Source organism: uncultured Duncaniella sp. (assembly GCF_910578445.1).
GTDB lineage: Bacteria > Bacteroidota > Bacteroidia > Bacteroidales > Muribaculaceae > Duncaniella.
Window position 1 is genome coordinate 1 of the sequence record NZ_CAJTQC010000018.1, and the last position, 57,671, is coordinate 57,671.

The window sequence follows — 57,671 nt, forward strand, 5'->3', positions numbered from 1 at the left end:
AGTAACTACTTCCTATTTTTATTTTTGCCCAAAACGTTTAGGACAATATTGGTTATAAATGTATTCTTTTCCTGAGATGTTTTTAATAATTCTGTCTGAATTATAGTTATATGTGGCCTCAAAATTTTCGGAAATACCATTTATAATATGAGATTTAACAATTTTATCGGCTATGGAATAGATTGTGATCTTCATAGACTCTCATTTATTGAAAACTGGCCAGTCTGTCAGTTATGTTAATATGAATGACAGACTGGCCAGTATGCTTATTTCTTCTCAAATTTAGATATAAATGTTTTGCTTTCTGATACCATAATATTAGGACCGGATTTCCAATCTTGACAGGTATATGTATATGTGAGGGTATTTCCATCCATACTAATTGTTCCAACGGTTCTGTCGAGGTCACATTGCATTATTGAAAGCTTGTTGCCGTTTAAGGAGTATATATAGCCAAATTCTTCGGCATAGCCAAATTCTAAATCTTCGTCCTCCATGTACCATCTATCATCAAGCCAATCTTTCACAGTTGGTTCTCCTGTTACATCAGGTTTAACATCATACCATCTTCCATCATAAAGGAGGAAGCACATATTTCCTGAAACGAGCTTGTCGATAGAGGTAAATGACTGGTTCATAAGTTTCATACCATCACCTACTGAAAACGGACTGAATCCTGGGATTGATTCACCATCATCATAGGTCGATTCTGTACAAATCCACACACCTTCAAGGTTTGCTGTTGAGGGGTTGTCTTTGTCATCATCACTGCAAGATGTGAAAGTGATACATACAAGCGTCAAAATAAAGAGGCTTGTCAAGAATTTAAAATTCTTCATTGGTTTATGTTTGCTTTGAGTGCCTCTCATCCTCTGTTGGGGCGGTTAGAAATGTATGGATATAAAAAAGGTGTGAGGAATATATCTTGTTTTATCTAAATCTCAGGTCTTGGCGTACCTTTTGCAGCAGATAAAACAATAGCCCCACACCGATAGAGCATATCGAAATCCTCACGGATAACTATAAGCTACCGATGCAGGTGCTATTGCAAACCTTATCTTCGCTGCAAATCAAACCGCCAAGTTCGAGATTTGAAGATAAAATTTCAATAACACCTTTCATTTAAAATGTATCGGTTAAGTCGAGGATGACTCTTCATACCAATGCTTAACCGTTGCAAAAATAAGTAATTTTATTCAAATATTAAACCATTGGAAGATAAAAACGTCATATAAAAAAGCCCTGATACTGCCGATTTATGGAGATTAAGGCATGTCTGATAGATACTTATTTTGTAATTTTGTATCTAAAGGGCTTGATGTGAAGATATGTCAGGCTTTTATTTAAAACGTTGTTAAAAAACACATTTCTAACGGACTATGTATAAAACACTCAGAATTGCCGCATGTGTGATGGTTGGTGCTCTGCTGACGGTTTCGTGCCGGAAGGAGAAGGAAATCAACGTGTTCCATGAACTTCAGGATGTACAGAAACTTGTGTTGGCCGAGATGTCGCTCAATAAGGTCGGGACTATAAGTGATGTGGGAGCGAAAGGTGTCGATGCTTTCATCAATGGAATCAAGTTCGGTGACCGCATCGCTGCTTACTCTTTCCAGACATATATCGACGCCTATATAGACCTTTCGGAACTTAAATCGAGTGATGTGGAGGTCGATGAGAAGCGTAAGTTCATCAAGCTGACCCTTCCGGCGATACAGACTCAGTATATCGGCCGCGATCTCGGTGTGCAGGAAGAGCATTACCGAGTGACAGGGTTGCGCTCTGAAATCACCGCTCAGGAGCGCGCGATGCTCAAAGACAAGATGAGCGTCGCTCTAAAGAAAGATGTCGAGAACAACGATGAATACCGTTCGCTGCTTGTCAAGGAAGCGCAGACAAAAGCCAGAGGCTTTTTTACAATTCTTCTGAAAGAATATGGCTATGATTGTGAGATAAATTTTCGCAACTGACTATTAAACAGTCACTAAGTTAAATTTTAAGGTAGTTATTCAACGTATATTGATTATGATTAAGAAATATATAGGCATGCATCTGTCGGGTATCATATTTCTGGCGCTTATAGTCGTTGGTGCTGGAATGTTAATCTGGCGTAGTGGCGAAGGCTCGACCAATATGACCGTGTCTGAGACAAAACTCTCAGAGATAAAGGAGATGGTCAAACTTTGTTCGCTTGAAGTCCGCGACGATGTGGCCATAAAGGATTCAATCAACGGAAAATGGATTTTTGCCAAAAACACAATCAACGGCTATATCCGCTTTGACCTCGAAAAGATTGACTATCAGCTGAGAAATGATTCGGTGTTCATATTCCTCCCGCCCGAAGAGATAGAGGTTTATGAATCAAGTTCACCCAATTCCTATGAAGTTATTGACACGTGGGACAATACGCTCTTTGGTCTGCGCAAGATGACATCCGACGAGGAAACCGCAATAAAGGAGCGCATGGCTGATAGATATAAAGCTTCGTTCTATGAGAAAGGCTATGTCAGGCGGGCGCGTGAATCGGCTGTCAACACTCTCAGCCGTATGCTTGGAATGATGGACGGCAACATCACCGTTGTCGATCTCAAGCCCGAAGGCTACGGCTGGCACAGATAATTGTCTGAGGGATAAGTATATCCTAACAGTCCGGGTGACTTTTGCCTTTGTGGAAGGTTTGACTGACAAACGGCTTTGCCGATTGTATTGGAAACAAAAATAACAGACTCTCATTTTATCGGTCGAACCAAACGGCCTGAAATGAGAGTCTGTTATTTTTGTTTTCTATGAATTTTTGTGCCTTTACCAAGAAAGGCTGTGGTGCTTATTCCTGATTTGGAGCTTTGTCAATCAGGTCGAGGAACTGGTCAAGCTTCGGTGTGATGATGATTTCTGTACGACGGTTGCGCTGACGGCCTAACTCTGTGGAATTGTCGGCGATAGGATTGTATTCGCCACGTCCGGCCGCGCTCAGGCGCGAAGGATTGATGTCGAAATCTTTTTGGAGCACCTGCACGATTGAGCTTGCACGCAGGGCGCTGAGATCCCAGTTGTTTCGGATGTTGGTGCGGTTGATGGGCACAGGGTCGGTGTTACCTTCGACGAGCACGTCATAATCGTCGTAATCCTTGATGATTTTTGCGATTTTGCCGAGGGTCTCCATCGCACGCTCATTGACCTCATAGCTGCCTGACTGGAAAAGCATATTGTCGGCGAGCGAGATATAGACGACGCCTTTAAGTACCTTCACGTTGACTTCCTGCATCTCGTTTGCGTCGAGCGAACGTGTCAGCTTGGTGGTCAGGGCGAGGTTGAGCGAGTCGGACTTGGACTTAGCCTGTACGAGTTGCTTGATGTAGCGGTTAGAGGCATTGATTTCGTCGACGAGCTTGGAGATGTTGACATTGCCCTGAGTATTCTGGCTGATACTGTTGTCAAGCGATTTCTGAAGTGCGGCATAGTTGCGTTTCAGCTCTTCATTGTTGGCTCTTGCCTGAGCGAGAAGGCTTTCGAGGCTCTTGCCGTTGGCTCGTGTTTCAGCGAGTTCAACCTGCGAGGCGTTGTAATCGCGTTTCAGAGAGTCGTGCTCTGTCTGGAGAGCCGCATACTTTTTGCTGCTGACACATCCCGAAAGCGCCAATAGCGCCACGGTTGCTGCGATTGTCAATGCACGTAGTCTCATAATTCTTTTGTGTTAGTGAGTTGAATTGATTATCGGGTTATAATTGTTTTGACTCTTTCTGTTGCAATAGGTTTAATTTGGGCTTAATTCTTCCCATTGCATTGTTGGATTCGGAGTGGAGAGTTATCTGGAGGGACGGGGAGAGGTATTTTCTTTTTCCGACGGGCGGCGTTTTGCGAGATTGTCTGACAGTGCTTTCAGGTCAATCCGGCCATTTTTGACGGCCGAACGCATTATGCGCCGGTTGCTTCCGTCGCTATACGAGCCTTTTGCGCGCCAGATTAGATTGGCGATGAGTATGGCTTTTTCGTTGGTGGCTCTGCCTGTGACGGTATAGTAGTCATTGTTGACCACGGCATCGATATCTCCGGCCTGAATGGCAGCCATAAGACTTTTGCCCATCTCGCTTTTCATTTTATCCACCTCCCAGACAGGATAAGTGTTGAGATAGGCCACATCTTCGCCTTCTTCCTGAGTCAGCGTGGCCGGAATGAGGCGGTTGGGGTCATCGTCCTGTCCTTCGCCTTCGACAGCTTCGGCCGCAGTCTCCTCTGCCGGGCCTGTGAACTGCGGAAGGAAGACGACAAGAGCTATGACGGCGAGTATGGCTGCAAGTCCGCCCCAGATGAACAGATTGCGGCGTGGTTTGCCGGTCTTTTTCTCCGCGGTGTCATTATCATCGTCATTCTCTTGGTCAAGAGAGCTGTTGCTATAGTCTGTATTGTCGTCAATGGCCGCAGGGCTTGTTTCCGGCTCGTCATCTTCTTCCGGAGAGATGGCTGTCGGCAATGTAGCATCGATTTTTGGACGTTCGGCCTTGGCGTCGGCCGATATGTTTTCAAACAATGGTGCTTTCGTGGCCTTCTCGCTTGCGTCCGTGTCGGATTTTGATGATTCGAAGTTGGGTGCTACGGGGCGGCTGGTGATGCGCACGTCGACGTTGTATATTTCGCTGTCATCCTGTGTGACCTGACGGTGTGCACGGAATCCGTGGAAATTGCCTGAGTGCAGACGGTTGTACTCGGGAGTGTTTTTCTCGATTGAAATCTGCTGTTCGAACACACGTCCGTCGCCGAAGTCAAGCCGGAGTGTGACGCCTTGCTCCACAGGTTGCATCACAAGCTCAAGCTGTTCGGTGACAAGCATCTCCTCGGCCGGAGTCTTGAGCTTAAGAGGACGATAGTTGTTTGACTGGACCTCGATGTCGACCATGCTTCCGGGCTCAAGATCCTTTTCATAGAACTCTATGTAGGGTTCCATTGTGTTCACCGAGCGACCGTTGAGGGTGATGATGTAGCCGTTGAGCTGTTTTCCTTTGGCCGACAACACCTTCACCGGGATTCTGCGTTCGAAGCGTATGCCTGTCTGCGCCGGTGTGCGGATTATTATTGTCGAGCCGTCATACTTCGTGTAGGCCGAGGGTGTCCCTACGATGACATTTTCTTTATATGTGGTGAATCCTTCTTTTGCAAACGACAGTTCAAGACGGTCGCCGTCATATGCCTGATAGCTCGAAGCTGTCACACCTTCCGGGCATACGACGGAGTAGAGCTTGCGGATGGCTACGGTGAGCCGTGGCATTTTCACACCCGGTCTGAGCGAAGTTGTGGCCGACACCACTATTATACAGCGGTATTGACTGTAGTCGGGCTGGCAGGGGAACGAAAAGATTGATTCGAGTTCCTGTTGTGAGATGTATGTCCGGTAGGCAGCCTCCGCCAGTGGCGCAGACTCGTCAGTGTCTTGATATTTCCACGCTTCAAGGCGCAGAGGCTCGGACGGTATGCCGGCTTGTGTGAGCGCATTGTCAACGGCTTCGTCCGACAGGTTTTCCTCCTCGATAAGAGCCTTCTTAAGTTGGGCAAAGGCGTTCATCAGCTGACGGCCGGTGAGCGCACAGCCGTTTTCGACGAGTATCGATATCATCATATAGCCACGTTCCGGGCTGATTGTGTTGCGTGTGATCAGCGAGAAATAATGGCCGAGGGGAGATGACTGGAGTATATAGCATTCGTTGGCGTTCAGGAAACGCTTGATGGCTGCGCCGGGTTCGACCATTGTCGAATTCCAGCACGGGTCTATATCGCTGCCGGCGGCAGGATAGGAATATATGGTTCGCGTTGCTCCCTGAATTTCGCCTCTGAGGGCGATGTGCAGGTAGGAGTAGTGAGACATAAACGTAGATAATTGGCTGTAGATTTAATGGCAAAAGTACTAAAAATCTGTATCACAGCCAAACGCCCGGTCACATCTTCTGTGCTCGCGTCAGCTTTTCACCACGGCGCTTCCTCTCATTCGTAGCTCCATTCGGGGTGTAGGCGAGTGATATCGCTCCGAGTGAGGGTGGGGCTATTTCTTGCGGATGAGGGTGAGGCCGTCGCGGAGGGGGATGATTACGGTCTCAAGTTCAGGATGGGAGGCCACATAGGTGTTGAAGCGGTCGAGGGCGAGGGTCTGTGCGTCGTGGTTGGCTTTGGTGTCGGTCACTTTGCCGTCCCATAGCGTATTGTCGGCTATGATGAAGCCTCCCCGGCGCAGGCGCGGGAGCACGAGGTCGAGATATTCGACATAGCGTCGTTTGTTGGCATCAATATACACCAAGTCCCATATTTCATCAATTGTCGCTATAATCTCCTCGGCATCACCTATATGGAGAGTGATGCGGTCGCCTCCCGGAGATGTGGCGAAGAGGTCGAGCAGCTCGTCTTCCATCTCATCGTCGACTTCGATGGTGTGGAGCTGTCCGTCTTCGGCAAGACCTTCGGCCAGACAGAGGGCCGAATATCCGGTGTAAGCGCCAAGCTCCAGTACGCGGCTCGGTCTGACCATTGAGGCGAGCATGGAGAGCATGCGCCCCTGCAGGTGGCCGGAACACATGCGAGGGTAGAGGTGGCGCAGATGCGTCCGTCGGTAGAGACGGCGCAGGTGTTCGGGCTCAGCGCTGATGTGGCTGAGGATGTAGTCGTCGAGATTATCGCACATGGCCCATTATGAAAGCTTGAGCTGCAAGGAAATATGAGTTGAGGCCAAAGCCGGTGATAGTCCCTCGGCAGACGGGGGCTATGAGCGACGTGTGGCGGATTGCCTCGCGCGAAGCAGTGTTGGAGATGTGTACTTCAATTACAGGGGTTGTTATGCCTGAAATCGCATCGGCTATAGCGAGCGACGTGTGGGTATAGGCCCCTGCGTTTAATATAACTCCGTCGGCATCGGTGTTGTGGAGGAAATCGATGATGTCGCCTTCGTGGTTTGACTGAAGATATTCGATTTCGTCACCGTCGATCATCTCGCGGAGTTCCTGAAGATATGATTCGAATGTGCGCGAGCCGTATATTTCGGGCTCGCGTGTGCCGAGGAGGTTGAGGTTAGGACCGTTGATAATAAGTAGCTTCACTTTTGTCGGATGTTTAAGTCTGGTTAAGTATTATATGTCTGATTCAGTTTGCAATAGGCATCGGATGGAGTTCGAGAGTCCACACGGCGGCAGTCGACAGGCCCATCAGTATCAGTAATATCCAGCTGACGTATGACCGGCGCGGATAGGCGTTCCAAGCAAGCCACGCAGACAGCACCATGTAGAAAGGATAGATCCATACGAAGAGTTTCACGGCCTCGTCGCCGGCCGGAAGGTTGGCAAGTAGAAGCGGGAACGCAAAGACCGGAAGCAGGAATATGATGATGACCACTGTCATCCATAGGGGCGTTTTCATACGGGATGCTTATTTTTTATTGTTTTTCAGGTCGTCGCGATAGGCTTTTACTGTCCTTCTTATGCCTTCGGCAAGGTCTATCCGGGCCTTGAATCCGAAATCGCGTTCAGCTTCGGTGGTGTCGCAGTTCCAGTTGCGCTGGGCCATGATTTTATATTTGTCGGAGTTGAGGGTGACAGCCTGAAGTTTGGCAGCTCCATATTTTTCAGAAACCTTGCAGGCGATTTTAAGAGCCCACAGTGGAAGCCTCACCGGTATGACGAGCTTGCGTCCCAGCTCCTTGGCTACGATTTTACGGAACTCTCCTTGGGAGTAGGCCCGGGGTTCGGAGATGATGTATTTTCGGTGCACGGGGGCTTTTTCGAGCGCCTCGAAAATTGCACGCACAAGATCCTCGACATAGATAAACGTGAGCATCTGACGGCGGAATCCGACACCGAAATCAAAATGGGCATCAATGCTCTTGATCATCATCAGGTAGTCGCGCTCATGTGGTCCATAGACACCTGTCGGGCGGAGAATAATCCATGGGAATGATGCCGGGAGGGTCTGCAGAAGGGTCTCGGCCTTGATTTTGGAAAGTCCGTAGCGGGTGTTTGGCTGTGGTATCATCGAGCCAGTCAGAGGGGTGTAGTCCTTCTCATCACCCGGCCCGAGAGCCGAAAGCGACGACATGTAGATGAATCTTTCCGGAATCTGGCCGTTGGCGATTATCGCATCGCAGAAATTGCGCAGATAAGTGAAATTTATGTGGTTGAAATCACTGAAGTTCACACATTTTGTCGCACCGAGGTTATATATGATGTAATCCCAGTGGTTTCCTTCAAGCTCGCTGCGGAGTTTGTCAGGGTCATCATAGTCGAGGGTTATAAACCTGAGTGCCGGATCGGTCAGATAGCGTCGCGATGTCGATTCGCGTACCGCACACCAAGTTTCATATCCGCGTGAAAGAGCTTCGCGGGCGATGAATCCTCCGATAAAACCTCCTGCTCCAACAATTAATACTTTCATCCTTAATTTAAATGAGATGTCTGATTAAGAATTTTTGAAAAAACATCGGCATACTTGCTCGCTATAATCGGGGCTGCAAAGCGGTCGGCTACAGTCTGATGGAGATATTCGCGCGATATGTTGGCTTTTAGTGCCCATAATATACCGTGAGCAACATCAATCGGGTCTTTGTAGCGGGCTATGTAGCCGGTGCGCATGTGTTCGACAATGTCTGTGCGTCCATCAATTCCGAATGTAACGGGCAGAGCGCCTCCGGCCTGACCTTCGACAAGAGTGCCGCCGAGAGTCTCGTATAGCGATGTTGAAATCACCACTTTGGCTATGGAATACAGGTAGCGGATGATTTTGAAATCCCTGATCAGGCCGAAATGCCGGTGTGAGAACCGCAGGCGGTCGAGTGCCTGTGGATTTTTCATGTTTCCAAAGAAATAGACTGCGGTCTTACCTGCAATTTCAGGATAGTTGTCAAAGATATGATTGAGCGCGTCTATCGTATAGTCAAGTCCTTTTATCGGATCGTCGATGCGTGCAGCCCCGAAAAGCAGGATGTTAGGCTTCTGTGGCGGCATGAGTGAGTACAGGTCGCGCGGAGGAGTCGTGTAGAACTGCTCTATGGGAAATGGATTGTTGATTGTAAGGATGTCGCGTCCTTTCAGCAATGAGGAGTTCCGGGCGCAGTCTTCAAGCCATTTGCTGACGGTGACATAGGTCATCGGGACTTCGTTATAGACCTGTAGTTTCCTTTTCCAGCATTTATGTGAAATGTCGTTCCGGGATCCTCCTCCCGAAAGAAACCGGCAATTGCCACACTCGTCAAGATAGCGGTCACACTCATAGGCGTGGTGACACACACCTGTCATCGTCCACATGTCATGGATGGTCCATACGATTTTTTTGCCCATATGATGGAGCTTGCGTATGCCCTTGACGTTCATCAGCCCCTGATTGACCCAGTTAAGGCAGATTATATCGGCCTCTTTCACCCAAGGATGGTGATGGATGTTGAGGGCAAAATCACCGGTGGATATCTTAAAAAGGTTTTCCTTGTTGAATCCGAGAGCAGGAAGCATCGAAACGCGTTCCATCACGAAAGCCATGCTGCGTATGAAGCGCGAATATATATCCGAAATGGTTTCTTCTTCAGATGTTTTCGTAAAGACGACCATTCTGGCGTCGACGCCGATCTGACGCAGTGCCTGCATCAGTCTGAAGGTCACTATAGCTGCACCTCCGAGAGTGTCGGAATGGTTGACAAGTACTACTTTTTTCCCACGGATGTTTTCAGGAAGTGTGTCCGGACTGTAGATTTCGGTATTTGGAGGTTGATTCATTTTTTTGTCTGGTGTGACTGGGTTGTCGAGAATGAGAGTTGATTTCCTACGTTGATTAGCTGTAAGGATTTGTGTTGCAGCCGGGCTTCAAGATATTTTATTAATTCCTTTTCTTTGGCCGGTGGGAGTGGGGTGTTATATTTTACCAGCACCGTGTTGATTGTATCAAGGCGTTCGGTCGCTATGTTGCTGAATATCGTATGTGTGACGGCAAGTTCTTCCACTTGCGGGAATACGACCCTGATTTCTGGAGCTATACGTCCGGCAATCGTGTCGTTGATCTGGTTGATTGCAATTACGCTTTTCAAGGAATCAATGACCACCTGCTGTGCGGAAATCGAGGTCTGGGCAAGTTCATAGATGTCCTTGACGGTCGGGAGGCCGTTTTTGATTTCCGATAGGTCGGGGGAGTCGCCCTGTATGATGTTGAGGCGTGTTCCCTCAAGGCCGTAGTTCTTAAGTTGAGAGCTCATGGCGAGCTGAAGAGAGTCGGCGGGAAGTACTTTTCCGATAAGGGTGACCGTGATGACTTTTTCGCCGTGTTCGATTGTGGCCTTGCGGTTCAGGACCTGAGTGGCCGGAAAATTGAACTGCTGCGCTATGAATCTGTCGGCGTTCGTTGCGAATCTCGACTGACGGAGCATGTTGTAGGTGAGATAGAGAGAGGGCAGGAGGGTGAGGATGGAGACCGTATAGACGATATGGCGCACACGCCGCGAACGCTCCGGGTTCACAGCCACTACCGGCTTGTAGTGCATGATTTTTACTCCGATAAACGTTGACAGGGCGATGAATATCGAGTTGATGAGAAACAGATATGTAGCTCCGAAGAAGTAGCTCATCTGGAAGGTGGCAAGGCCGTAGCCGGCGGTACACAGCGGTGGCATAAGTGCCGTTGCGATGGCTACGCCCGGAATCACGTTTCCTTTGGATTTTGAACCGATGGCCACTATTCCGGCGCCTCCGCCGAAAAATCCGATCAGGACATCGTAGATGGTGGGCGATGTGCGCGCGAGAAGCTCGCTATGCCCTTCACTTACAGGAGATATGAGGAAATAGACAGTCGATGTGAGCATACTGAATCCTGCGGCCATCAGAAGGTTGCGCAGGCATCGTTTCAGCAGTTCGAAATCCTGCACGCCGATGCCTAAGCCGATACCGATAATCGGTCCCATCAGCGGGGATATGAGCATCGCTCCGATGATGACGGCTGTGGAGTTGGTGTTTAGACCGAGCGAGGCAATAAAAATCGCAAGCACGAGTATGAGCATGTTCGTGCCTTTAAATGATATTCCTTCGCGTATGGTCGCTTCTGCCTCCGATTGAGGAAGCAGGTCGTCAGCCATAGAGAAATACCTTACAAAATAGTTTTTTAGCGATGCCATGGCTTGCAGTAGATAACGGAGAGAGGTTGTCTGTGATTATGAATCGTAGCAGTCACATTGCCTGTCAGGGCGTGGCTCAAACGTAGGTGCTTGTTTTTTAGCCTACGGCTTTCTGCCTGAACTGTTCTTTGACCTCATCGACTACATTTATTATATAGTCACCGACTTTTTCAAGCGAGCCGATAATGTCCATATAGTAGATACCGGCCTGATATTCATAGTGATGTTCGTTTATGTTCTCGACGTTGGCCACACGGAGCTGGTTGCGGAGATTGTTGATTTCACGTTCGTGGTTATAGGACGTTATAATCTCCGTCTGGTCTGCGGTCTCGAAGTTGCGCAGGAGGAGCAGCATGTTGGTCATTGCCGCCTCGACGGCTATGAACATGGTGTCGATGTTGTTTGATATTTCCTCGTTGAAGTCCACATGGCTTTCCTGTTTGCGTATGAGTATCTTGGCCACGCCATAGCAGCAGTCGGCTATGCTCTCGATTTCGCTGACGATACGCAGCATGGCGGCTATGCGGTGCTTGCCTTCGTTTGAAAGACGGCCTTCAGAACAGCGGTTGAGATAGTTGGCTATCTCAATCTCCATGCGGTCTGAAATCTCCTCGTATTTTTCAATGCGTGAGAACTGTTTTGTAAAATCGTCTCCCTGACGGGTGTGGACGATGTTCTGGGCCATAGCAATCATTCGCTGTACGCGCTGGGCATAGACGACAATCTCTTTTTCAGCCTGTGTGATGTTGAGTTCTGATGCGCTCATGAGACCGCCGGAGATAAATTTGAGCTGGAATTCTTCGTCGCCCATATGCTTGGATGACACGAGTTTTTCAACCACTTTCACATAGAAGCCGGTGAGCCATATCATGATGGTCACATTGATGAGGTTGAATATCGTATGGAACATCGACAGGCCAAACGAGACACTGAACTGCATCTGTGCGATCTTGGCGAGAACCGGATGTCCTGCCGGAAGGCTGTTGTCGAAAATGCTGTTATAGAGCTGCGGGTCATTGGCTTCAAGCTCATTGACAAAGCCGAATATGCTGTTTGGGTCACCCTGTCCCAGCCATTTGGTGATGTCGACATTGAGACGGACAAAGGGATAGAAGACTGCAAGAGTCCATACGATACCGAAAAGGTTGAAGAGCAGGTGGCCCATAGCCGTACGTTTTGCGGCTACATTTCCGCTCATTGAGGCTAATAGCGGTGTAATCGTCGTTCCGATATTGCTTCCGAGAACCACCGCACAGGCGAGGTCAAACGAAATCCAGCCTTTTGTACACATTATAAGTACGATGGCAAAAGTGGCTGCCGATGACTGTATGACTGCTGTGAGCACTATGCCTACTAATACAAACAGTAGCACTGATATAAAGCCCATTGAAGCATAGCGCTCAAGGAACTCGAACATTTCAGGATTGCTCTGAAGGTCAGGTACATAGTCGCCTATCAGGTCAAGTCCCATAAACATAAGCGCGAAACCGATGAGGAATTCGCCAATCGACTTCTTCCGGCTTGCACTGGCAAAAAGCAGAGGGACGGCACACGCTATGACAGGCAGAATGAAAGCCGAGGTGTCGACTTTGAATCCGAACAGGGCTATGATCCATGCTGTGAAGGTCGTTCCGACGTTCGCACCGAAGATGACGGCCATCGACTGTGCCAGTGTCATCAGGCCGGCGTTCACGAAGCTGACAACCATCACGGTCGATGCCGATGAACTCTGGATAAGGGCAGTGATGACTATACCGGTCAGCATGCCGGTGAATCGGTTGCGGGTCATGGCCGAAAGAATGTTGCGCAGACGGTCGCCGGCTGCCTTCTGTAGGCCTTCACTCATTACTTTCATTCCGTAGAGGAACATAGCTACTGATCCCAGTAAGCAAAGTAGGTCAAGGAAGCTGTAAGTCATCTTCTAATGTATGAACGTGAAAAATCGGAGAATCCGGGATTTCTCACTGTGTGAAATCAGCCGGTTTCCCCGATGCAAATATACAGAGAAATTTTTAAATTTCCGTCAATGCCTCGCGCATTTTTCCTACCATATCGGCATACTCTTCATCTGACAGATATACTTCTCCGGGATTCATGCGGAACGTACCGCCATAGTCCGGTCCGTCGACATATTTCGGGGCGAGGTGGAAGTGAAGGTGGGAGAGCTTGTCGCTGTAGGCTCCGTAATTGATTTTTTCAGGGTGGAACACGCTGTCCATTGCACGGGTCACACGGGTCACATCTTTCATGAAGGCATTGCGCTCCTCGTCAGAAAGTTCGAAAAGATCGTTTACGTGTCCGTCATAAGCAACGAGGCAGCGGCCGTGGTAGGTCTGTTCCTTGAAAAGAAATACGCGCGAAACATCGAGCTTGGCGATTTCGATCATAAGATTGTGAAGAGTCTCATTATTGGTGCAGTAGAGACAGTCTTTGGGATCACTTTTCATGTCTTATAGGGTATTTTCTTGGTTAATGGATGGTCAGATTCTTAATATGGCTATTTCCTCGTATTGTATTTCAGATCCGTTGAGATAGAGCTTTGTAATGGTATGCGGGGGTGTTGCCTTTCCATTGCACACGGTGGATGATATGAAACTCATCCTCCTTGCCATCATGGCGGATTGTGAAAGTCTCGTCGAGATTCTCTGCGCCGTCAAACTCTCCGACATTAAGAAGGAGACTCCGGCCTGCAGAGGCGTTCCGGTCGTATCTGTTATAATACAGTCCGTAGAAACGGGCTAAATACATCCGGCTTATACGTCCGGTCTCCGGGCTCGGCGGGGTCTGTCTGACAGCGTATTCCTGATTCTTATAGATAAGTTTTATGTCACTGTCAGCCACACATCCTTCGCTGTCGGGCTGAAGTCGGCTTTTGCCGTCAATGTTCTGAATGTCAAACGTAACGATGACCGGTTGGAAATCATAGATCACATCGTCCTCCGCTTCATCGCTGTTACAGGAAACAAGCATTGATGTCACGAGGCAAAGTATCAACGGGAAAAGTCGGCGTAATGTCATGATGGCTGTGTTTTAAGATTAATATCCGCAAAAATAGGAAAATAACCAATCGCGACCAAATCTTTTCGGTAGAGAAAACTTTTGTCAGGTGAAATAAACTTAATAACTTTGCCCGGTCAAAATAAGACCGGGCCTGTCCGGGCCTGTCTATATCCGGTCGGCGGCATGTCAGCGCCCTGCGCTGCCGTGGAGTCATGACAGACAGACCTTTTAAGATTCAGATACTTAAATATTAAAACTTAAAATATTTACAAAAATATCCCATGTCAACATATACAGTTGAAGATCCGCGCAAGGTGACTACGCGCCGCCTTATTGAAATGAAAGCAAAGGGCGAGAAAATCGCCATGCTTACCGCATATGACTACTCTATGGCCAAGCTTATCGACGAGGCAGGAATGGATGCAATCCTTGTCGGCGATTCGGCCGCCAATGTGATGGCCGGTTATCCGACCACGCTGCCGATGACCCTCGATCATATGATTTATCATGCACAGTGTGTGGCCCGTGGCGTGAAGCGTGCGCTTGTGGTGTGCGACATGCCTTTCGGTACATATCAGGGAAATTCAATCGAGGCATTGAACTCTGCAATCCGTATCATGAAGGAAAGCGGGGCGGAGGCTGTAAAGATGGAAGGTGGATCTGAGATTATCGAGTCCATCGAACGTATACTCTGTGCCGGTATTCCTGTGATGGGTCATCTCGGTCTCACACCTCAGAGCATCAACAAGTTCGGCACTTATAACGTGCGTGCCCGCAATGAGGCCGAAGCTCAGAAGCTGATTGAGGATGCCAAGTTGCTTGAGCAGGTCGGATGTTTCGCCGTTGTGCTCGAGAAGATTCCGGCCGAACTTGCCACACGCGTGTCGGAAAGCCTTTCAATCCCTACAATCGGTATCGGAGCCGGCAACGGTTGCGACGGTCAGGTGCTTGTGATGCAGGACATGCTTGGCATCAACATGGGGTTCTCTCCGCGTTTCCTTCGTCGCTATGCCGATCTCGGAACAATCGTTGAGGATGCTGTCGGTAACTACATCAAGGATGTGAAGAGCAAAGATTTCCCCAACGAGAACGAGCAGTACTGATAAATCTGATAAAATAACGCTACACCCGGCACAGGCTGATGGAAAGTCTGATGCCGGGTGTAGTGTTTGTTATAGTTTTCCGTATGTACGGTTATCGGGCGATGAGTCTCACCGGAGTGCGGTGTTCGGCTGTCACGATAAAGTAGATGCCATAGGGGAGGGAGATTTCCATACCGTCGGAGACTTCGGGGAGAAGCATGACAGTGCGTCCGGTTGTGTCATAGATACGTCCTGCGGACTGCGTTGCACCACAGCGCAAACGGAGTGTGCCGGGATAGCTTTCAACCGAGAGCGGTGAATCTTCGTAGATGCCGTTGATGCCGGAATGGCTTATTGAAATAATGTTGGATGGTTCGGAAAGATAACCGAGGCGGCTGCTCTGTACGTAATAATTTTCGTTGTCACTGCCGTTGAAATCATCGATCACAGCGTAGTTCTCGTCACATTCGATTGTTTCTTCAATCATATTGCCGTTTACGAAGCGCTGGCGTGTGAGAAGATAGAAGTCGACAACTTCGGGGGCTTCCGACCATGTTGCCTTATAGGATGTTTCGGTTATGTCTGATGCCGGATAGGCTGTCAGACGGCTCAATGTCGGGGCTTCAAGAGCTTCGCCGAGAAGGTTGACCGTAGTGCTGCCTTTGAGATTCGCGTCATAGATAGTGATTTTGGCCGAGTGGCTTCCTGTTGAAGTCGGGGCGTAGGTGACCTGAAGCTGATAGCCGGTGGCTGCGTTGATGAGCGATGCGGAAATGGAGGTTGTAAGGGTCGGGGTAGATGCTGCCTGATCGAGAGTGAACATGTTGCGGTCAGTTCCGCTTATGCGCAGCGAGACATTACCTACGATGTTTTCACCGTTTATATATAATATAGAAGTGGTCTTCTTGCCTGCGGCCACCTGTCCGAAGTCGAGAGATGTGTTGTTGACAGGATTGATGAGTATCGGGTCGCCTGCCGGGATGTCGGATGAGCCGGGCGAGAAGCTTTCGCCGACCTTCGTGCCCCAGATATATTCGGCAAGGTCAGGGAAGTCGATATATGGGTTGCGGTTGTTCTGATATTCGTAGACTATTTCATTGCGGTCGACCTCTTTTTGGCTGACCGGGTCTTCCCTGTGCCATTTGAGCAGCAGGTCGAGTGCCCACGAGTTTAAAGTAGGGTAGTCGTTCTGCTGGAGCATCCATGTGCTGTTCCATGTCAGATTCTGATAGCATGTCACCATGTAGAAATATGCTCGTGCAAAATCTCCTTTGTATTCGTCGGCCGGCTCATATACATACTGTGCGCCGCCTCCTTGTCCTGATACGGGATAGCCGATTTTGCTGACACCGTTGTCAAACTTGGGATTAGCAGCGGTCACGCCAAGCGGATAGTTGCTTTTGGCTTGGTTTGCAGGGCCGTCGGCGGGATAAAGATGGTTGAGGTCGACATAGGCAGGTGTGTATTCGACACTGCCGTCGAGTTTCCACCAGCTTTTGGGGAAGGCGTGTTCGCGGTTTAGACCGGAGAACGAGGGGGCGAAACGCTGGACGTTCGAGTACATATCCCACCACTGTTTCGACTCGGGATAGACATCGGTGCGCTCGAAATAGCGAGGAAGATTGCTGTAGCTCGACACCGGGGTGTGCGGATTGATTACGTCGAAGACTGCGGTCTTCAATGCTGCTCCTGACTTACCTTCAAGCCGGGAATAGTAACCGGCAGGGATCTCGGCTATCATCGTGGGAATAGCCATTGATACAGTAGCCGTCAATGAAAAGAAGCGTAGTGAAAATCTCATGTAAAAACGGTTGAATAGTGATGAAAAAGGTCTGTCAGAATCAGACCGTGTTGTATGCTAAGCTATAAATATGGTAGAATCGGCTGTGAGTGTGATGATATGGGGCGGAGGTGGAGACAGCCTCTAAAAAACAGGAGAGAGGGGCGGAGCTGAAGCACGTGTCAGTGCTTCAGCTCAACCTTATGTGTTGGAGGAAGTTCGCGGTTACGCTCTGCAACCGCGTCGATTACTTCGTGGGCTAAGTGGGAGAATGCGTGTGCGGTCAATCCTTCGGTCAGAGCTATCGGTTTGCCTGAATCTCCACAGTCGGCTATAGACCCTACGAGTGGAATCTGGGCAAGAAGTCGCACACCGAGTTTTTCTGCGAGTCTGACACCACCTTCTTTGCCGAAAATATAGTAGCGTTCGTCGGGATGTTCGGCAGGAGTGAAATAGGCCATGTTCTCGACTACTCCGAGGACAGGAACATTCACTTTCTCTTCACGGAACATCGCTATGCCTTTGCGGGCATCGGCAAGGGCTACTTCCTGAGGTGTGGTCACGACTACCACTCCGGTGATGGGAAGTGTCTGTACGAGTGTGAGATGGATGTCGCTTGTGCCCGGAGGCATGTCGATGACAAAGTAGTCAAGCTCGCCCCAGTCGGCATCGACTATGAGTTGCTTCAGTGCGTTGGAGGCCATTGAGCCGCGCCAAAGGACGGCCTTTTCCTTGTCGACCACAAAGCCGATTGACAGGAGTTTCACGCCATAGCGTTCGATGGGTAATATGAGCTGGCGTCCGTCAACCTCGTGGATATATAGCTGCTCGTCTTCGATACCGAACATTTTGGGCATCGATGGTCCGAAAATGTCGGCGTCGAGAAGGCCCACTCTGTAGCCTTCGGCTGCGAGTGACACTGCGAGGTTGGAGGCGACGGTCGATTTGCCCACTCCGCCTTTGCCGGAAGAGACACCTATGATGTTCTTTACTCCGGGAAGTACAGGCGTATTTTGGGGGGCGGGTTGCTGTCGGGTAGCGACATTCACCGTGACTTTGACTTCGGGAGAAATATATGTGTGTATGGCGGTTTCGGCTGCACGCACCATTGACTTGATAAACGGATCGGTCGGTTTGTCGAATATGAGTGAGAAGCTCACACTGTCGCCGTCAATGCGTATATCGTCCTCGACCATCTCGGCTTCGACAAGATTTTTGCCGTTGCCCGGATAGCGGACTGTCTGAAGAGCATCTGTAATAAGCGCTGGATAAAGTTGCATGAATGGTGTGGTATTATAGGGAAAGAATGGGTTGATGGATTAACAAATTTTCACGCCGGAAGGTTCAATCCTCCTGAATATTTGTTTCCGAAAACGGATCGGCTGATGACTGGAGGATTCCACGTCCGAAGGAGCGGTAGGTGTCGGGTTCGATGTCGACCTCAGGTTCGTCAAGCGCTATGCTTGCGTCAGGAAGTCGCCACGCGATGTATTTGCTCGGGATTCCACGACCCAGCCACTGCTGTTCGTAGTAAGTCCGTATGGGCGGTACTATAGCGTTGGCCTCCGAATTGTAGAGGTCGGCTGTGGCGTGGAGCGGACGGATTGAATTATGGTCAAGCATCGCGGTTGTATATGCGAAGAGGAAGGGGCTGTCGGTCTTGAGGTGTATCACTCCACCCGGAGCAAGGACCTGACGGTAGATGTCGAGGAAATGTGTGCCGGTGAGCCGTTTGTTGACTTTCTTCATCTGTGGGTCAGGGAAGGTAATCCATATTTCGGCGACCTCGCCCGGGGCGAAAAACCGTGGGAGCAGATGGATTGATGTGCGCAGGAAGGCGACGTTGGTTAGTCCGAGTTGGTCGACCTCCTTCGCGCCGGTCCACATACGTGCCCCTTTGATGTCGATGCCGATGAAGTTGCGGTCGGGATAGAGTTTGCCCATGCCGACTGCATATTCGCCTTTTCCGCATCCGAGTTCGAGGACTATAGGATTTGAATTGCCAAACACATCCTTACCCCAGTTGCCACGTAGCGGACAGTCGCCCTCATTGTCAAGAACCGACTGGGGATATTGATAGACGCAGCCGAGTGTCTCCATCTCGGCAAATTTTTTCAGTTTGTTTTTTCCCATCTGTCGTTTATGTCTACTTCATGTTTTGTTTTGCCTGAAAAGCAAGAGCATAGAGACGCATCTGCTTTACCATGGCGAGCAGACCGTTGGAGCGGGTGGGCGACAGGTGTTCCGAAAGGCCGATGTCATCAATGAAATGGAGATTGGAATTCAGGATGTCGTCAGGAGTCTGGTTGTCAAGTACCTGAATCAGAAGCGAAATTATACCTTTGACGATTATCGCGTCGGAATCAGCCGTATAGTGGACCTTGCCTTCGGGTGTGAGCTCGGCGTTGAGCCATACACGGCTCTGACAGCCTTCGATGAGATGGTCGGGGGTTTTGTATTTCTCGTCTATCTCCGGAAGATTGTTGCCGAGGTCGATAATCATGGCGTAGCGGTCCATCCAGTCATCGACTTCTGAAAATTCGTCGACAATGTCGTTCTGTATCTGGTCAATAGTCATGTTGTCAGTGAAATTTTATAAACATATTATTTCGCAAAAGTACAAAATTCCCTTGTCATTCCATAACAACGGAATAATATATAGACTGTCAAATCCGATGATAATTTTTTACTTTAGAATAAAATTCATATCTTCACGGTCTCGAAAATGGTAACTGATATGAAAAAGATTGCGATATTTGCATCAGGCAATGGCTCGAATGCCGAGAATATAATAAGATATTTTCAGGAAAAAGAATCTTCGGGTGAAGTGGCTCTTGTGGTCTGCAATAAGGTTGGGGCAAAGGTTTTGGAACGGGCCGGGCGTCTCGGTGTGGAATCGGTCGTGATGTCAAGGGATGAGATAAATGACCGGCAACGTATGCTTGGAGTCCTTGACTCACATGGAATTGATATCATTGTTCTTGCCGGTTTTCTACTGATGATTCCGGAGTTTCTGATTGAGCGTTATCGCGACAGGATTGTCAATATTCATCCGTCACTTCTTCCGAAGTTCGGTGGAAAAGGCATGTATGGACATTATGTCCATGAGGCTGTTGTGGCTTCAGGTGAGAATGAGACTGGTATTACCATCCATTATGTCAGCGAAATATGTGATGAGGGTCGCATAATTTTTCAGGCCCGTACACCGGTTTTGCCGTCGGATACGGCAGATGATGTCGAGAAGAAGGTGCATGACCTCGAACGCGAGCACTTTGCCCGTGTGATAGACGAGACTTTTTGTGGGCTTTAGAATTGCCCGAATTGTTTACGATTGTCATGCCGGTCTGTATAATCGTATTATATTATATGTGTTGTTTACGGAATGGTGATAGGTGTTTTAAACGTCGTTTCATGTTTTTTGATTAATTTTGCAGTGTGAAATGACAGAATTATTATGATTACATTAGTTCACCCGGAAACGACAATCACCAAAGACAAGATAATCTCCTTCTTCTGGCAGCATCTTCTATTACTGCTATCATTGTTTATAATGACTTTCGGTGTGTCTCTCAGTGTGAGATCCAACCTTGGAAGCAGTGTTATATCCACTATTCCGTTTGTGATGTCGCTTGTCGGAGACACGGGTAAAGCACCGGGACTTACTATCGGAGAATATACGTATGTGATGAATTTTCTCCTTGTAGGCATGCAGATACTGATACTTCGGCGTCGCTTTCATCTCGTGCAGCTTTTTCAGCTTGTCATCGGTTTTGTATTCGGATTTTTATTGGATATAAACATGTGGCTGACATCTGTTTTTACTGGTGACGGTCTGATATGGCAGACTGTCATGCAGTTGATGGGATGTCTTGTGTTGGCTGTAGGGATATCTTTGGAAATACGGTGTGGCTCAGTGACCATGCCGGGCGAGGGTATAACGGTTGCTGTGACAAAGGCGAGCGGTATTCCGTTTGCAAAGGCCAAAATCTTGGTTGATATAAGTCTTGTTGTGATAGCTGTGGCGTTGGGCTATGTCTATTTCGGACAATGGCAATGGCATGTGGTCGGGATAGGGACATTGATTGCCATGATTTTTGTCGGCGCTACAGTCAGATTTCTTGACCCGCATATGGAATGGTTTGACCGTCTTATGCACTGCCGTCCCGGCTTCAGGCGTTATGTATATGGCCTTGCGAAATATATCTACAGACGGTTTAACTAAATCAATCCCTGATAATTCTCCATAAGAATAATTCCCACGGCTTAACCAATGAAGGCAAAGCCGTGGGAATCGTGTGTCATACATTATTATGGTTTTCGAGGATATAATGGAAAAAAGTGTTTTATGTCAGGTTTTTGGGTCTGTAGAAAAGGTCTGTAGACTTCTGTTAAGTCTGTAGGATACAGGGTTAGTTATAAGTCATTATCCGTACCGGCCCTAATAAACCTGATGATTGAAGAGGCTCATCAGAGCGGACCATATCGAAGTTTGTCCAAGTCGCTCTTGATGAGGGTGGAAGTGCTGCATCACCAATCAGTCTGTTGCGCCAAGTGTTGACAACTTCGATTTCAATCGTGTTGTTTCCTTTGGTCAGAAATTCTGTTATATTGACACGATAAGGATGTGTCCACATTCCTCCGGCGTATTTTCCGTTTATTTTTGCTTTTGCCATGACCATGACTTTACCAAGGTCCAAGTAGGTTTGTCCGTCGGGGATTTGCGGGAGATTAAACTCGGTGGTGTAGACTGCTTTTCCGGAATAGTTGGCAATAGCCTTATCCGGGTGGGTGCTCCAGTCGATCATAGAGTCTGTCACGACGGGTTGTGCCGGTCCTTGACGCTTAGCATCAAAATTTATAGTCCATGTTGAATTTGTCAGATCTGCTATGATATCCGGTTGGGGATAATTAGTCGTGTATGTCGCGGGTGCGACTGCATCGTCCCGGAATACGATAAATGCACTTTCAAGCGGTTCAAGTTCCAACGGGATGGTGATACCTTTTCCGGAATTCACAGAGTTGAACTGCGGAAGCGTACGGATTGTGCCATTGGTCGCATCCCATAATTGGGGAACAAACCTGTCATCTACGCGAAATGTAGGATTCAAGGATATTTTGTCTTCGGTCGGGTTTGCGACGAAATATATTTCGGCATCATCAAGGGTGCGATGTATGAAAAGAGGAGTCGGTTCTCCGTTCTCTACTGTGAAATCCGGTTGGATATCCAAATCGGAGAAAACTTCCGACAGCACAGTTGTCTCATCCCAGACTTTTCCCTTCATGTATTGGTTGACTTTCTTGCCGGGTATCCACATGCGTTTTGCAATGTCGGCCACTGTCTTGTCAGCATCAGGATAGTTTGCAAGACTTGGTGAGCGGACCGGAGACGGGCCGACTACTGTCAAGCCGTCCTTTACGAAACGTTCGATACATTCAAGCATTTCAGGGCGCATCGTATCCTGCGAAGGCAGCACCAGAACCCTATATTCCATCCCGCTGTCAAGAATCAGTCGACCGTCCTTGACCTTGGCATGATTCTTAAGGATGTCTGCGTTGATATAGTCAAACGAGTAACCGTCAGGAAGCGGCGGATTGCATTGTCCTGTCATTTTAGGTGCGTCTTCACCGATGAAGTAGGCAACATCGGCCACGTAGCGACCTTGCTGGAGGAGATAGTTGCAGCGACGAAGATAGTCGGTGAAGACATCGAGTTGTTCAAACCACGTATTTTTGCGGTTGAATTCATTTCCGAACCATGCTGCTATACCGGGCTCTTCAGGTGTTTCCATCTGATGGATGAAAAGATGGAGCAGAGAGGCATTGATTCCTTCGGTAAAGAATCGGTCGACGCGCTGTTTCATGACATTCGGGTAACGGCCGAATGGATTTCCGGCTGCCGTACACGACTCTGACCATATTTTATTTTTACCATATATATGTCCGCATGATGATGCCGCGCGGTTCTCGATGTCGCCTAATGTGCCTTCGCTCCAGTATTCACCGGCTATTTCATCGCTTTGGCCGCCATAAAGCAGAAACTCGCTTGGGAATCCCCAATGTCCGTAATTCTCCAGCCATGTGGTAAGTCCGTGTTTGTTTGAAATTTCTTTCAGTCCACCGACATATTCTGATGCGATGAGGTCGGCTACGAGTCTGCGCAAGTCCCACAGGAAACGGTCTGACAATTCGTTGTCACCGACCGGGATGCCTTTGAGCACCGGAAGATACGGCACAGGTGAGTAGCCATATTGTTCCGTAAATTTTTCAATCAGCCCGTCGGTCCAGTTCTGTCCTCCTGTTTCATAACTGTCTTCGACAACTATACGGAATGTCTTGCGGTCTTCGGGTGGAATTCGGCGTAAGATTTCTCCGATATATGCGTCGAAATGGCTTTGGAGGTGTTTTTTGCTCATTTTATCGACTTCAAGGCCTGTGGCAGCCGGGGTTGCAGGGGAATTCGTAACACCTGTGGTCGCCATTGCGATACGTGAAATCACCCAACGTCCCTCAGGAACGTCCCATTTCAGTTTGCCATTGTCCATAAATGAAGTCAGAACGACAACTTTTTCCGGGTCTATAGTCCAATTTGATGTTGTATAGACGGGTTGTTCAGGCCACATGTAGTAGTCCCACATAGGCAATGGTTCCTGACACATTTTTGCGAGCTGTTTTTCAGCCGTCCGTTCGATTTTGGGACTTTCTGAGAGCGTTACAGCCATTTCGATGGCTTCGTTGTTTCCCACTTCGAGTACCACTTCGTCTGTTTGGGTTTCAGGTATGGATATGACGATTGGGGCGTAAGGATTGAATCCCACTATGTTCTGGTCATTGAACCGGTCGATATCAAAACGTCTCAACTCTTCCAGATTTCCGTTTATTCTGGCTTTAAGCACAGCTTCTGTGCGTATAGGCTTGTCGACTTCAACGACCAGACTGCGTAATGTCTCAGGTTTGTCGAGTTTCATTGAGGCCACCAGTGGCTTGCCTTCGGTTTTTCGTAGAGTCCATGTTCTGGAGAAAGCTTCGGAATCAAATACCGGATAAGCTATAACAGCCTCGTCCTGACAGGCATTCTCGATGGCCGGTAGCGTTATGTTCATCATTCCGGGGCCTTCGACTATTGTGTCGGCTGATACAATGTGCCTCATTGATTGTTCAGGTGTGATCCACGGGCCTCCTGACTGACTCCAGCCCGGACAGTTGAATATGCCAATTTCAATGTCAAGTTCACCGGCAGTCTTCAATGCTTGATGAAGAGTCTTCCACCAGAGTTCACTGTTGTAAGTCGCTTCGCCGTTTGGAAGGCCGTCAATCCCGATCATGCCTATTTGCGCACGTGTTATCCCTGCCTTCTTCATGGCCTGCAGGTCTTTGATGACCCCTTCTGGCGATAGGTTGTCATTGAGCCAGTACCAGTAAGCTGCAATACGGATAGAATCGGGTGGGGTCATGAAGCCCTTTTCAATCGTGGCGATTGATGCAGACGAAGGCTTTTGGGTACAAGCAGTCTGTATGATGCAACTGGTCGCTGACAGCGCAATTGAGAGAATCAGATTGTTTAACCGCATGGTGATTTGAAAATGTGATGAGGTTTGATTGACTTATTTTATTTAAAAGTATGTCTGATTATTGTAAAGTGTGACATGCTTAAAAGTTGTGAGCTTTTTTAAACAGCCTCTAAGTATGGCAAAGATAGTTAATATGTGGTTCGTCGGCGTTTGCTCTCTGTGCCAATTTTTGTCGGATATGTGCAATACGGGTTCAGGTGTGGCTGGTAGACAACACGAGCCAATATTTTTGACACAATCGGAGAAGTCTTTTGGTGGTGGATTTCTTTATATTTGCATATGGTTATTTATCATCAGCCTGACATGAAACAAACGCTATGAGAAAATGTTTTTTATACATTGTCCTGTTATTTATTCTGGAAGTGAGCAACAGTTGTCTTATCACCGGCAGCTCACTTCCTGTAGGGGTAAATGTATCTAACCGGTGTTCGCTGGTTGAGCGTAGTGTCTTGGCTTCATGGGAGGATTCTGTCGAAGGTTTTTTATCGCGTGATGCCGGGTGTGTCCTCAGACTTGACAATTCACTTCAATCATATTATGAGGGGAAGAGTTGCCTTGAAGTGACGTTCCCGGATGGAGTCAGTGCGGATTGCTGGCGAACGATTTATAAAAATTTCACCCGTCCGCTTGACTTGAGTGAAACTTCGATGCTGGAATACGGCATATTAGTTTCGGAGGGGCCCGGTCGTGGTTTTCGTACGCGCCTTACCCTTAAGTCATCGGATGGAGAATCGTTCAGCGGTGAGGCCGATATTATCCCTACTTTATGGCAGAGCGTGATGTTCGATATGCATTCATGTCCCTTTTTGAATGATGTTGCGTCAGTCGAAATATCAGTAAAAAATGACAGTCGTCAGCCTTGGTCAGGTGTTCGATATCTGGTTGATGGATTGGCTGTCGGAAAACCGCTTGATCTTGATTTTGAAATTCCGGGCTCGGAAATGGCATTAAAGAGAATAGGCAATCCCGGCATAAGCCGTGCAGATGGTGTTGTGTCTATTGATTTTAAAGAGGGTGATGCTATTGAGTTGGCGACCGGTGGCAGTCGTAACAATATGTATAGCCCGCTGTTGGAACTTAGAAATACGGTTATGATTGCTCTTGAAAACCGTAGCAGTGCCGACAGTCTGCGTCTTTATTTCACTACAGATGCCAATTGTAAGGAGAGTTTCAAGACTGTAGCGCTATCGGGCCATTCCGGCTTACAGCTTGTCAGGTTTAATCTTTCTGATAACCCCGGCGCTAAGGGACGGCTTGAAAGAATTCGTATTGAGCCTGTCGGTGGCAGAGGGGAGCTTGATATCGACCGAATTTCCTTTGAGCGGGAAGATGTGATATATCCTGATGCCGGTATGATAAGCTCATGTAAAGTGACCGGTGACTTTGTGACGGTTAAGGGGTGCATTGACAGTTGCTATGTTGTGGATGGGGCTACAATCGAAGTGCGTCATGCTCCGTTCTGGAAATCTGAACTGCCGTTTGACAGTCTTGAACTGCTCGGGGAGTGTAATGTGGGAAGTGAGTTTGAAATCTCAGATATACCAAACTCCCGTCTGGATGGCAGAATGTCACATCTCAGCAGCAGATTTAAAGCTGCCTTACGTTTGAATGATGGGATGGTTTTGGCTATAGTCAAACCTTTTTTTATCGAAAACTGGAGAGACTTCATTGATAATCCCTATGAATTTTCTATATCCGGATTGGATTATTATGCGGATGATTTTGGTGCGAAGGGCGACGGAATCACAAATGACAATGCGGCAATTCAGCGGGCTATTGATATGGCATCTTCAAAAGGAGGCGGAAGGGTGGTGCTTAGTTGTTGGCCGGATAGAAAGTTTGAGAGGCAGTATATAGCGACAAATCTTGAACTGCGCAGGAATGTGGAACTCGTAATCGAACGAGGGGCGGTTTTGCGTCAGTCGCCACGCTATGCTCACTATGTGGAGTATCCTCCGGAATACGGACACGACAATGTGATACCCGGTGTGCCATGGACTCATTGTATGTATACTAACCGTCCCCTTATCTTGGCTAAAGATACAGAGAGGGTCAAGATTACGGGAGGAGGTAAAATCCGTATGGATGATACTTATAGCGAGAATCCTGCATGGCTTCACTATGCGCGGACATGCAGTGACCGCATACATATCGTTCCCATCGCGGTGTGTAACGTCAGGCATGTTGAAATCTGTGACATAGATATTGTAAGATGCAGTAACTATCATACCATATTCTACAGGGCTGACAGTGTATTTATCGGAAACCTGAAAATGTATGATGTTTCCTGTCTTAGCGGTGACGGTTTAAGCTTCGGCAATGCTGTGACAAATGTCCGGGTCGCAAGATGTGTGTTCGAATCAAACGATGACGGTATAGTGTTGTGCAGCAGCTATATGGATCCACGCGGAGGAGAATGGCGAGAGAGGGTCGATTCGATTGATTCGTCCGTAAGACACATAGAGGTCTATGGCAGTTACATTGACTCTTCAAGAGGAGGCGCAGGCAAAGCGTTGGCTCTTATACCATGGGGATCGACCAATCCGCGTCAGGATTTTAACGAGATAGATGATATAGAGGTGCGTGATTGTGTGTTGAGGGGCGGTCATTCGATAGGGACATGGCCTGATAATCCGTTTGATGGCAAACCGTTCGACAATACAGAAGCTGATGATTATGCGCCTGTGAAGAATTTACGCATATTTGATAATGAATATCTTTCGCCTGTTGAGCTTAACGGTGTCAAACCATCCACTTTTCTGACTGACTGCGGACTGACAGGTGGCAGTGACATAAGGAACTGTGATTTTACTGACAGGCTTGCTTATTGGTCCTATGTCGGGAAGCTGGACGATTCTGTTGAAGGAGAAATAAAAATCATCGACGGGTTGATTTATCAGGGTGTTCATCTTCCTGCTGGACTTTATCAGATTGTGTGGCACGGTAAAGGTAAAATAATCCCTGATGTGACTGATATGTATGGAAAAGCAGTAGCAATCGATGATAATGGTCGCTTCTTACTTCCAGTTCCTATGACGGTCATAGTTGGAATCAAGGGGCGTGGTGCTGCGGTAAACCACATTTCGGTAGATAAGATTCGTTAATGAACCATCAGATATAACCAACATAGAAATAATTATTCAGACGTGAAAACAATTCGCATTATCCTATCAGTCATTGCATTGACAACATCCTTGGCCATGGCGGCGCAATGGTCACCTACCAAAGCTATATTCGATGTTAAAGAACCTGTGATGAAAGTCTTTCTGCCTAAAGATGAGCTGAATACAGGACGCGCCGTCGTGGCCTGTCCGGGAGGTTCATATCTTGGCCATGCAATCGGTCATGAGGGCTGGGACTGGGCGCCTTTTTTCAATAAGCAAGGGATTGCTCTCATTGTCCTGCAATATACTCTTCCTGCCGGTGACCGTTCCAGACCTATAGGGGATGCGGAAGCAGCCATTAGACTTGTGCGCGACAGTGCGGAAGTGTGGGGGATAAATCCGATGTCGGTCGGTATAATGGGGTCTTCGGCAGGGGGACATCTGGCATCGACCATAGCAACTCATTTTTCATCATCGGATGTTCGGCCTGATTTTCAGATTCTGTTTTATCCTGTAATCTCGATGAACCCGGCACGTGGTCACGAGCTTACCCATAAAAGTTTTTTTGGAGACTCAGCTACCCCGGAGCTTATAGAAATGTATTCAAACGAAAAGCAATGTACAGCCGATACACCACGGGCTATAATTCTTACATCGGATGATGACAGTGGCGTCAATTCGGCCTATAATGCAGCTTCTTACTATATAGCATTGAAGGAAGCAGGTGTCCCTGCCACGCTCCATGTTTATCCGTCAGGTGAACACGGCTGGGGATGTCTGCAATCATTTCAGCATCACACGGAAATGCTTGACGATCTTTCTGCGTGGTTGCGTACATTCTGAATTTTAACGACACAAAATAAAACCAACCATGTTAAAAAGAATTTTGTTTGCTATGATTCTGATTATTGGAATCGGCACTGTGATTTCGGCTAAACCGAAAAAGGATAAAAAACATTCGGGTTTCACAATGTGGCAATTACCAATGCAGGTAGGGAATATCGGCAATTCCTATGTATTTAGGACAGCCGGTGGAAAGGTTATTGTATTTGATGGAGGGTGGCCGACAGAACAGCTCTACCTCCGTGGATTTATAGCCGCTCTTGGAAATGAGGTGGAGGCATGGTTCATATCCCATCCTCACGATGACCATATGGGAGTGCTGTGGCAGATTCTCAAGGACCGGCAAGGGATGAAAATCAATCATATCTATCATTCGAGGTATTCTCCCGAACTGATTGAACTCGAAAATCCCTACAGTGAATATGCTAAAGATTTCTATGCCGTGCTTGATACGGTCTCTATTCCGGTTACGGATTTCCGGGAAGCCGGATATGTCGGTGAGATAGATGGGTTTAATTTTAAAATACTCGGAGTTGTCAATGAGGAGCTACAAACTAATCCATTCAATAACTCATCTATGGTAATGAAGGTATGGGATGATAGAAAATCAATTCTTTTTCTTGCTGATACAGGTGCAGAATCTGGCGAGAAATTATTAAATGGGCCATATCGCGACGAATTGTCGTGTGATTATCTGCAAGTTGCTCATCATGGACAACATGGTTGTACGGAGAACTTCTATAAGTCAATAGATTTCCGTGCCTGTCTATGGCCTACGGCCTATTGGATTTGGACCAACGACCAAGGAGGAGGGTATAATACAGGTAATCTTGAAACGATGCAGACTCGTCAATGGATGGATGAGATTGGAATAAAAGAGCATCATGTTTCTTGTCTGGAAGGTCTGTTTAAACTGGAGTAGTCCGCAAAAATCTTAAGATTATGAGATTAAATTTGAGAAAAATAGCCATATTGACAGCTCTGATGAGCACATTGGAACTGTTTGTCTGCATTGGAACTGCCCGAACAGTTAGGCAATCATGCCGTGCTTCAGCAATTGGCTGATGTTAAACTGTGGGGATGGGCTTCTCCGGAAGCGATTGTCACTATCACACCGTCGTGGAGTGGCGATAAATCAAGCGTAAAGGCCGACAGTGATGGTAGATGGACTGTGCGGATTCCTACACCGGCAGCCTCCTACCAACCACATACCATAACCTTCTCCGAGGGTGATGAGACTATCGTTGTAAGCGATATTCTGATAGGAGAGGTCTGGCTGGCGGCAGGTCAGTCCAATATGGAGATGCCTATGATCGGGTTTAACTCTCAGCCGATTGAAGGGGCTGCAAGTGATATTGCCCGATCCGGACGCTTGCGTGACCGTGTGCGCATGGCATACATAGTAAGGGGTGATAAATATGAACCTCAAGAACGTATCGGAGGGGAGTGGAAGGTTGCAACCCCTGAGAACACTCCTTATTTCAGTGCCCAAGGTTTCTATTTCGCACGGGAACTTAATGATTTGATTGATGTCCCCATAGGGATACTCTGTGTTTCATATGGCGGCACACAGATTGAAGGTTGGCTGCCAAGGGACATACTTGAGCGTTATGGTTATGATTTCGAGGCTATGAAAGCTGAGAAGGACCGCCTCCCGGCCTATAGATACAGCACTAAATACACTTCGATGATATATCCTTTAATCGGATATACCATAAAAGGTTTCCTATGGAATCAGGGCGAATCGAATGTGAGCAATCCTGACAGATATTGCGAATTGCTTTCAGAGATGGTTGCCAGATGGCGGATTGACTGGGGTGACACTGATAATAATCTTCCATTCTATCAGACTGAAAATCCGGGTTTTGGATGGGGAAATCCCGAGGCAGTCTTTGCTGCGCTCGTCAGGGAACAGCAGAATATGGCAGTTAAAGTCATACCTAACTGTGGCATAACATGTACGAATGATCTTGTATATCCACATGAGGTGGATGTCATACATGGCACACGTAAACGAGAGATAGGTGAGCGCATGGCGTGGCAAGTCGCTGAACGGCAGTACGGATTACGAGGTATGCCATGGCGTAGTCCCGAATATCGTTCAATGACTAATTGCGATGACGGCTCTGTGCGCATACGGTTTGACAATGCGGACTATGGGCTAACACCAAACGTCGGAAATGTCGAAGGTTTTGAAGCAGCCGGTAGTGACGGAAAATTCCATAAAGCGAAAGCCGTGGTCGACTGGAATACACCAGAAGTGATTGTTACATGCCCTGAGATAAGTGCGGAAATAAAGCATGTGCGCTATTGTTTCAAGAATTTTAGTATTGGTAATCTTAAAAATTCTTTCGGCATGCCAGCCGTGCCTTTCCGAACAGACGATTTTAAGGATTAGTCAATGAACGGTTTTTTAATAATGAAAGGGTCATTTAATGACCCTTTCATTATATAGTAAGATTGCCGGAGGTGATTCCCATCATCTCCGGCAATAGCCTGCTTAGCAACTCATCTGAAAGACTTAAAATTCGTCCTTGGATCTGGACTGTCTATATAGGCTTTATCAAACCCTAATGAATCTAATTTTCTACTCTATGAATTTTATTTTCTATTTTACTTAGGAAGTTCAACGAAACGTTTGTAGGCCGACTCCCAGAGAGCTTTTCGGGTGGGAGAAGGAATAAATTTTTTGAGGGCTACAGAGCTTCCGATGATTTCACGCATCTGGCCAAGGGAGCTTACAACTCCTGCAGCTTTGGCCTGAAGCATAATGTTGCCTAATGCCGTGGCTTCTACAGGGCCGGCTATTATCGGCATCTGTAACACATCTGCGGTCATCTGGTTAAGACGGTCGTTCTGTGACCCTCCGCCGATTATGTGAAGTCGGTTGATTGGAAACGGAGCGAAGCTTTGAAGCATTTCCATTACCTGACGGTAACGAAGGGCGAGGCTTACAAGTATGCAGCATGTTATCTCTCCCTGTGTGTCCGGAACAGGTTGCAATGTCCTCCGGCAATATTCTCTTATCGCATTGACCATTGATGTCGGATTGGCGAATTCCTGTGCGTCAGGGAAGATGAGTGAGCGCATAGGATCTGTCACCTTGTCGGATAACGTAAACAGTGTATCGAAATCGGTAGGTTTCGCTTCTTTCTTCCATTCATTCCGACATGATTCAAGAAGCCACATTCCACAGATGTTTTTCAGGAAACGGGTCGTAGTCTCGACGCCACCTTCGTTTGTGAAGTTTGCGACGCAGCTGTCGTCATTGATGATGGGTTTCTTTACTTCGATACCCATCAGACTCCATGTCCCACTGCTGAGATAGGCAAAATTCTCGTCAGGTGTCGGTATGGCTGCGATGGCCGAGGCTGTGTCATGTCCGGCGACAGAGATGATCGGTATCTGCGGCATTCCTGTGCGCCGGCTGACATCTGGTGTAAGTCGGCCGATTACAGTGGCCGGCATGATGAGTGGAGGGAAGAGGTCTGCACTAAGGCCGAGTGCTTTCAGCAATTCTGGTTCGATAGTGCGGCTTACCGGATTCAGGAGCTGTGAGGTTGATGCGATTGTATATTCCGTAACTTCGATTCCACACAATAGATAGCTCAGGGCATCCGGCAGAAACATTATGCGTTTCGCAGCGTTAAGCGATGAATTGCAGTTGCGTTTCATGGCTGAAAGCTGGAACAAGGTATTGAAGTTCATCACCTGTATTCCTGTAAGGTCATACACCTGCTCACTTGCCATGGATTCCTTAAAGAAGCGTGCCGGTTCATCGATGGTATGGTTGTCCCTGTAACTGATAGGATTTGCGAGAGGCTGACCGTCCTGACCGAAACATACGATATCGACACCCCATGTGTCGATACCGACTGATGTCGGGATTATATTTTCGGATGCAAGCAGGCGTAACGCTTTTTCAATTTCATTGTATAAATGAGGTAAATCCCAGTACTGATGTTTCCCCATGTGGACTATATTGTGACTGAATCGCGTAAGTTCGTCAATGGAGACATTGTTGTCAGTTACAGTACCGAGTATTGTGCGTCCGCTGGTAGCTCCGAGGTCTACCGCAAGAAATTGGTGCTTCATGATGGTTTATAGGATTGATGAGGGATGTCACAAAAGTAATATCGGTAACAGGATTGTGGATTCCTGTTACGTTTCAATTATTGTGCATTTTGTTTCACCTATCCTGTCAGCAATCAAGTTGCAACAATTAGAGTGTATATTTGAAAGACTGTCTGATTTTCGGAGTTATGGTGGAGGTTAATATCAAGGTGGCGTTTCTATTGGTCAATGGCCACGGTGCATTGCGAGAAGTGATTTGTAACATAAGCACGCGGTGAAACGCCGAAATGTTTCTTGAACAGGGATGAGAAATGACTTTGATTGCCAAATCCGGTGCGCTCGCCGACCTCGCCTACGGTATATTCGCGTGTAAGTAGAAGTTCTGCCGCGCGGTTGAGCCGATAGACGCGCAACAGATCGTTTGGTGAAATGCCTGTAAGCGCTTTTACTTTGCGATAGAAATTTGTCCTTGAGAATCCTAACTCCCGGCCTAACATGTTGACATTTAGATCGCAGTTGTCAAGGCTGTTGTCAATATAGGCATAAAGTTTTTCAAGGAATTTTTTATCTAAAGGAGATAATTCATCCTGATTATCCTTATTTACTCCGGCTTCGCTTATGCCGGCCGAGGCAAGAATCATGGTTGCCCGCTGCGAGCGTCTGTTATAGAGATTATTGACTCTGGCTATAAGAACATCCGGACTGAACGGTTTGCATAAATAGGCATCAGCTCCGCAATTGTATCCTTGAATTTTATGTTCGTCGAGAATCTTTGCGGTAAGGAGGATGACAGGTATGTGGCAAGTGGAACTATCTTCTTTAATTTTCCGGCATAGTTCGAATCCATCGGTTTCACCCGGCATCAGCACATCGCTTATTATGATGTCAGGACATTCCTGAGTTGCTTTCAGAAGCCCATCCTGACCGTCAAACGCCTGAATGACAGTGAAGTTGGGGCTGAATATGGTTGATATGAATGTATTCAGCGAGCTATTGTCGTCAATAATCAGTATTTTAGGCTTAATTTCATCCGAGTCGTCAGTATCGGTGTTTGTATCCGGATTAGCCTCGTTGAATTGTTCTTTTTCGGCATTATCCTCATCATTTATTGTCGGTGTGAACGACACCGGTTTTTTATCGACCTGAATATCAGGAGATGTTGTCTGGAATTCGGAAGGAGAGAATGCTTCGTCACATACAGGAAATATGACTGTGAATGTCATGCCTCCGTTAGAATTTTTATTAGTCCTGATGATGCCTTTATGTTCTTTTACAAGATGTGACACAAAATGGAGTCCTATCCCGAATCCTTCAGTCTTTTTTGTGCTGTCGATACCAAGCAACCGTTTGAATGGCTGGAAGATTTTGGGTATGTCCTCTTCTTGGATGCCACAACCATTGTCGATCACTGAAATTTGTGCGTATGTGAAGTCATTATCGTTGTCAAATCCGTCAGGATGTTTTATAAGGTCAAGCCTCAGTGTGACGGTTCCGTTATCCGTCGAATACTTCACGGCGTTAATGATAAGATTGCTGATGATTTTCTCAATCTTATCACTATCGTATGTCAGCATCGTATCATCGTCGGTGGTCTGCCGTTCAAACAGTATGGTCACGCGGTTTTCTGTAGCATAGAATGTGTAGAGTTTCGCCAACGATTCAAGTTGTAGAGCCAGATTGTTTTTGGCAACTTGCAGAGGGAGCGTTTCATTGTTGACACGACGGAAACTTAGAAGCTGATTTATAAGCGTCATCAGTCTCTCGACATTGCTGTCGATGAAATCGATTGATTCCTTGATTTGGTCGTCGGTCATTGATTTATGGTTGGCACGGAGATATTTGGCCGGTCCGCATATCAGTGTGAGAGGAGTGCGGAGTTCATGGGAGATATTGGTAAAGAAGTTGATGCGGTTTGCTGTTGTCCGTTTCTCTTGTTTAATGCGCTCTTCGGAAAGCAGATATTTTTGCTTTATGAGTTTGAAACGAAGATAGCTGCGGTTGATTGTAAAAATGATGCTTAGAGCAAATAACAGATATAGGAGTATGGCCGGGGTAGATAACCACGGATTCTGGGTGACCGTTATGTTCAGCAGTCTGACCGGTTCTTGCCACTCTCCACCTTTGAAACGAGCTTTGACATAGAATTCATAGTCGCCCGACGAAAGGTCGGAATATGATACACGTGTATAGTGGTCGTTGTTGATAAAATCCTTATCGCGTCCTTTAAGCATGTAGGCATATTCGATGTTGCCCGGACTGTCGTAGCATACAGCGAAATACTCGATATTGATAGAGTTGTCTTTGTGGCTGATGGAGATTTGCTCGACTGATGATTCGGCACGGTTTTCATCTTCGCCTCTTAGGATTGGTCTGTAGTCGGGGAGCTGCCACAAGCCACGAGTAACTACCGAAATTGGGGCGGGCGATTTTTTTAAGTCGGTCAACGGTGCTATTTCTTCAAGTCCTGCATTGCCACCGAACAGAATCTTACCTCCGGGCATTGACGCGACACATTTTTCATGAAACTGATTTCCTCCGAGGCCTTCCGATTTCAGATATGAGTTGATTATCTTTCCATCGGAATTGAATCGGTAAATGCCATAGCTGCTGCTGGCCCATATATCTCCGTGGAGGTCTTGGGAGAGTCCGACAATGTCGAATTTATGATTGCCGAGACATGATGTGATTTCACGGGTCGCGAAATCAAAATGTAGCAAACCGTTGTGATATGTGCCTATCCATAGTTTCTTGTCGCGGTCAAGCATCAGGTCTATGGCAGAGTCGATAGCTTTGCCGTCGGAACTTTCGACAATACTGACAGTCATGCTGTTTATGTCGATGAGGTAAAGATTATCGGTATAGGCCGAAATCAATACATGTTCATCGTCGTATGGAATGATTTTCGTAATGTTATTGGATTGAATGAGTGGCGTTGTAATCTTCTTGACTATATTGAGGTTTTGGTCAATGATGAAAAGTCCGCTATTGTCTGTTCCGACCCACATCTGTCCGGCGCTGTCCATGGCCATGCTGACGGCATTGACAAAAAACGGGAATTTCTTCAACATTTCAAGACTTCTGTGGCCTGAAGCGGATATAGTTGGTCTGCAAACGATAAGACTGTTGTTGTAGCCGATCCATAGACGCCCGTTGGAGTCCAAAGCCATTTCCTGAACAAAATCATGAGAAAACGAGTTGAGCGCTGTGGATGTATGACTGTTGAAATATTGTTTTGTCTTGGTTTTGCTGTCATAGAAGGCTATGCCGTTGTAGCGAGTCCCGACCCACAGATTTCCATTATTGTCAGGTGTGGCTCTTGTCACAAATTCGTCGCGGAATGATTTGATGAGTTTGCGGTTGATGTTGAAGATGCTTGGACGGTCGGCCATAAGTACTTCCCCTCTGTCGAATGTCGACACCCACACGTTTTTATCCCTGTCATAGAACAGGTTGGTAATCTCGTCGGTTTGGAGTTCGCTGAAATCGATGTTGTTGTATTTGTGACTGACGGAATCGGTTGCAGGATTGTAGACCAGCACACCCCGGTTGCCGGTGGCTATCAGCTGTATGCCGTCTTCAATAGTAAGTATACGGTTGATTTCCGTATCATCGCCGATTGAGGTAGGCGACGTGCTACGGGTGGTCGTGTTGAATTTCAACACTCCGTTGGGTGTGCCGAGCAGAAGTCCGTTGTCCGTACAAGCGAGTGTTCTTACGTGGTTGTTTGGATCGAATTCAAGTTTGATGGTCGGTTTGAGTGTTGAATCAATCCCCATCATACATGTCTCGTTGGAAATCCATAGTTGATTATCCGGACCTTTGACTGCCGTTTTGACAGACTCTCCGTCAATTCTTACGCGCAGGTCAATGCGTCCGGAGGCCTTGTCAAGTTCATATAGTCCTCCCGCTCCATAACATAGAAGCCGTCCGGCATATTCGATAAACCCGTAGCTGACAAAATCGTGCGTAGAGCCATTTTCAAGTTTAAAACGGCGGAATGTCTTTGTCCCTTTTTCGAGCGCGCAGACACCGGTGTTTGTGGCTACCATGAGCCATCCGTCACTGTCATTGAACAGGTCTATTACAGAACTTGACGGAACTGTCTGATAATCGTCCTTGTCGCCAAAAAAAATGTCGTACTCATCACCATAGCTCTTGCACAGACCGTTGGCTGTGGCAATCCAGATATAACCATAGGAATCTTGGCCGATGGCACGCACGCAGAGGTTTGACAGTTCAGGTCGCCTTGCGGGTGTATAGGCCTCTAAATCAAAACTCCCGATAATGCACAGGAGTAAAATTAGGATTGTAGTAGATGTCTTCAACTGAGGTTTGCTGTTTTCATGATAATTGCAAAGATATATATTTATTTTGATTAAAGTTGAAAGGAAGTGTACCCATATGGTGACATCGATAATTTTGACAAAGCTTTTTTAGCATTTAAACAAGTTTGACAAAATTTGGAACATATGTTAATTGCTTGTGTGCGAATACGCAGAAAAATGACCAATGCCCGACAACGGTAAAGGATGGTGAGTTGCTAACTTTGCATACGGACATCACCAAGAAAATTATCAGTAAAATCGTCTATATCTCAAACCGAGCAATCACATTATAAATTTTCTCCATGAATATTAAGAAACTATGTTTACTCGCTCTTTTGGGCGCAGCTCTACTGCCTAACACAGCCACCGGTGAAATCAAGCGCACATCAGTGCAGCCGACGCGCATTGTATGGATGTCGGATACGACCGGTGAGTACATAAAGAATCCCGAAATACTGATGAAAGATTTCAAGGGACAGGTATCTGTCGCTGATAATAGTTGCACTGTGATGCGCAGTAGCGGCAATCATCAGGCTGCCATTCTTGTTGATTTCGGGAAGGAGCTACATGGGGCTATCAAGATTTCGTCGGGTATGCGTGCGTCGTCGCGTCCGCTACGTCTGAGAGTGCGTCTGGGAGAGTCGGTTTCTGAAGCCATGAGCGATGTCGCTCCGTACCATAATCCACATAATGCCACTAATGAGCATGCAATGCGCGATTTTGAGATTCATGTTCCGTGGCTCGGTTCTCTTGAGCATGGTAACAGCGGTTTCCGTTTCGCCCGGATTGACCTTATCGATCAGGATGTCGATTATCTGCTGCGCAATGTGCAGGCCATAAGCGTGATGATTGATGATCCGGAGGTGGGTTCGTTCAATTGCAGTGACGAGCGCTTGAATAAAATTTGGGAGACAGGTGCATATACAGTAAAACTCAATATGCAGGATTATCTCTGGGACGGTATAAAGCGCGACAGGCTCGTCTGGCTTGGAGACCTCCATCCTGAAGTGATGGCTGTCAATAATGTGTGGGGGAAGCATGATGTGGTGCGTCGTACGCTTGATTTTGCTAAGGCAGATACTCCGCTGCCCGGGTGGATGAATGGGTTCAGCTCCTACTCGATGTGGTGGCTTCTCATACACAGGGACTATTATCTCCATCACGGCGACATGGCTTACCTGAAAGAGAACCGTGACTATATATTAGACCTTGTCCGCCAGCTTGACGAGTGTGTGGATGTCAGCGGAGAGGAAAAAATGACAGGCGTGCGTTTTCTTGACTGGCCTACATCGGAGAAGCTCGACGTTATCCACGACGGTTTGCAGTCGCTTACATATATGACCCTTAAGGCCGCCCGCCAGATTGCCGGATGGCTTGACGATAAGGAGATGGATGCAGTGGCTGCTGAGACGCTCGCCCGCATGGAGAAATTCGAAATCAAACGGACTGATGCGAGTCAGGCTCTCAGCCTTAGTGTGCTGTCGGGGATGTCTAAAAATCCGGATGCCGACTGTCGGACGCTCCTTGATAACGGTATAAACTCATTTTCACCGTTTTATGGCTATTATGCCGTCGAGGCACTTGCTGAAAACGGCTATGTTGAAAAAGCGATGGAAATGATAAGTGATTATTGGGGGGCTATGATTGACCTTGGCGCAACTACTTTCTGGGAAGATCTCAATTATCCAGACACAAAGAATGCGGCAAGAATCGATGAGATTGTTCCCTCCGGAAAATATGATATCCATAGTGAGGGCGGTGCTTATTGCTACGTCGGCTTACGTCTGAGCCTGTGTCATGGCTGGGGGGCCGGCCCGACTCCTTGGCTGCAACGCTATGTGCTTGGTGTCAAACCGCTTGAGCCCGGTTGCAGAACCATCCAAGTCAAACCGAATCTCGGCTATCTTTCATATGCCAGCGGAACTGTGCCGACTCCTTACGGTCCGGTGTCTGTAGAAGCACGCAAGGATTCGTCAGGTAAAACAGTAGTAAATGTCAAGGCCCCGAAGGGAGTGAAAGTTTCCAGATAGATGTAGGAGTCTCCTTCCTGCACACCTCAATCCTTAAAAGCAATATCTGATCATGAATTACAGGGAACTATTATATAGGGCCGTCGCGGCTGTGGTCTTGTCGTTGCCACTGACTCTTTCGGCTGACAGCGATGTCATAGACCTCTATCCTGATACATGGGTGGCAATTGACGGAATCGACCGCGTTATGCCCACGGCGGATGACCATCCGCTTCGGACTGATAAGAATCGTACGGTCGGGATATTCTATGTGTCATGGCATTACGATTGGTTTCATACGAATTTCAAGTCGCCATATGCTTCTGACGTGACAAAGATTCTTCAAGAAGACCCGGCCGCACGTCTGGATTATAACCATAGATTGTGGCCTCATGAATTTGCTTACCATTGGGGAGAACCTGAGCTTGGATATTTCACAAGCTGTGATCCCTATGTGATAAGAAAAGATATTTCCATGCTCACGGATGCAGGAGTTGATGTCCTGATTCTTGACTGCACTAACGGAGTCTGCTATGTCGATGAATGGAATGCTCTGCTTTCTGTCATGACAGCTATGAAAAAGGAGGGAAATATCGTCCCGAAGGTGTGTTTCTGGGGCTATAATAATGAAGTGGCTAAGCGTCTGTATGATATTTATGAATATTATTATCTCGGCGAGCGCTACAAGGATTTGTGGTTCTATTGGGATGGCAAGCCTCTGCTGCTCTACAATGAAGAGGCCCAATATCCACAGGAAATGCGCGATTTTTTTACGCTACGTCATATGTGGTGGGGCTACTATAGCACGAACGGCAAACGCTATGTCGGGACAGAGGACCATTGGAGTTTTGGCTACGACATGCATGACCCGCATGTGAAGAATCTTGCTCCGGCCGAACGGGCATCGCTTCATGACGGGCGTTATGAACAGATGGCCGTCACACCTGCGCAGCATGCCTCTACCATGGTCGGGAAATCATGGACACTCGCTGCCGGCGAGCCTGCGCTCAATGAGTATGATCTTCCGAAGAAAAAGTTTTTCAATAAAAAGTGGATCGACCATCCCGAATATTATGGATTTTATTTCAAGGAACGTTGGGATGAAGCGCTAAGTGTCGACCCCGATTTTATCTATATCAATGATTGGAATGAATGGATCGCCGGGCAGTTTCCTGCTGCCGGGGGTGTGAATTTCATGGGCCGTCAGAGCAACTATCATTTTGTTGATCAGTATAATGCCGAGTTCAACCGCACGATTCAGCCGATGAAGGGTGGGGGTACTGACAATTATTACATGCAGATGGTCGACGGTATCCGTCGTTATAAGGGTGTTCGCGAAGCTCCGATTGCTACCCGTGCCACAGCTCTCGACATCAATTCGGATTTATCAATCTGGGACGGGGTCGTGGAGACATTCTATGACACTCCGTGCGACGTTGCCCACCGCGATTATACAGGCTATGGTGGTAATAAATATCAGAATGCTTCAGGCCGTAATGATATATTGATTTCCAAGGTCAATGTGAATGGCGGAAAGGTGTCTTTTTATGTGGAGACTGCTTCTGCTCTCACTCCTTATACTGATGCAAACTGGATGTTGCTGTTCATAAACACAGATTGTGATTTCAAAACTGGTTGGCATGGGTTCGATTTCCTTATCAATAAGGAATTTGAGTCAGACAGTCTGACGTATGTGATGAGATGGGACACTGCTTCCTCGCAATGGGTGAGAACCTCTTTGGCTGAGTTCCGTACGGATGGCAATCGGCTTGTAGTTGAGATTCCGATGGCAGCCTTAGGTCTGATGGACTCCGAGAAGGGCAATTTCTATTTTAAATGGGCTGATAATCCGACCGATATTGATGACCCTATCTCACTTTGTCTAAACGGTGACACCGCTCCCAATCGCCGTTTCTGCTATAATTTCCGCTGGAATTATTCTTCGACCAAGATAGATAGTGTGGATGAAACGAAAAATAATCTCCGTGTCACTCCGATTGTCGGAAACAGACTGAATGTTGAATGTGCCGGAAACTTCACGGTCACAAATGTACTCGGGTCTGTAATGGCTTCAGGGTCAGGAACACAGACGGTTACACTTCCAAGTGCGGGGCTCTATATTGTAACCTCACTTGGAAAGTCTGTCAAGGTGGTTGTGAGGTGAGACGCCTTAGGAGATATTTTAGCATTTTATAGATACCTGATACAAATGATTTATCGCAATTTTATATCGATACTAATGGTCTTTGTGGCCGGTCTCTCTGTAAAGGCAGAATCAGGGAGAGTTGCCACCGAAAGTGACCACTGGATGCTTACGGATGCTCTTGGCCGTAAGGCCTGTGGGTATGATGTGGCCGGCGACCGCAAAGAAGACCGTTTTGTGGGTATGTTCTACTGGACGTGGCATCAGGGTTTTGATTCGGCCGGTGGTAATGATGATACGTCCGTTGAGGTCAAGAACATCTCGGAAGTGATTCGTCAGCATCCGGAGGCCATGAATGACTATAATCATCCGGCATGGGGAGAACCGGGTAAGCGTCCGGGAGTTTTCTACTGGGATGAGCCTATTTTCGGTTATTATAAGACTACTGACCCATGGGTGCTTCGCAAACATGCCGAGATGCTTGCCGACGCAGGTATTGATTGTGTGTTTTTTGACTGCACTAACGGTGCGCATATATGGGAAAACTCGTTCCGTGTGTTGCTCAGGACATGGGATAAGGCTCAGAAAGACGGGGTCAATGTCCCAAAGATAGTCTTTATGCTTCCGTTTGCACCTACTGAAGATTCGCGTAAGTCGCTTTTAAATCTCTACAGCGGACTTTACGGTAAGGGCGAGTATGAAAATTTATGGTTCTACTGGAAAGGAAAGCCACTCATCATGGCCTATCCCGACAATCTGGCAACGACAGGAACTGAGCAGGAAATACGCGAATTCTTTACCTTCCGTCCGGGACAGCCCGACTATGTCTGTGGTTCAGACCCGACCTCTGACCAATGGGGCTGGCTTGAGGTTTATCCCACTCACGGTTATTGTTATGATAAAGATGCAAAACAGTTTGAGCAGTGTGTGGTCGGGATAGCCCAGAACGCACGCGCTCTCAGTGGCGGACATTGCTGTGCGTTTAATTTGCCTGACACTTATGGCCGGAGCTACAGCTATCTGAAAGGCTTTGACCCTCGTGAGGATGCTTACTTGTATGGGTGGAATTTTCAGGAGCAGTGGGACAGGGCCATTGGTTATCTCAAACCACAGATGGTATTCGTCACTGGATGGAATGAATGGACATCCGGAATGTGGACCAAGGCTCACGGGTGGAGCGATCCGCTGTCGTTTGTCGATCAGTTTGACCGTGACCATAGCCGTGACATAGAACCGACCAAGGGCTGGGGTGACAAAGGAGATGTCTATTATCAGCAGCTTGTCGATAATGTCCGCCGGTATAAAGGCATGTCTAAACCTCAGACTGCATCCGCACAAAAGACCATAGAACTCGGCCGTAGAGATGAGTGGGACGATGTGCTTCCGGAATATAAGGCTTATCGTGGCAACACATTTCACCGAGACCACAGAGGCCGTTATGACAAATACTATACCAATAATTCAGGTCGAAACGATATTGTCGGAGCGAAGGTCGCTCATGACAGAGACTACGTGTACTTCCGTGTGGAGACGGCCGATGCTCTTACTACTCCGACCGATCCGAACTGGATGATGCTTTTTATAGACATTGACCGTAATAAGGCTACCGGATGGAACGGCTATGATTTCATTGTTAACCGTAAGTCACCAGCAGCCGACGGTGTGTGCATTGAAAAATCCATAGGAAATTCATGGGACTGGCGACAGGTCGGTAATGGTCGCTATGCGGTCAACGGAAATATATTGGAAATCGCAATACCCAAGACTCTCTTAGGTGTCGATGGTAAGCTCAGTTTCGAGTTCAAGTGGAACGACAATATGCAGAATCCGGGCGATATCATGGACTTCTATGTTAACGGAGACACAGCTCCCGGCGGACGGTTCAACTATCTTTATGAATCATTGCAGTAATCTCGAAATAAAGCGAAGTTTTCAAATGTCTCCAAAGCATAGTTTTAAAGATGAAATATGCTGCGGAGTGTTAAATCAAATAAGAAACATCACATATGTAATATGCTTATAAACAGAGCTGTATGATGATTATGGCACATATTGCAAATAAATATGATAAAAAAATGAAACAAATATAAATAAAGTTGAAACTACGAACAAAGCATGTGAATATCGTAGATGCTAACTTTGCGAATAAACTTAATCAACCAATCATGACCTACCATCAAAAACATTACATTGCAATTTGCATGGCTATGCTGCTCTGGCTGGTATCAGCTCCGGCCTTGTGGGGTGTTGAATTCCCTGTGGTCAGCGGTACAGTCATCGATGGCGAAGGCGAGCCTGTAATAGGAGCGACCATCCGAGAATTGAATACCACGAATGCGACGTTTACCAATGTTGACGGAGAGTTCACACTTAGGCTCACCTCAAAAAAACCTGTATTGGAAATTAGCTTTATAGGCTATAAGACCGTCAGGAAGCCGGTTGACTCGCCTACACTCAATGTGACTATGGAGACAGAAACCACCGATCTTGATGAAGTGGTTGTGGTGGCCTATGGTCAGCAGAAAAAGGTTACTGTCACCGGATCTGTAGCGGCAGTCGGAGCTGCGGAGATAAAAAAATCGTCCGAACCGAATCTTGCGGCTACACTTTCCGGAAAGCTTCCGGGACTCACAACGATGCAGCAGAGCGGTGCGCCCGGCGAGGATGATGTTAAAATGTTTCTCCGTGGTGCAGCCACGACAAATGGAACATCTCCTCTTATTCTTGTCGACGGAATCCCACGCTCGTCCATGAGCGAAATCGACCCGAATGAAGTTCAGTCAATAAGTGTACTCAAGGATGCTTCATCGACGGCTGTGTTCGGTGTGCGCGGAGCTAACGGTGTCATATTGATTACCACCCGTCGAGGTGAGGAAGGTAAGGTCAATGTCCATGGTCAGGTCAACTACTCGATGCAGAAGTTTAACTATTGGCCCGAAGGACGCCATTCGTATGATTTTGTGCGTCTGGCCAATGAAGCGTCTCTCAATGACGGCGGTGTGCCAAAGTACACAGATGCTCAGGTGGCTCTTTATGATTTGTGGAAGACAGGTGGTTCGGACGATCCGGCCATACGCTACTGGTATCCTGACACGGACTGGGGTGATGTCTATCTCAAAGATCATTCTAACATGGTTCAGGCCAATGTTAATATCTCCGGTGGTTCAAAGAAATTGAAATATTTTGCCAGCGCTGGTTATGTCTATCAGGGTGGTATGTATAAGACAGAGTCAAAGGATGCGCTCGGTTATGATCCGCAATCGAAGATGAACCGCTATAATATCCGCACGAATCTTGACTATAACTTTAATAGCTGGATTAGTGCTTCTCTCGACGTAAGTTCTTCTATCAGGAAGACCAATCAGGCTGCTGCGAATATGGCGGGATCTAATACGGCCGGACTGCGTTGGTCGGCATTGACTTCAAAGCCTACCGTTCCGGGGCCTCTGACGATTGCCGGAAATGAGACAAACGGATTTGTTGTTTCCGAGGGTGTTCGCGACGACGGTTCTCTGGCTCTTCATTATGTCAAGGGCAATCGTGTGGTGCAGGACAATGAGCTCTCTCTTGCCCAGTCGGCTTACGGACAACTCAATCGTTCAGGTTATAAGCTGCTTGTCGAAGCATCGGCAAACGCTATTGCAACTCTCAATTTCAATCTCGACCGTGTCACCAAAGGCCTCTCTGCCCGTGGCGTGATTTCATTTGAGACATATGCGCAGCAGCTGACAATGGGCAGCAAGGACTTTTCAGGTTACCGCTACGATCTCAACCCCGGAGGATATGACCACCCGGTTTTCACGATGGAGGGTAATTCCGAAGACGACGGCCAGCTTGCGCTTTCACGTGCCGATATTAGCCGATGGTTCATGAATGTGCAGGCTCAGATTAACTATAACCGCACTTTCAACAAGATTCACAATGTGACCGGTATGGTTCTCTTCCAGCGCGACGAGAAGGAAAACATTCTTGGTTCGATTCCGTATAAGATGATTGGTCTTGCCGGACGTTTCACCTATGCGTTCGATTCCCGTTATCTTGCTGAGGTCAATATCGGATATAACGGTTCTGAGCAGTTTGCTCCCGGTCATCGTTTTGGTTTCTTCCCTGCATTTTCGCTTGGCTGGGTAGCTTCAAACGAAAAATTCATGCAGCCTCTTGCTGAAGCCGGTTGGCTGACCAAACTGAAATTCCGTGCTTCGGTCGGGAAAGTCGGTAATGATGAACTTTATGCCGGAGCAGACGAGGCAATTCGTCAGAATCATAGATTCCTCTATCTCGACAATAACTCGAAAATTCCATTCATCTACCATCCACAGGATGCCATTATGATTCCGGGCTCGCTCACAAGCGCCGGCGACGGTACGGGTGTCATCTATGAAAGTCTCATCGGTAATCCTGATATTCATTGGGAAACAGCATGGAAACAGAATTACGCTGTTGATTTCACACTGTTCCGAAACTTGGACGTGACATTCGACTGGTTTTATGAGAAGCGTTCCGATATTCTTATCTCGCGCAACACAATTCCAAGTCTCGGTGGCCTGACCACAACGCAACTTCCGCGTTCCAATTTCGGTAAGGTCAGGAATTCCGGTTATGAAATCTCCGGCCGCTATAACTATTCGATAAACAAAAATCTTGATTTCTTCCTCTCAGGAAACTTCTCCTATGCAAAGAATATCGTTATCAACGCTGATGAGGTATATCTTGGTGATGACTATGCCTATCCTTATCGGACTGAAGGATTCAGCATCGGACAGCAGTTCGGCTATCTTATAGACCGTTCGGTAAATCCTGAGCTTGGACTTGACGGGACCGGGTTCTATAATTCTGACGAACAGATTGCATTGCGCGGACTCACATACTCCGGCATTCAGCCAAAACGTGGTGACTTCGTATATAAGGATCTTAATAATGACGGAATCATTGACCAAAAGGATATAGCACCGATAGGATATTCGAGTCTTCTACCGCGGATTTCATATGGTCTGACATTCGGAGGTAACGCATATGGGTTTGATTTTTCAGTGATGCTTCAGGGCGTAGGAAAATATACCCGTTATTTCGGCAGTCAGGTGATGTATGAAGGATTCGGAACTGTTTTCTTCTCTGATATGTGTGACAATCGCTGGAGCGACGAGCGCTATGCGGCCGGTGAAACCATCACCCATCCTCGACTCTCGCTTGTCGACACATCGAGCCATACCACGAATGATTACTACACGATGGATGCGTCATATATCCGTCTCAAGAACCTTACAGTCGGTTACACTCTGCCACAGAAACTGACAAAGAAAATAGGTATGAGCAATGTGCGAATATATATGAGCGCCGACAATCTCCATACATGGAACAAACTACATACCAAGATGATTGACCCCGAACAGAATGGATTTTCGGCTTATCCGCTGATGAAAACCTATACTGCCGGTCTGTCGATCGACCTCTAAGAATATTTCCCAATATATTTTCAGATCATGAAAAAACATTTTATAAATATATTCATAATTGTCTCGGCGATTTGTGGTGGAGGATTGTCTATGTCCTCGTGTCAGGATGACCTTGATGTCACGCCTGATGGCCGTATGACACTTGATGTTGTGTTTCAGACTCCGGAAAACACCAAAGATTACTTTGCTTCGGCATGGTCACATATCCCGCAGAAGATGTTTATGTATTATTTCTTTGACAACTTCCTTATCGATATGGCCGACGAGGGATGGTCGACTGCGGAATACCAGCCATTGATTATCTCTGACCTTTATGCCGGCAACTGCAACAGCACCAAACATCGGTTCGAGTGGGATGACACCACACAAGGTAAGTGGGATGGCGGATACTGGGTACGCTATTGGGCTATGGTCCGTATCCTTAACAACTGTCTCAAGAATTTCCCTCATGCTGTGTTCGAAAGCGAAACAGAACGGGAGTTGTGCACTGCGGAAGCACGTGTGTTAAGGGCGTTCTACTACCTGCAATTAGTGAAATTCTATGGTGACCTGCCGATAGTGACAGATGTCCTCAACGTGAATTCTTCATATGCGGGCATGGAACGTAAGGCTGCATGGGAAGTGTTACAGCATATTGTCAGCGAATGTGAGGCAGCTCTTGAAAGCCCCAATCTTCCGTGGAAAATCACAGCTGTCCAGCAGAAAAACCGAATGACCAAAGGAATCGCCTGTGCAATTATCTCTCAGGCTTCGCTCTTTGCTGCGAGCCCGCTATTCTGTAAAGATCAGGATTTGTGGCAATATGCTTATGAGAAAAATAAGAAAGCGTTTGATCTTCTCATAGCCAATGGTTATGAGCTCTATACCCACCTTGTCGACAACAAGTCGTATGCGAACTGCTATCAGGAATATTTCGCATCGCGCAGTTATGCAGGCTCAAAAGCTGATGATAAGGAGACAATCTGGGGCAGTCCGCTCAATTGGGGCGTCAATCATTCCACCATCAATGGTGTGCCTATTTTTGCAGTGGAGACACATCAGGCAGGATGTATCCCTACTCAGGAGCTTGTCGATGCCTACGATATGCTTGCTACGGGTGAGCCTATCTACGATCTCGCCAATCCGTATGTCGATGAGAAGCATTCGGATATCAATATAAATTCAAAATCAGGTTATAACCCTGAAGCTCCCTATGAAGGTCGTGACCCGCGATTCTATGCGTCGGTCATATATAACGGTTCGAAACTCAACACCGGTGTGTTGAACAAAACTGTAGAGACTTGGAACAATGAGACTACATGGGATGGAAAGGAGTCCGACTTCGCATCGGGAAGCGGTAACGCGAAGATTGATATCACATCACAGCGCTACACCCGTACCGGTTATTATAACAATAAATATCATACCTATAAAGTGACTCCCGGTCAGATGAAGGATGAAGGAAACTGGAAATATTATCGTCTTGGCGAGATTTATCTGAATCTGGCAGAATGTGCGGTGGAAACCAACAAGATTCCTGAGGCCATGAATCTGGTCAATGAAATTCGTCATCGTGCAGGGTTTGCAGCTGCTGTGGACAAGGTTGCATCAGGCCAGAATGATGCGCGGCTTATCGTACGCCATGAGCGACAAGTCGAGCTTGCATTCGAGGAACACCGCTATTTCGACTGCCGTAGGTGGGGCAGGCCGGATGAGGACATAAAGGAGGAACGTTATAATACCGGAATGTGGATTCACAAAAATGGTAAAAAATATGTATATGTCCGTTTCCCTTTAGGTAAGGAGCAGGGAAAAGGTCTGAGCAAATACTGCTCTGCCGCAAAATATCGCCTCGTTCCGATTCCGCTGAAAGAAGCAAGCACGCTCGGGTCGCTCACAGGCTTTGGTGCAGACTATTGGCAAAACCCCGGTTGGGAGTAATCCACACAACAAACCTACACTATCATGATTCACAAGAAAAATATAATTCCGATATTTATGGTTTCAGCCTCGCTCACAGCGATGGCTGGCATCAAGCCCGATTCTATTCCTTACGGACAGCAGGAACTTCAGGCTGCTTTTGGTTATCAGGATACACGCGACAGCTATACGGGCGCTCAGTCGTCGGTGAAGGCTGAGGCTATTGATAAATGGAAAGGGACATCGCTTGAGAGTGCCATTCGTGGAAAACTTTCAGGCTGGTACAATGGGGTGGTCCGCGGACAGAGTTCTCCCTACGCGACTGATGCCCTTGTGGTGCTCGACGGGATTCCGATGCCGTTTATGTCGCTTGCCGATCTTGACCCTACCACCGTTGCCGAGGTTACCATACTTAAGGATGCGGCAGCTAAAGCTCTCTACGGGCCACAAGGCGCACAGGGTGTGGTTATCGTCACGACCAAACATGGTCAGAACAATTCGATGAGTGTCAATGTTTCAGCCAATTTCGGAATCGAGAAAGCCACCCGGAATCCGGATATGCTTGATTCGTATGGTCAGGCTGTGTTGCGCAACTTTGCTCTGACGAATGATGGTCTTGCTCCTAAGTTTACAAACGCTCAGCTGACGGCGTTCAGGGATGGGACGGCAACCGACAATGACTGGCGTGATATGTATATGGACGATATGTTGTTCCAGAAATATAATGTTCAGGTCGGGGCAGGTTCTGAGAAAGTCCGCTTCTATATTAATGTGGGTTTTGCACGTGAATCAGGACGTTACAACACCACATATGATGATAAGTACAATCCGTCGGACTATACCAACCGTTTTACCGTTGTTTCGAATCTTGATGTCGATATAACCCCGTGGATGCGGGCATTTGCCAATACCAATATCGGTGTGCGCCGTGTCAACGCCGCTTATCTCGGAGGAACTGAGATTTATAAATTGCTTTATACCACGCCCAACTGGGTTGAAGACGGTGTCACACCTGATGGAGGGGTGATTACAAATGAAGGTTATGCCAATCCATTGCGTGGTGCTATCAACTATGGTGGTGTCAACCAGATGACACGTACTGATCTCGCAGCTAATATCGGGTTTGACCTTAAGCTTGATTTCATCACCAGAGGACTTTCGTTTAAGGGCATTTTCGGTTATAGCTCGATTTATAATGGCATCAGAGGCGGCATCCATGACTATGGCCGTGTCGTGTATAATGAAAATACCCAATCATACGAGCCTTGGGGCAGTAACGTAGAAACACCGCTGTCATGGGCCAAAGGCACGACTACTAATTATTACATGGATATTCAGGCAATGTTAAATTATAGCCGTGTTTTTGCGGAGGATCACTCTGTGGATGCTTTAATACATTACACGTCTGAAGATTATCGCGGTGACGCTGAAAAATGGTATAATTATGCCTTCATTCTTCCGACAAATCGCATACAGCTTGCCGGAGAGGCTAAATATGGTTTCAAGAACCGCTATTTCCTTCAGTTTGATTTCAATTATGCAGGTTCTGAAATGTTGGCAGAGGGCAATCAGTTCCATTTTTCCCCGACAGTGTCTGCTTCATGGGTTCCTTCTGAAGAAAGCTGGTTCAGAAACGACATTGTCACCTACCTGAAACTCCGGGCCTCATATGGAGCTCTTTTCTATGACTCACTTCGTGATCAGGATTCCCGTTATCTGTACAATAATGTATATCGCGCCTCGGTCGGCGGTATTTCCGGCATCTATTCGGGTTACGGTGTGTTGAATATGCGTCGTGGCAATCCGGCTATCGGATGGGAGAAATCAAAACAGCAGAATTATGGTTTTGACCTTGGATTCTGCGATAAATTCCATATAAATTTCGACTACTGGCGGACAAATCAGGATGGTGTCCTTCTTCAGTCGGAACTCATACCTACACTCGGTGGTATAAAGACAGAGAATCGACCGTTTACCAATTCCGGCAAGGTGTTTAACACTGGTGTTGATCTTGGTCTGACATATAGCACTCAGCTGGCGTGTGGACTTGGCATAACCGCTTCCGGGCAGATGGGGTGGAACAAGAACCATTGGGTGACGGCGAGCGAGCTTTCATATGCGAATGCCGGCTATGCCTATCCTTACCGAAAGACAGGTTATGCTATCGGTCAGCAGTGGGGCTATCTTATAGACAGTTCGAACGGGTCGATATTTTATAACTCTCAGCAGGAAATCGACAATTCAAATCTTCGTTATACCGGCAAGCAACCCCGCCCCGGCGACCTTAAATTCAAGGATCTTAATGACGATGGAATCATCGATGAAGGGGACTACGCTCCGCTTGATGGAGTCTACGATATGCCTCGTATAGAATATGGTGCTTCTGTCCAGCTTGACTACAAAGGGTTTGACCTATATCTCGATTTTGTCGGTGAGGGAGGTCGGTCCGTGCTCCTTAACAAGAGTGTCGGGGTGGCAGAATTCGTTGACGGTGTCACCACCGAGGGAGTCTATATGCCGATTCATCAGAGCGCATGGACTGCAGAAAGATATGCCGAGGGACGTCATATCGGCTATCCCGCTCTGTCGTCATCATCTTCTTCAAGTCTTCAGCCTAATGCGTTCTATGTGTCTAAACTTGATTATCTGCGCCTCAGGAATGCCACACTTGGCTATTCTCTTCCCGATAAGATTGTCTCGCGGATAGGAATGTCAAAACTTCGCTTCTATGTTGCTGCCCAGAATCTTTTTACTTGGGACAACATGAAGTTTGAAGGACTTGACCCGGAGGTTGCCCAAGTCTACACTAAAGTTTATCGCTCGTTTAACTTTGGCCTTAACATTAACTTTTAAATCAGACCACACCGATGAAACACTATATCAGGACTATTGTGCCGATTGCCTCTCTGATTGTTGCAATGGCCTCATGTACCGAAATCAACGACTATCCAGACGGCTCGATAAAGTTTGATGAAATTTTCCAAAGCGAAATTCAGACGGCAGGATGGCTCAACAATTGCTATTTGCCGATGACGAGTGCTTCGTTTGGTTCGGCCTATGGAACAAACAAGTCTTTCCTTGATGCCGCTACAGACAACGCCCATGATGTCGACGATGTTGAAGGTGGTCCTATGGCACAGTGGAACAATGGCCTCGCTACCATTTCCAACAATCCACTTACAGCTCTCGATAAATGGGAAACATACTATGAAGGTATTGCCAACTGTAATATCCTTATCCACAATATCGATAATGCCTATATCCTTGAAGATGGCAATCGCCGGCGCTATCGTGCAGAGGCTTTCGGTCTGCGTGCCTACTATTATCTCCAGCTCGCAAAAATCTATGGGGGCGTTCCTCTGATTCTTGATCAGAAAGATGATTCCGACTACGATTACTCAAAGGTGCGTCCTGCAAGCTTTTCCGATGTAGTGCGTCAGATCATTTCCGATTGTAACGAGGTGCTTGCCTGCGACTACATCGACTGGCGTTCAGGGTCATCCGACAGCGACCTGAAGCGAATCAATAAGGCCATTGTCAGCGCTATTATGTCGGAAGCTGCGCTCTATGCCGCATCACCCCTCAATAATGACGGTTCAATCTCATGGGCGGATGCCGCTGAAATATGCAAGACAACTCTTGATGACTGCGTGAGAAACGGATATGCGCTTTTCACCACTTCGCCTTCAGCGTCTGATAACGAAAATCTTATATCGAACTGTGCCTATGACCTCCTTTTTCAGCGGAAACCTGATGTCAACGGCACAAACGACAAGGAAACCATACTTGGAATCTCGCAGTGTAACGTGTGGCAATACAACGCCGCTCCTATCCTTGCCGGACATCTCCGGGCCGGTTCGTGCCCTTCTCAGGAGCTGATTGACTCCTATGAGACCATCGACGGCAAGCTTCCCATACTCGGCTACTCTGATTCCGATCACATGCAGCCAATCATCAATCCCGAGGCCACTCTCTACGATGAGAGCGATCCCTATGCAAACCGTGACCCGCGCCTCAAGTCGACCGTCTACTACAACGGTGCTCACGTCCATCTTCTTGACAACCGTCCCCAGCCCACCATCTACACCGGTGAGGGTTCGAAATACAATGCCTCAATGACAAATATCCTCTATACCCGCACAGGATATTATCTACATAAATATTTCAACATCACGTCGTCGCGTACGGCACAGATGGACGGTTATTACCGAGTCTATCGTCTCGCAGAGCTTTATCTCAACTATGCCGAGGCGGCCAACGAGGCTTCTGTCGCTTCAACCGCACCAAATGATGCAGTCGATGCTGTCAACGCTGTCCGTACACGTGTCGGGATGCCCCGTATCCCCTATGGCATAAGCAAGGATGATTTCCGCATACGTGTCCGCAACGAGCGCCGTGTCGAATTGGCCTTTGAGGATCATCGTTTCTTTGATGTCCGTCGCTGGAGGATTCTTGAAGAGACCGGCGTCGTAACCGGTATGCAACCTGTAGGTGAAACAGTTACAAAACTCGCATTCAATTCAAACGGTGATCTCGATTTTGACCGCGATGAGAATGGCAATTTTATTCCCGATCCTGAAAACGGAATAGAATATCGTACATGTACCGGTTACCGGCGTTATGTCGTGAATCATCGCACTGCCACTACCGATAAATTTCTCCGCTGCCCCGTTCCCGGCAAGGAAGCCACTGCCCTCCAGTTGGCTACCGGCCAGAATTTCCAGAATCCGGGTTGGTGATATATACCTTCCGACTATTGAACAGTCCCTTTCCTTGATATGAATGACAACTTCCGGAGCACTGCTCCTGTGATAGTTCAATCAAAGGATAATCAAACCTCAACATCAAACTCAGTTCCAAACTACAAATCATTAACCTTAAAACAAATTATTATGAACTTAAAATCTTTACTATCGCTGGCTTGTTTAGCAGCTACACTTCAGGCATCGGCTGTCTATCCGATCTATTTCCGCGACTCCGGCAACATCGTCGATAATAAAATAGTTCCTGAAAACGGTGGTCATATGGAATATCCCATTGACGAAAACGGTAAGCCTATTTTTGACGAAGACGGCGCTATCACTGTGACGACCAATGCTTATGCCGATGGCGGTGTATGGCTTCGTACCCAGAAGCTCACATCTCCGTGCCCGATGGAATATACCATCCTCGCATTCGAATACAAGACAAACCGTCAGATTAACAACCTCGTTGTATTCCAGCACGAATATAACAACATCTATATCGATCAGGCTCATGGTCCGTTACTCCTTGTTTCTGATGAATATCAGACCGTCTACATGCCGATCGTCCGTAATAACCAGTGGGGTAGTGAGAGCGACTATGCCAAGAACTACTTCTGGATTTCTACCAACGATGCCAACAAGGCTGAAGGTTGGGCTCTTACAGTGAAGAATATCCGTCTTATGACCATTGAAGAAGCAACTGCCGAGTGCAAGAATCAGGCAACTGCCGGTGATGTTCTTGACGCATTCTCTCTTCCCAACGCCGATTTTTCAAAAGACTTCGATCCCGACATGGACGGTGGCAGTGACATCTACGTCCGTTCAGGTGGCAATCCTATCCTCCAGTCTTCAAACCTTGTAAGACCTCTTCCCGAAGGTTGCACAACATTCTGCTTTGATTATAAGCTCACAGGAGAATCCTTTGCTCCGAAAGTGTATCTCCACAAAAAGCTTGATTACACTGATATGACTGTCGTTGCTGCTACCGAAAATCTTGAAGGAACTCCTGAAGAGGAAATATATGAAGCTGATTGGAAGACCATTAAATTCGATCTTTCCAAGGAAATCAATCAGATTGGTTTTGCGTCTGTCTTCGGCAGCAACCATTTCCTTTGGGTACAGTGCACAGGTCTTCCCGAAACTTCGATGCTTTGGGTCAAGAATGTCCGCTGGATTAATGCCACCCAGTCAGGTATTGAGGATATTACAATTGCTCCCGAACGTCCTGCCGACGACCGCATCTTCAACATTATGGGTGTAGAGTGCAAAGCTCCTCTCGCCCCCGGTATCTATATCCAGAACGGCAAGAAGTTTATTGTAAAATAAGCTGAAAAGATGCCTATAGGTTTGTCCGTTCATTAACCGGCAACCCAATTTAATTCATATCGGGCGGAAGAACAATAAGAACCCCGTTTGTTTTTAGGTTCTTCTGTCCGATATATTTTTAACCCCTCTTCCTCTCAACAAACAAACCCATGAAAATCAGATTGCTTTTAATGGCTTTAGCCATTTCCTTGCCATTGATGTCCATGGCTCAGGGATATCCTATGACGATTGCCGAGATTCCGCTTACTTCAGGATTCTCGTCTGACTATGATGCCCAGACCGACACATGGACTCTGACATGTGAGAAAAATGATGGCGGTGCATACCTTCCGACTTTCCGACTCAACACCATTACAGAGGCAGTTCCTTCTCAATATACCGCTCTTTGTTTTGAATACCGTTCGACACATGACATCAGTAACATAGACATGGTGATGTATAAGGTCTTTCTTGGTTCTGCAACGCGTACGCAGACGCTTGACCGTTCGATGACAGCCTCTGATGAGTGGAAAACATATCGTGTCGACCTCACCACGCAGCGCACTGCCACCACCGTACGCTTCCTCAACAAAGCCGGACAGTATCAGGACATACGTTTCCCCGGTCTTCCTGTCGGGGGTGCGATTCAGGTGCGCAATATACGCTACGATGTAAACGAATTTCCTTTCAAGGATTTGAGTCTGAATGCTGATGCCGAAAACATAATCGAAGCTGAAGACTTTAACGGCGCGGCGGATACAAAGTCCGGACACTCTTCCCGTCAGAATCAGCTCCCCGCGCTTAATACCTTCTACCGACATCCGACAGGAAAGTATTTCCCTATCTATGCATGGGGCTCTGTTGATTTTGAGGGTGGTAAAGGTGACGAAGCACCGGCTTTTCTCCAAAAGCAATATCAGGAACTATGGGACTGTGGTTTTACCATCACTCAGGGCACAGCGTGGCCCGGTGTCGATAAGGCTTTTCTTTTTGACGGCGAGGAAGTCAACGGGGTGAAAATAAATCTCCGCGAAGGGACTGAACTCAGCATGATCTGCAAGGCCGGTCTCGGCAGTTATAGTGAAGTGCAGTCAACTGTCAATTCTGTCAAGAGTTCCGATCGTCTCGGTGGCTGGTTCATCATGGATGAGCCTCATCGCAAACATTTCCCTCAGATGACACAGAAAGTAAACTGGATACGGGAATTTGACACCGATCATATATTATATGGAAATCTCTTGAACATCAGTACTGATATGTCGGCAATCGGCTTCACCAGTTATGATGAGTATGTCCACACCTTTATGCGCGAGGTCGGAACGGGTTTCATCAGTTATGACTACTATCCGGTCCGTCAGTATGACGATACGAAAGAAATCTATATCGAACCGGATTTTTTCAATAACCTTGAAGTCGTATCGAAGCTCGCAAAATACTATCGTACTTCTTTCTGGGCTTTCGCTCATTCCGTTGCATCAAACTGTGGCAAGGCAGGAGTGTCGTACCCGACACCGGAAGAGGATCATATGCGCGTTCAGATTTTCGGTAATCTTGCCTATGGTGCTCAGGGTGTACAGTATTTCACCTACAAATGTCCCAATCCGTATGACGGTTATGTGTATTACGATGCTCCCATTGATGTCAACAATGAGAAGACTCCGGTCTGGTATATGGTTCAGAACATAAACCGCGACATCCATGCTCTGACATGGGTATTCCTTGGCGCTGAATTCCTACGAGCGGGCCATACCAATGCCGAGACTCCGATGGGCTGCACCCGTCTGACCAAAGAAATGCTTCCCGAAGGAGTTAACTCGGTGACTTCTGACGGACAGGGTGTATGCGTGTCGATGCTCAAAAACGGAACGAATCTTTTCATGATGGTGCTCAACGGCGATATCCACAACACTCAGAAAGTTACTATCGAGAAAGAAATTGCAGTTAAACGTGTCCTGATTGACGGCACTACTGAAGCCGACGCTGCCGGAACAAAGGAATATGAACTAAAGCCCGGCCGTTTCGTGCTCTATCTCGTGAGTGAGGATGAACCTGAGACAGATATTGCTGATGTCCCATTCTATGAGACATCTGAATATCGCGATGATGCTGACGATGTCTTTATCACTCATGACCAGCAGGCATCGGGAGGACACTATATCGCTGCGATGGGTGATCCGCGCTGGGACGGTTACTCTGCAATCATCCCTGCCGATGGCAACCGCACAATCTCGCGCGAGGAGGCTATCGCAAACTGGGGTTCGGTGTTTAACTACACCATTACTGTCCCGGTCGATATGGATGTTGATATTTCAGTGAAGCATGCGGTTGATTGGAGCGAATACGGACGTGTCGCCTCGACAGGTGTCGCCCCGGGCTATCAGTATGCTATCGACGGCAATCCGTCTCTTAACTGGCCTAAACAGTATGCGGCCTCGATGATTCTTGCAATTGACGGCAATGAGCTTACTCCTTTCAATCAGCCTTTGCGTCCCGCTGTTCCTGTTGTCTTTAGCGAGGATGGCGCTGAGTTCGAAGCAATTCTTGCTGACAAGGACCGTTGGATTTCTACAAAGGAAGCCGACGGTAGCACGTCGAACGTACTCTATTTCTGGCCTAAGTCCGGCAGCGATGACGGTCTGACTCCGGCCTATAACGAAACTCCTGATTATCGCGACGTGAAACTTAAGGCCGGTACATATAAGCTGACCGTCACTTCGCTCTGCTATCCTTGGAATTTCGACAACCTGCTCATCACGCCTGCAGGTGCTCAGAGCTCTATCGACATCATCGGAGAAGACGAGCGTCCTGCCGACAATCGCATCTTCAACCTTATGGGCATCGAATGCAGAGAACCGCTTGCTCCCGGTATCTATATCTGTAACGGGAAAAAATTTATCGTGAAGTAAACGATTGAAAATCTCCACTCCCCTCAGGCAAAAGGGCATAATGTGCGATTCAAAGCCTTTATGCCCTTATGCTGTCTTTTAGAAATAAAATTTGAATAATAAATTGAAGATTAACTATGAGACTTGATAAATGTCTGTTAGGCGTCATGGCCGGTTGTTTGCTTACGTTTTCTTCTTATTTAAAGGCTGAAAATGTGACCATAGACGGCAAATCATATCAGATGGACCGACTGATTGAGCGACAGATTGGACCGGGTACGACCTATCTGCGTCTGCGTTTTCCGGAGATACCTTTGAATGTCAACATGGTCATCAC

38 protein-coding genes (1 of these 38 running past the window's edge) are annotated in these 57,671 nt (G+C 47.3%); 19 read left to right on the forward strand and 19 right to left on the reverse strand.

All coding sequences use genetic code 11. The features are described 5' to 3' along the window. Positions 1–266: 266 nt before the first annotated feature. Positions 267–839, reverse strand: a complete 573-nt coding sequence (locus QZ311_RS08235; RefSeq protein ID WP_297066576.1) for a hypothetical protein — start codon at positions 837–839, stop codon at positions 267–269. A 540-nt stretch (positions 840–1,379) separates the two neighbouring features. On the opposite strand from QZ311_RS08235, the gene QZ311_RS08240 reads away from it, so the two are divergent. Both QZ311_RS08240 and QZ311_RS08245 read left to right on the forward strand, forming a co-directional pair. Then, complete coding sequence (locus tag QZ311_RS08240) at positions 1,380–1,970, forward strand: DUF4230 domain-containing protein (RefSeq protein ID WP_297066579.1); 591 nt, start codon at positions 1,380–1,382, stop codon at positions 1,968–1,970. A 55-nt stretch (positions 1,971–2,025) separates the two neighbouring features. Then, positions 2,026–2,619, forward strand: coding sequence for a DUF4230 domain-containing protein (locus tag QZ311_RS08245; protein ID WP_297066581.1), 594 nt, complete (start codon positions 2,026–2,028; stop codon positions 2,617–2,619). Between the two features lie 205 nt (positions 2,620–2,824). Here QZ311_RS08245 and QZ311_RS08250 read toward each other — a convergent pair whose 3' ends face one another. The 11 genes from QZ311_RS08250 to QZ311_RS08300 all read right to left on the reverse strand — a co-directional run bounded on the left by QZ311_RS08250 (position 2,825) and on the right by QZ311_RS08300 (position 14,137). Next, positions 2,825–3,682, reverse strand: a complete 858-nt coding sequence (locus tag QZ311_RS08250; protein ID WP_297066584.1) for an OmpA family protein — start codon at positions 3,680–3,682, stop codon at positions 2,825–2,827. A 123-nt stretch (positions 3,683–3,805) separates the two neighbouring features. Beyond that, positions 3,806–5,857: a hypothetical protein gene (locus tag QZ311_RS08255; protein ID WP_297066587.1), complete on the reverse strand. Its 2,052-nt coding sequence runs from the start codon at positions 5,855–5,857 to the stop codon at positions 3,806–3,808. A gap of 174 nt (positions 5,858–6,031) precedes the next feature. Continuing rightward, positions 6,032–6,664 (reverse strand): O-methyltransferase, encoded by a 633-nt coding sequence (locus QZ311_RS08260; protein WP_297066589.1) that lies wholly within the window; start codon positions 6,662–6,664, stop codon positions 6,032–6,034. Continuing rightward, positions 6,654–7,076 carry a type II 3-dehydroquinate dehydratase gene (locus QZ311_RS08265; protein ID WP_297066592.1) on the reverse strand — a complete coding sequence of 141 codons (423 nt, stop codon included), beginning with the start codon at positions 7,074–7,076 and terminating at the stop codon, positions 6,654–6,656. Before QZ311_RS08265 ends, QZ311_RS08260 begins: the two co-directional genes overlap by 11 nt. A gap of 43 nt (positions 7,077–7,119) precedes the next feature. Further along, the gene (locus tag QZ311_RS08270) at positions 7,120–7,392 is read right to left on the reverse strand and encodes a hypothetical protein (protein WP_297066595.1); all 273 of its coding nucleotides are present in this window, start codon (positions 7,390–7,392) and stop codon (positions 7,120–7,122) included. 9 nt (positions 7,393–7,401) lie between these two features. Continuing rightward, positions 7,402–8,403 (reverse strand): NAD(P)-dependent oxidoreductase, encoded by a 1,002-nt coding sequence (locus QZ311_RS08275; protein WP_297066599.1) that lies wholly within the window; start codon positions 8,401–8,403, stop codon positions 7,402–7,404. Between the two features lie 2 nt (positions 8,404–8,405). Further along, entirely contained in the window at positions 8,406–9,734 is a 1,329-nt protein-coding gene (locus QZ311_RS08280) for a glycosyltransferase (RefSeq protein WP_297066602.1), read from the reverse strand. Next, complete coding sequence (locus QZ311_RS08285) at positions 9,731–11,119, reverse strand: TIGR00341 family protein (protein WP_297066605.1); 1,389 nt, start codon at positions 11,117–11,119, stop codon at positions 9,731–9,733. The genes QZ311_RS08280 and QZ311_RS08285 overlap by 4 nt, the downstream gene beginning before the upstream one ends. A gap of 97 nt (positions 11,120–11,216) precedes the next feature. Next, positions 11,217–13,037 (reverse strand): Na/Pi cotransporter family protein, encoded by a 1,821-nt coding sequence (locus QZ311_RS08290; protein ID WP_297066608.1) that lies wholly within the window; start codon positions 13,035–13,037, stop codon positions 11,217–11,219. A gap of 94 nt (positions 13,038–13,131) precedes the next feature. Next, the gene (locus tag QZ311_RS08295; protein WP_297066610.1) at positions 13,132–13,566 is read right to left on the reverse strand and encodes an HIT family protein; all 435 of its coding nucleotides are present in this window, start codon (positions 13,564–13,566) and stop codon (positions 13,132–13,134) included. A gap of 70 nt (positions 13,567–13,636) precedes the next feature. After that, the gene (locus QZ311_RS08300; protein WP_297066619.1) at positions 13,637–14,137 is read right to left on the reverse strand and encodes a hypothetical protein; all 501 of its coding nucleotides are present in this window, start codon (positions 14,135–14,137) and stop codon (positions 13,637–13,639) included. A gap of 263 nt (positions 14,138–14,400) precedes the next feature. Between QZ311_RS08300 and panB the strand changes: the two genes are divergently transcribed. Then, positions 14,401–15,222: a 3-methyl-2-oxobutanoate hydroxymethyltransferase gene (gene panB, locus QZ311_RS08305; protein WP_297066622.1), complete on the forward strand. Its 822-nt coding sequence runs from the start codon at positions 14,401–14,403 to the stop codon at positions 15,220–15,222. Between the two features lie 91 nt (positions 15,223–15,313). Here panB and QZ311_RS08310 read toward each other — a convergent pair whose 3' ends face one another. The 4 genes from QZ311_RS08310 to QZ311_RS08325 all read right to left on the reverse strand — a co-directional run bounded on the left by QZ311_RS08310 (position 15,314) and on the right by QZ311_RS08325 (position 19,559). Beyond that, on the reverse strand, positions 15,314–17,002 hold the full coding sequence (locus QZ311_RS08310; RefSeq protein WP_297066624.1) for an endonuclease: 1,689 nt from the start codon (positions 17,000–17,002) through the stop codon (positions 15,314–15,316). A gap of 161 nt (positions 17,003–17,163) precedes the next feature. Further along, entirely contained in the window at positions 17,164–18,261 is a 1,098-nt protein-coding gene (locus QZ311_RS08315; protein WP_297066627.1) for an Mrp/NBP35 family ATP-binding protein, read from the reverse strand. 64 nt (positions 18,262–18,325) lie between these two features. Further along, entirely contained in the window at positions 18,326–19,114 is a 789-nt protein-coding gene (gene trmB / locus QZ311_RS08320; protein WP_297066630.1) for a tRNA (guanosine(46)-N7)-methyltransferase TrmB, read from the reverse strand. A 13-nt stretch (positions 19,115–19,127) separates the two neighbouring features. Further along, positions 19,128–19,559, reverse strand: a complete 432-nt coding sequence (locus QZ311_RS08325) for a SufE family protein (RefSeq protein WP_297066633.1) — start codon at positions 19,557–19,559, stop codon at positions 19,128–19,130. Between the two features lie 159 nt (positions 19,560–19,718). Between QZ311_RS08325 and purN the strand changes: the two genes are divergently transcribed. Both purN and QZ311_RS08335 read left to right on the forward strand, forming a co-directional pair. Continuing rightward, positions 19,719–20,291, forward strand: a complete 573-nt coding sequence (purN, locus tag QZ311_RS08330; RefSeq protein WP_297066636.1) for a phosphoribosylglycinamide formyltransferase — start codon at positions 19,719–19,721, stop codon at positions 20,289–20,291. Positions 20,292–20,435: 144 nt separating this feature from the next. Further along, positions 20,436–21,203: a DUF6198 family protein gene (locus QZ311_RS08335; protein WP_297066638.1), complete on the forward strand. Its 768-nt coding sequence runs from the start codon at positions 20,436–20,438 to the stop codon at positions 21,201–21,203. 187 nt (positions 21,204–21,390) lie between these two features. Here the strand turns inward: QZ311_RS08335 and QZ311_RS08340 are convergent, their stop codons facing one another. Then, positions 21,391–24,549, reverse strand: coding sequence for a glycosyl hydrolase (locus QZ311_RS08340; RefSeq protein ID WP_297066641.1), 3,159 nt, complete (start codon positions 24,547–24,549; stop codon positions 21,391–21,393). A gap of 362 nt (positions 24,550–24,911) precedes the next feature. Here QZ311_RS08340 and QZ311_RS08345 point away from each other — a divergent pair, with 362 nt between their 5' ends. The 4 genes from QZ311_RS08345 (at position 24,912) to QZ311_RS08360 (ending at position 30,894) form a co-directional block, all read left to right on the forward strand. Continuing rightward, positions 24,912–27,653 (forward strand): glycosyl hydrolase family 28-related protein, encoded by a 2,742-nt coding sequence (locus QZ311_RS08345; RefSeq protein WP_297066645.1) that lies wholly within the window; start codon positions 24,912–24,914, stop codon positions 27,651–27,653. A 42-nt stretch (positions 27,654–27,695) separates the two neighbouring features. Beyond that, a complete protein-coding gene (locus tag QZ311_RS08350; RefSeq protein ID WP_297066646.1) occupies positions 27,696–28,496 on the forward strand; it encodes an alpha/beta hydrolase in 801 nt (266 codons plus the stop codon). Positions 28,497–28,524: 28 nt separating this feature from the next. Continuing rightward, the gene (locus QZ311_RS08355; RefSeq protein ID WP_297066647.1) at positions 28,525–29,418 is read left to right on the forward strand and encodes an MBL fold metallo-hydrolase; all 894 of its coding nucleotides are present in this window, start codon (positions 28,525–28,527) and stop codon (positions 29,416–29,418) included. A 90-nt stretch (positions 29,419–29,508) separates the two neighbouring features. Further along, positions 29,509–30,894: a sialate O-acetylesterase gene (locus tag QZ311_RS08360; RefSeq protein ID WP_297066648.1), complete on the forward strand. Its 1,386-nt coding sequence runs from the start codon at positions 29,509–29,511 to the stop codon at positions 30,892–30,894. Positions 30,895–31,109: 215 nt separating this feature from the next. Here the strand turns inward: QZ311_RS08360 and QZ311_RS08365 are convergent, their stop codons facing one another. Next, complete coding sequence (locus tag QZ311_RS08365; protein WP_297066650.1) at positions 31,110–32,591, reverse strand: rhamnulokinase; 1,482 nt, start codon at positions 32,589–32,591, stop codon at positions 31,110–31,112. A gap of 197 nt (positions 32,592–32,788) precedes the next feature. Continuing rightward, the gene (locus QZ311_RS08370) at positions 32,789–36,895 is read right to left on the reverse strand and encodes a two-component regulator propeller domain-containing protein (protein WP_297066652.1); all 4,107 of its coding nucleotides are present in this window, start codon (positions 36,893–36,895) and stop codon (positions 32,789–32,791) included. Between the two features lie 302 nt (positions 36,896–37,197). On the opposite strand from QZ311_RS08370, the gene QZ311_RS08375 reads away from it, so the two are divergent. The 10 genes from QZ311_RS08375 to QZ311_RS08420 all read left to right on the forward strand — a co-directional run. Continuing rightward, on the forward strand, positions 37,198–38,925 hold the full coding sequence (locus QZ311_RS08375) for an alpha-L-rhamnosidase C-terminal domain-containing protein (protein WP_297066654.1): 1,728 nt from the start codon (positions 37,198–37,200) through the stop codon (positions 38,923–38,925). A 52-nt stretch (positions 38,926–38,977) separates the two neighbouring features. Next, a complete protein-coding gene (locus QZ311_RS08380; RefSeq protein ID WP_297066655.1) occupies positions 38,978–41,068 on the forward strand; it encodes a hypothetical protein in 2,091 nt (696 codons plus the stop codon). Between the two features lie 45 nt (positions 41,069–41,113). Then, complete coding sequence (locus QZ311_RS08385) at positions 41,114–42,958, forward strand: hypothetical protein (RefSeq protein ID WP_297066656.1); 1,845 nt, start codon at positions 41,114–41,116, stop codon at positions 42,956–42,958. Between the two features lie 296 nt (positions 42,959–43,254). Then, complete coding sequence (locus tag QZ311_RS08390; RefSeq protein ID WP_297066658.1) at positions 43,255–46,500, forward strand: TonB-dependent receptor; 3,246 nt, start codon at positions 43,255–43,257, stop codon at positions 46,498–46,500. Between the two features lie 27 nt (positions 46,501–46,527). After that, the gene (locus tag QZ311_RS08395) at positions 46,528–48,420 is read left to right on the forward strand and encodes a RagB/SusD family nutrient uptake outer membrane protein (protein WP_297066660.1); all 1,893 of its coding nucleotides are present in this window, start codon (positions 46,528–46,530) and stop codon (positions 48,418–48,420) included. 24 nt (positions 48,421–48,444) lie between these two features. Beyond that, the gene (locus tag QZ311_RS08400) at positions 48,445–51,252 is read left to right on the forward strand and encodes a SusC/RagA family TonB-linked outer membrane protein (protein WP_297066662.1); all 2,808 of its coding nucleotides are present in this window, start codon (positions 48,445–48,447) and stop codon (positions 51,250–51,252) included. A gap of 14 nt (positions 51,253–51,266) precedes the next feature. After that, the gene (locus QZ311_RS08405) at positions 51,267–53,138 is read left to right on the forward strand and encodes a RagB/SusD family nutrient uptake outer membrane protein (RefSeq protein WP_297066663.1); all 1,872 of its coding nucleotides are present in this window, start codon (positions 51,267–51,269) and stop codon (positions 53,136–53,138) included. Between the two features lie 153 nt (positions 53,139–53,291). Beyond that, positions 53,292–54,470, forward strand: a complete 1,179-nt coding sequence (locus QZ311_RS08410) for a hypothetical protein (RefSeq protein WP_297066664.1) — start codon at positions 53,292–53,294, stop codon at positions 54,468–54,470. 149 nt (positions 54,471–54,619) lie between these two features. Continuing rightward, complete coding sequence (locus QZ311_RS08415; RefSeq protein ID WP_297066667.1) at positions 54,620–57,355, forward strand: hypothetical protein; 2,736 nt, start codon at positions 54,620–54,622, stop codon at positions 57,353–57,355. Positions 57,356–57,471: 116 nt separating this feature from the next. Further along, positions 57,472–57,671 carry the 5' portion of a phosphodiester glycosidase family protein gene (locus tag QZ311_RS08420; RefSeq protein ID WP_297066669.1) on the forward strand. It continues 1,657 nt past the right edge of the window, so 200 of the gene's 1,857 nt are visible here — the first part of the coding sequence; its start codon is at positions 57,472–57,474; its stop codon lies off the right edge, out of view.

What these genes read in the sequence shown, in the direction of transcription:
- QZ311_RS08235 (WP_297066576.1), bottom strand. Translation starts at nt 839, where the DNA reads ATGAAGAATTTTAAATTCTTGACAAGCCTCTTTATTTTGACGCTTGTA.
- QZ311_RS08240 (WP_297066579.1), top strand. Translation starts at nt 1,380, where the DNA reads ATGTATAAAACACTCAGAATTGCCGCATGTGTGATGGTTGGTGCTCTG.
- QZ311_RS08245 (WP_297066581.1), top strand. Translation starts at nt 2,026, where the DNA reads ATGATTAAGAAATATATAGGCATGCATCTGTCGGGTATCATATTTCTG.
- QZ311_RS08250 (WP_297066584.1), bottom strand. Translation starts at nt 3,682, where the DNA reads ATGAGACTACGTGCATTGACAATCGCAGCAACCGTGGCGCTATTGGCG.
- QZ311_RS08255 (WP_297066587.1), bottom strand. Translation starts at nt 5,857, where the DNA reads ATGTCTCACTACTCCTACCTGCACATCGCCCTCAGAGGCGAAATTCAG.
- QZ311_RS08260 (WP_297066589.1), bottom strand. Translation starts at nt 6,664, where the DNA reads ATGTGCGATAATCTCGACGACTACATCCTCAGCCACATCAGCGCTGAG.
- QZ311_RS08270 (WP_297066595.1), bottom strand. Translation starts at nt 7,392, where the DNA reads ATGAAAACGCCCCTATGGATGACAGTGGTCATCATCATATTCCTGCTT.
- QZ311_RS08275 (WP_297066599.1), bottom strand. Translation starts at nt 8,403, where the DNA reads ATGAAAGTATTAATTGTTGGAGCAGGAGGTTTTATCGGAGGATTCATC.
- QZ311_RS08280 (WP_297066602.1), bottom strand. Translation starts at nt 9,734, where the DNA reads ATGAATCAACCTCCAAATACCGAAATCTACAGTCCGGACACACTTCCT.
- QZ311_RS08285 (WP_297066605.1), bottom strand. Translation starts at nt 11,119, where the DNA reads ATGGCATCGCTAAAAAACTATTTTGTAAGGTATTTCTCTATGGCTGAC.
- QZ311_RS08290 (WP_297066608.1), bottom strand. Translation starts at nt 13,037, where the DNA reads ATGACTTACAGCTTCCTTGACCTACTTTGCTTACTGGGATCAGTAGCT.
- QZ311_RS08295 (WP_297066610.1), bottom strand. Translation starts at nt 13,566, where the DNA reads ATGAAAAGTGATCCCAAAGACTGTCTCTACTGCACCAATAATGAGACT.
- QZ311_RS08300 (WP_297066619.1), bottom strand. Translation starts at nt 14,137, where the DNA reads ATGACATTACGCCGACTTTTCCCGTTGATACTTTGCCTCGTGACATCA.
- panB (WP_297066622.1), top strand. Translation starts at nt 14,401, where the DNA reads ATGTCAACATATACAGTTGAAGATCCGCGCAAGGTGACTACGCGCCGC.
- QZ311_RS08310 (WP_297066624.1), bottom strand. Translation starts at nt 17,002, where the DNA reads ATGAGATTTTCACTACGCTTCTTTTCATTGACGGCTACTGTATCAATG.
- QZ311_RS08315 (WP_297066627.1), bottom strand. Translation starts at nt 18,261, where the DNA reads ATGCAACTTTATCCAGCGCTTATTACAGATGCTCTTCAGACAGTCCGC.
- trmB (WP_297066630.1), bottom strand. Translation starts at nt 19,114, where the DNA reads ATGGGAAAAAACAAACTGAAAAAATTTGCCGAGATGGAGACACTCGGC.
- QZ311_RS08325 (WP_297066633.1), bottom strand. Translation starts at nt 19,559, where the DNA reads ATGACTATTGACCAGATACAGAACGACATTGTCGACGAATTTTCAGAA.
- purN (WP_297066636.1), top strand. Translation starts at nt 19,719, where the DNA reads ATGAAAAAGATTGCGATATTTGCATCAGGCAATGGCTCGAATGCCGAG.
- QZ311_RS08335 (WP_297066638.1), top strand. Translation starts at nt 20,436, where the DNA reads ATGATTACATTAGTTCACCCGGAAACGACAATCACCAAAGACAAGATA.
- QZ311_RS08340 (WP_297066641.1), bottom strand. Translation starts at nt 24,549, where the DNA reads ATGCGGTTAAACAATCTGATTCTCTCAATTGCGCTGTCAGCGACCAGT.
- QZ311_RS08355 (WP_297066647.1), top strand. Translation starts at nt 28,525, where the DNA reads ATGTTAAAAAGAATTTTGTTTGCTATGATTCTGATTATTGGAATCGGC.
- QZ311_RS08365 (WP_297066650.1), bottom strand. Translation starts at nt 32,591, where the DNA reads ATGAAGCACCAATTTCTTGCGGTAGACCTCGGAGCTACCAGCGGACGC.
- QZ311_RS08375 (WP_297066654.1), top strand. Translation starts at nt 37,198, where the DNA reads ATGAATATTAAGAAACTATGTTTACTCGCTCTTTTGGGCGCAGCTCTA.
- QZ311_RS08380 (WP_297066655.1), top strand. Translation starts at nt 38,978, where the DNA reads ATGAATTACAGGGAACTATTATATAGGGCCGTCGCGGCTGTGGTCTTG.
- QZ311_RS08385 (WP_297066656.1), top strand. Translation starts at nt 41,114, where the DNA reads ATGATTTATCGCAATTTTATATCGATACTAATGGTCTTTGTGGCCGGT.
- QZ311_RS08390 (WP_297066658.1), top strand. Translation starts at nt 43,255, where the DNA reads ATGCTGCTCTGGCTGGTATCAGCTCCGGCCTTGTGGGGTGTTGAATTC.
- QZ311_RS08395 (WP_297066660.1), top strand. Translation starts at nt 46,528, where the DNA reads ATGAAAAAACATTTTATAAATATATTCATAATTGTCTCGGCGATTTGT.
- QZ311_RS08400 (WP_297066662.1), top strand. Translation starts at nt 48,445, where the DNA reads ATGATTCACAAGAAAAATATAATTCCGATATTTATGGTTTCAGCCTCG.
- QZ311_RS08405 (WP_297066663.1), top strand. Translation starts at nt 51,267, where the DNA reads ATGAAACACTATATCAGGACTATTGTGCCGATTGCCTCTCTGATTGTT.
- QZ311_RS08410 (WP_297066664.1), top strand. Translation starts at nt 53,292, where the DNA reads ATGAACTTAAAATCTTTACTATCGCTGGCTTGTTTAGCAGCTACACTT.
- QZ311_RS08415 (WP_297066667.1), top strand. Translation starts at nt 54,620, where the DNA reads ATGAAAATCAGATTGCTTTTAATGGCTTTAGCCATTTCCTTGCCATTG.